The organism is Streptomyces sp. NBC_00237, from assembly GCF_026342435.1.
Taxonomy (GTDB): domain Bacteria; phylum Actinomycetota; class Actinomycetes; order Streptomycetales; family Streptomycetaceae; genus Streptomyces.
This window is the reverse complement of record NZ_JAPEMT010000004.1, coordinates 623194-680864: the sequence shown is the minus strand read 5'-3', so window position 1 is coordinate 680864 and position 57671 is coordinate 623194. Positions and strand designations below refer to the sequence as shown.

Genomic DNA, 57671 nt, shown 5'->3' with positions numbered 1-57671 from the left:
CCAGACCCACAGGCGGGCCGGGGAGATCTTTTTGATCCAGCGGTACAGCAACGGGAAGCAGAGGTAGAAGAACAGCTCGCAACCGAGCGACCAGCTGGGCGGGTTGACGCTGATGTAGGTGTCGGCCCGGGGGACCCACGGGTGCACCATGAACAGGTTGGGCAGCCACTGGCGCCAGGTGGTCGTGGCGGCAGCGAACAGGATCATGGCTGCCGCAAAGGTCACCGCGTGGTTCGGAAAGAGCTTGGCGACACGGCGGCGTATGAACCGTCGGGGCGTGTCGTGGGGACGGGCCGAGTAGGTGAGGACGAAGCCGCTCAGGATGAAGAAGAAGGAAACCCCCACCCAGCCGGCCTTGCTGACGACCTGTGCGTACGTCTCCGCCGCGTCACCGCTGAACGGGTTGATGGGTTCCGGTCCCATCAGCGAGGAGTGGAAGAAGAAGACGAGCACGGCGGCGACGAAGCGCATCCCCGTCAGTGAGGGCAGTCTGGTGAAGGACGAGGGTCTGTCCGGACTGGGAGCGGAAGTGGACACGGGCATGGGGCAAGCCTTCGGGGACGTGGTGGTGGATGGGGGGAGCGTGGCGGCCGGAGCCGTGCCCGGACGTGCGGACGTCCGGGCACGGCTGCGCGAGTATGCGTTTCGGCCGTCGGTCGAGACGTGGCGTCAGATGTTTGTTCCGCCGTCCACGGCGAACGCGGCCCCGGTGATGAAGCCTGCTTCGGGGCCCGCCAGGTAGGCGGCCATCGACGCTATGTCCTGCGGGCTTCCGTACCGGCCGACCGCCGTCAGCCCCTTCTGGAACTCGGCGGCCGGGCCGTCGGCCGGGTTCATGTCGGTGTCGATCGGGCCGGGGTTGATCTGATTCACCGTGATGCCGCGGGCCCCGAGGTCGCGGGCCAGCCCCTTGGTGAAGCCGGTCATCGCGGCCTTGCTCAGGCTGTAAAGGGTCATTCCCGGGCCGGGCACGCGATCGGCGAGGCAGCTGCCGATGGTGATGATCCTGCCGCCGGGGCTCATGTGGCGGGCGGCGGCCTGTGACGCGACGACGGTAGCCCGGATGTTCACATCCAGCGTTCGTTCGACGAGTTCGAGGGGCTGCTCCTCGAACGGGCCGGGGTTGACCGCCATGAAACCTGCGTTGTTCACCAGGATGTCGATCCGGCCGAGGGCCCCGACCGTCGTGTCCACCGCGCCGGACACTGCGGCGCTGTCGGCGGCATCGGCCTGGACGGCGTAGCCCATGCGCCCGAAGGATTCGATGTCCTTGACCACGCCCTGCGCCAGATCACGGTTGTGTACGTAGGTGACCGCGACGTCGGCGCCGTTCTCGGCGAGTCGGCGGGCTATGGCGGCGCCGATACCACGGCTGCCACCGGTGACGAGGGCTGTCTTGCCCCGCAGATCAGACATGCGTCAGTTCCTGTCCAGAGTGTCGAGAGAAGATGGATGGGGCGCGCTCATGCGACGGACGCCTGGAACGAGCCGTAGCGCGCACCGACTTCGACTGCCTTGGGGTTGTCGCTCGGGTCGAAGTGCGGGATGGGGGTGCCCGCGACGGCCGGCTTCCCGGCTTCCAGGAAGAACCGTTCAAATCCGCCGGGTGCGAAGATCACCAGCTGCCGCGCGGTGTGCACACCGCTGTTGCGGAACCGGTGGTAGGTGCCGCGCGGAATGAAGACGAAGTCACCGGCTTTCACCTCGTAGGTGCGGTCGTTGGCAAAGATCTCCAGCTGCCCGTCGAGCAGGTAGAACGCCTCGTCCTCATGGGTGTGGTTGTGCAGTGGCGGACCACCGCCGGGCGGCACGGAGGCTTCGAGCAGGGCGAGCTGTCCGTTGGACTGCTCCTTGTCGAGGAGCACGGAATAGGCGTCGCCGTTCAGCCAGACGCTTTCCCCGCCGCCTGCGGGCACGTGGAGGACCTCGCGCGGGACGGCACGGTCGTCAGCCTGGGACGCGTGGTGCGGGTCGGACGGATCGTGGGGAGTGGGCGTGTTGTGGGGGAATGACATGGCACTGCTCCTCTGATGCGGTGGGCGGGGTTCGCAGGGGCTTAGAAGAAGGGGCTGTTGGAAGCGCCGCCCAGAAGGACCTCGCCGGTGAGCCGGAGGATCGAGTCTTGGGCCACCGCGTGCTGGTTCATGGTGTTGGCATCGCGCAGCCAGCGATCCAGCGGTGACTTCTTGCGGTAGACCGAGGCCCCGCCGACCAGGTCGTAGAGGGTGTGCACGATGCGTCGCCCGGTCCGGAAGGCGTGATAGCGGGCGAGAGCAGTCGCCACGCGGCCGTCAGTGGTCATTTCGTCGCCGCGCTCCAGCGCCGTCCACTGGGCCTCCAGGCTGGTGTACACACCGGCGCGGGCGGCGGCCAGCTCCATCTCGGCCTGCGCGAGCACGGTCTGCACCCGCGGGTCCGAGGCCCAGGGGATACCGGTCTCCCGGTCAGTCCTTACTGCGGCCAGGTCCCGAACGTGGTCCAGGGCCGCACGCGCCATGCCGAGCGGTACACCGGCCATCTTGCGCAGGATCGCGTCCGGCGCGTCGTGCAGGGGGCCGGTTCGCCGGGGCGTGCTGAAGGAGAAGGTCTGCTCCTCGGGTACGAACAGATCGGTCACCGAATAGTCCCGGCTGCCGCTGCCCGCGAGGCCGGTGGTGAACCAGGTGTCGTGGATCTCGTACTGCTCGGGGCGAGCGATCATCACGCGCCAGTGCCGGTCGGCACCGGTGACGGGGTCGGGCTCGTGTTCTCCGTCGTGGTAGACGTAGCATCCGGCGGCCAGCCAGTCGCAGTGCGTCAGACCGCTGCCGAAGCGCCAGTTGCCGCTGACCCGGTAGCCACCAGGGACGCGCTCGGCCCGGCCCTGAGGGTGGATCCAGCCCGAGTTGGCCATGTCGAGCCGCGGGTACATCTCGCGTGCGACAGATTCCTCCAGGTACCCCGAGTAGATACCGGAGTCCATGCCGATCATCGAGCACCAGGCCGCGGAGGGGTCACCGGTCGCGATGGTCTCGATCAACTGGGTCTGCTGCATGGAGTTCAGCTCGGGACCGCCCCATGCCGTGGGCATCGCGGCCCGGAACACCCCGATGCCGCGAAGGAGTTCAACGACGTGCGGCGGCAGGTGACGCTGCTCCTCGATCTCGGCAGCGTGCTCGCGCAGTTGGGGCACGGCCTGGCGGGCCCGCTCCAGGACCTCTTCGGCGGTGTTCGGGACGGTGGCTTCAGCGGTGGGCGCCACCGGGGCGTCGGCGAGGGTCATCTGACCGTTCCTTTTCTGGGTGGTACGTGGGAGAGGAGAGGAAGCAGGGGGTACGGTCACGCGTACCGGCCGGGCGCGATGACGCCCGCAGGGTCGATCAGCTGCTTGAGCCGACGGGCGAATGCCCTGTTCGTGGCGTCGGGGGTGAGCTCGTCGACCCACTCCTGGTGCTCCGAGTCGAGGCGGTAGGAAACGAACCCGGCTTCGGAGAACAGCTCGTAGGCGAGGTCGAGGGCGCGGTGGGCACGCTCGGTCTGCTCGCTGGTCCGCTCGAACTTGACGGAGACCACCAGGTCGATCACATCGGCGTCGAGCGCGTTGATGGTCGACCCGGCGCGTATCCCGGTCTCCTCATGGATACGGGTGAGAAGTTGCTGGGTCCGCGCGATGGCGTCGCCAGTGAAGGGCACCAGCGGCAGGAAGAACAGCCAGCCGCCGCCCTCCGCATCCACCCGGTCGGCGCTCTGCCCGACTGCGGACTTGAGCATGTGCTCGTTGTGGGAAGGGTCACCCCGAAAGGCGTGCTCGACGGCGCGGGCGACGGCATCGTCCGCTGACGGAGCCTCCTGGTCGCTGCGGGTGACGCGGGTGAACAGGCCGCTCCTGTCCGCTTCCTGGGTGAGAGCGCCGAGCAGCGCGGCGGCAGACGTGGGCGTTCCCTCCACGCACAGGTGCGCCAGATACTCGCCGGGGCGTCCGCCGTAGGACTGCGTGGAGACCACGTCGTACACCTTCAGGACACCGGACACGAGTCCCTGCGCGACCCATCGGCGCATCTCATCGATGGCCGCGGCCAAGTACTCCTGACCGAATGCGAGCCGCAGTACGTACTGGGCTTCGGGGCGAGGCAGCAGACGCACAACGGCGGCTGTGACGACACCGAGGTTCGACTGGGTGAACAGATGCAGTGCCGAAGGGCCCAGCCCGTACCGGTTCACCGCTGTCGTACGGTGCTCCTCCGGCCACCAGCCGACGCGCACCAACTCGCCGTCGGGAAGAACGACTTCGAGACCGACGAGGTCTTCGGTGCGCTGGCGGCGGAGCCCCACGCCACGGTCGACCGTGTTTCCGAGCACACTGGTGTGCTGGGACGAGGCGGTCACGTTGAGCATGCGGGGGGTGCCGTCGAGCAGTTTCGCCAACTGCGCCTGTGTGACGCCCGGTTCGACGACTGCCCAGCCCGCGGTGAGGTCGATCCGGCGTATCTGGTCGAGACCGGCCAGGTCCAAGGTGACTGCACCGTCGGCGGCCGGCTCCCGGGAGCCGAGGCCCCAGTTGCGTCCGGTGCTCACTACGTGCAGCCCCGCCTTGGTGTCGCAGTCAGCGAACGTCCGCACGATGTCCTGCACTTCGGCGGTCGATGTTGGTCGAATCACTCCGTACACGTCCCGCGGCCGGAACATGCTGACGTTGGGCGCGGTGGGCAGGGGCAGGGGAACGTCCAGACCGTTGGTCGCGACGCGCGAGCCGTTGAGGGTGGTGACGGCGGCGTCGAGCGCGGCCCGAAGTCCTTGGTGTGAGGGGGCCGTGACGTTGGTGGTGACGGCAGACATGAGCGCACCTCGTATGGGTTGTTGTGATGTGGCAGTAGCGGTGTGTCAGTTACCTACGTGGCTGACGAGCTGGCCCTGGTGGAAGAGCAGGGGCGAGGGTGCGGAGGTGTGGACGGCAGCGTGGACGACATCGCCGAGGAAGAGAGTGTGGTCGCCGCCGGGATAGGTGGCGGCGAGGCCACAGGTGATGGTGGCGAGAGCGCCGGGCAGCACGTCGTACGAGCCGTCCGGCCCGAGGCCGTCGCGCCCGGAGGTCGGCGTCGGCCGGAGATGCCGGGCCAGAGCCCGGCCGGTGGGCTTGGCCGGGGTGGCGAACAAGCGAGCCAACTCGGCCTGTTCGGAGGAGAAGAGGTTGACGGTGTAGCACCGGTCAGCCTCAAGCACCGCGTGGACGCGTGAGGTGGTGCCGATACTGACGAGGATCTGCGGCGGCGCCAGGGAAACGGACATCAGTCCGTTGATGGTGGTGGCGATGGCCTGCTCCCCGCGTCCGGCGCTCAGGAGAGCGACTCCGGTGGGGAAGTGGCGCATGGTGGCGCGCAGTGCTTGGCCTGGATCCTGTGTCGGCGGTGCGATCGGTGTGACAGGCGTGGTGGTGCTGGTGAGTGTGGGCATGCCCGTACTCGCCCCCCGCGAGGTATTGGGTGAATGTCTTCTGATGCGTGCTTCTGCACGGTCCCGGGCCGGCTTGAGCCTCGACACCCTGATGAACGGCGCTTGAAAGCTGAACGCTGTGTTGACCATAACAGGTCTTCAGTTGTCACTTTATGTGATCAGCCCACGGATGCCGCGAGGCCGCGCGACGGGTGGCGGCGAGCTTGAGGAACGCCAACAACAAGCCATCGGCAACGTAAGTTGTCGCTATGGGATGCACCCGGTAGACGCCTTTGCCCGTGCGATTCGATGGCGAAGAGGGCCATCGCTGTTCACATCCAAACCAACAGCCGGGTCAGACGCTTGATTTCATCAAGTCTTTACGATTACCCCCGCCGGGCTGTGACAACATCCAGTCATGCACCGAAAGGTACGGACCAGCTAGGCGTCAAGAGATCATTGTCACCATGGGTAACGCACCGGGGTCTGTTATCTTCAAGCACAGCGTTCAGCTTTCTAGCGCCGTTCACGCAATCGTGCGTCGGCCCAAGCCTGGCGCGGGACGGTGCAGAACACGTCTCACATGACATTCACCGAACACCTCGCGGGGGGCGAGTACGGGCATGCCCACACTCATCAGCAAGACCACATCAGACAGACCGGTCTCAATGGCGGCAGAATCACCGCTCTTGTCACACAAAGCGCGCCTGCCATACGGCGGACGGGGGGACATTGCCTCCTCCACCACGATCGACGTCCGGCACGTCACCGACAACGACATTCCGGAGTGGACTCGCACCTGGAGCACCGGTTACCTGCGGACGCCGGGCGAAGACACGGCTGACCACATACGCGAAGCCTTGATCGGCGCGCGGGCCATCGGGGCCTTCGAAGCGGACCGTTGCGTCGGTACGTATCGCAGCACGACTCAGGAGCTCACGGTGCCGGGTGGTGCCACACTGCCAGCCTGCACCTTGTCGAAGGTGACGGTGGCGGGTACGCATCGGCGCCGCGGATTGCTCCGGCGGATGCTGGATATGGATATGCGTGAGGCTGGTGGTCGCGGGGAGGCCGTCGCGATTCTCGACGCGGCCGAGTACGCCATCTACGGACGGTTCGGTTTCGGCCCGGCGGCTTCCATGGCGTGGTTCACAATCGACGTGCACCGTGCGCATGTCGACCGCCGTCAGATGGACGACACTGTCGGGGTCGAACTGGTCACCGCGGCCGAGTACCGCAAGTTGGCCTCCGATGTATACGAAAGATTCCGCACGACACAGCCGGGGGCGCTGCGCCGTGACGATGCCTGGTGGGACCAGGCAACGGGGCTGCGGACCAGCCTGGGATCCCACTGGGTCGAGCCCTATTTCGCCGTATACACCAGCGCCTCCACGGGTGAGGTCGACGGGTTCGTCTGCTTCACGGCGGAGGAGGCATGGCAGGCGATGCAGCCTCATAGTCCTCTGCTGGTGAAGGACTTGATCGCGCTCAATCCGGCGGCTGAGCGGGCCCTGACCCGTTACGTGGTCAAAGTGGACTGGGTCAGCACCGTCCACCTGCCGTGCAGGGCTCCCGACACCCTTGCGCCACGGTGGCTCGGCGATCCGCGCGCGGCCAGGGTCACCGCACTGAGTGACTATCTCTGGCTGCGGATTCTCGATGTTCCGCGAGCACTATCGGCCCGCACCTACGCTGTCGACGGATCTCTGGTCCTGAAGATCAAGGATGCCGACGGTTACGGCGAGGGGACGTGGCTGCTCGATGGCGGCCCCCAGGGGGCGACTTGCGTTCCCACCACACGCCCTGCGGACATCGTTTTGGGTGTCGACGCCCTGGCGGCGTTGTACCTGGGGGACGACTCATTCACTCGCCTCGCCGCGCTCACGAGCATCGAGGAGGAACGGGCAGGGGCGTTGGCAGTTGCGGACGCCATGTTCCGTACGGCCCGTCGGCCTTGGTCACCGCGCGCGGCCACCCATCCAGAGGCCCGGCCCTGCTGATCTCTCGTCTTGAGCGTGCGAAGTTCTTGGGGAGGACAGGCGTCAGTCTGTTCTCCCCAAGAACTCAATAACGCTCAGCCCTTGGGAGCCTTCAACCCCAATGACCGGATGAGATCAAGCATCTCACTGCGGTAGAGCCCTTCGGGATCACGCGTCTGCTGCTTCAAATGGCCGAAGACCTCAAGGGCCACCAAGCCATACATCCGCCCCCACAGCCTCAGCGCGACAGACAGCGCACCGGGCGGCAGGTGCGGAAATTCGGCACGCGACGGCGCAACAAGCGACGCGTGGAAGTCAGGCCAGCCCACCTCCGCACTGTGCATCTCATCGGGGATGCTGTCCCAGGCTCCGGCCACCAGGCCGAGAACCGTCATACAGCTGCGTCGCTCTGCCTCAGCGATCCGACTGTTCTCGGGCCGGTCGCAGCCGGGGAGCGGATCGCCATAGATGAGCCGGAAACCGGCGGGGTTGTTGATTGCCCACCTGCGAAAAGTCTCGCCAACCACGAGGATGCGGCCTGCCGGGTCCGAGGACGGCACCTTGTCACGGGCCGCCTCCTGCGAGTCAGCAAGCTCGTTGTACGTGTCGGCAATCAACACACCAATGAGGTCATCCCGTGTGTCGAAATAGTTGTAGAGGGCGCCCGCCGTCATACCCATCTCGCGCGCGATGCCTCGTAGGGAAATCGCGGTGACGCCGCCAGTGGCGAGATGCCGGAGGGCGATCGCCTTGATGTCGCGCACGGTTTCCGCCCTCAGACGATCCCTACGGCTTAGCGGTTGTGCTGCTTCTGTCATCGTCCCTCGGCCCATCTCGACATCTTACAACGATCAGTGACTATGCCGTGCATACATTTTGAACACCGTTCAACTATAGAGGGATGGCTGCACCCGATTCGGCCCTACCCGTAGCAGCAGGGCGCAGGCGTACATTGACCGGCCCTGTCGCGTCTGCCGCGATAGGGGGCACATCCCGATGGGGCCCTCTCCGCGCTCATCAGAGGTCTCGACAGGTAGCCCCGTCGCGTCGGGGTCACCGCCGAGGTTGCGGCGCACGAAAAAGGCGAAGGCCCCCGTGCATCGGCTTCGAGCGCGACGGGGGCCTTGTTACACCTCTTGGAAAGTGCTCATTCAGCCTAACAGTGCGTAACGGGGGGGCCTCGCGCCCAGAACCGGCACCCGCCACCAGTATTCTACTATGAAAAGTGGGGTTGCCCAGGAAGAGAGTCGTCATGGCGAAGCCATTGCTTCTGGGGCGCAAGGAGATTGCGTCCATCTACAACATCGCGCCGACGGGGGTCAGTGACAACTGGGTGCCGCACGGCATCATCGCGTACGAGGATGCCGCGATTGTGTCCGGGAAGCCGTTCTGGCCGGGGGGCTTCGTGGTGTCCCTGGCGCTGCCGCCCGGCAAGCACGGTCGGCAGTTGGACGTGGGGAAGCTGGAGGCGCTGGAGGCGGAGCAGGGGGCAGGGGTTCGGCCGATGAAGAAGGGGGAGCTGCCGCCGCTCGTGGGGGCGCATGAGTACTCCACTCTGTTCGGGGTGACTCAGGCACATGTATCGATGGCCTTGAAGCGGCTTCCCGCGTGCGATTACCACCTGTCCGGGTCGCGGGTGTGGCTGTTGACGACCGTGCTGGATGCGGCCGAGGAGACGATGGCCGGTTCACGGCGCGGAGCGTGGCAGCTGAAGGAAGAGGTGGCGGAGGCGTTGCGGTCGGGGACGTACGACGGGCCGGGGTCGGCCTTCATGAAGCGCGGACTGGCGGCGAAGAAGTAGCCCCTCTCGCCGCAGCCGAGGGCCTGGAGGGGCGCACCTCCGGGGTCTCGGCCGCATTGTGGTGCAGTTGACCCCACCACCATTGATAGTAGAATTACAAACAGGAGAGAGGGGGTGCAAGAAGCACCTCTCCTCGTATCGCAAAATAGGCCCCAACGTTAAATGAGAGGGGGGACCATGGTTCCCGTACAGCTTGAGCTGTCCGTCGCTCCCCTGCGACACCCGGACTCGCAATGCGCGGGGCTGAGCATCCAGGAACGCTTCGAGGCGTTTCACCAGCTCAACCCATGGATTCTGGGGAAGCTGGAGGCGCTGACCGCCGACTGCGTGAAGAGCGGGTTGAAGCGCGTGGGCATCGGGATGCTGTTCGAGGTGCTGCGCTGGCAGTACGGGCGGGCCACTTCCGGTGACCCGTGGCGACTGAACAACGACTACCGGTCCAGGTACGTGCGTTTGCTGCTGGAACTGCATCCGGAGTGGTCTGCGCTGTTCGAGACCCGGGGCCTGCGCGCCGCCTGAAATAGGCCGCAACATATCTGTTTGTTTGACCTCTTGGAGAGAAGCATGTCTACCCCCACTGTTCCGAAGCTCCGGACCCGGCAGCCCACGGGCACGGTGCCGTGGCCGAAGGTGTTGATCGAGGGCGAGGAGAAGGCGGGCAAGTCCTTCGTCGCCGCCGAGTTCACCGGCTCGAAGCACACCGGCCAGGCGTACTGGCTGGAGCTCGGCGAGGACACCGCCGACGAGTACGCCGCCGTACCGGGTGCGGACTACCTGCTGGTCGTCCACAACGGCACCTACCGCGACATCCTCAGCCAGATCGAGGCCGTGCACGCCGAGGCGAAGCGGGCCGCTGCCGCCGGGGAACCACCGGTGGTCCTGGTCATCGACTCGGTGTCGCTGCTGTGGCGGATGCTCGTGAACTGGACCAACGGACGCGCCCGCCGCTCCAACTCGGGCCAGTACAAGCTGAACAAGGACCCCGACGCCGAGATCAAGCCGTCGATGAATCTGTGGAACGACGCCACCGAGCGGTGGAACCGGGTGATGTATCTGGTGCGCACCATGCCGGGGATCGTGGTGATGCTGGCGCGCGGCAAGGAGATATCGGCCGTCGACGGGAACGGTGACCCGATCCCGAAGACGAAGGACTGGCGGGTCGAGGGCCAGAAGTCGTTGGCGTTCGACGCGACGGCGTGGGTGCGGCTGCGGCGCAACGAGGACCCGCAGATCGTGGCCGCCCGGTCGCTGAAGTTCCGGGTGCCCCGTGAGGAGCCGATGGAGGTGCCGGACTTCACGGTGGAGCGGCTGGTGTTCGGGCTGATGGGCTGCGCCTCCCACGCGGCGCCGGAAGCGACCCCGGAGCTGACCGGGGATCTGGCGGAGGCGTGGCTGCCGAAGGTCGACGAGGCGGCGAAGTCGGGGGTGGACGGCCTCAAGAAGCTGTGGTTCGAGGTCGAGTCCGCGAAGGAGCTGACCCGGGGCGAGGTGATCGTCGTGCGGGCCGCCATCGAGAAGAAGGCCGCCGCGCTGAAGAAGCCCGAGGTGCTGACCGACCCGACGGGCGAGCCCGACGAGGACAACGAGGCGGCCCGGCTACGTGCCGCCGCGAAGGGCCTTGAGTTCGACGACGGCGCCGAGCCGCCGTTCGACGACGAGTTCGCCGCCGCCTGACCGGCCCCCTCCCTCTTTCTGCTTCTCGCCGGGGCCCGCTGCCATCGGGCCGGGCCCCGGCCTGCCCTCTTGGAGAACGCTGTGACCACCCTGACCACCACCAGAGCCCCGATTTCGATCTGGGACGCCGCCCATGCCGTTGACGCCCGCCGGCCGCGCTCGCTCCAGGCCGAACTGGGAGCGTCCGACACGATCTGCTCGCGTCGGGCCGGATACATCGTGGCCGGTGCCGAGCGCACCCATGTCGGGGACAAGAAGGCGGCCATCTTGGGGACGTACATCCACAAGGGGCTGCTGGAGGATGCACGCCGCGAGTACGGATGGCTGGTCGAGCGGTCGGTGACCGACGGGGTGGTCCGCGGGCACATCGACGTGGTGCAGCTCGATGCGGCGACCGCCGCCCGCCTCCCGAAGCGTCACCGCCCAGTGGAAGCCGCCGAGGTGGTGACGGTGGAGGACGTGAAGACGAAGTCGTCACGGGTGTGGGACCGGGTGGTGCGGTACGGGCCGACGGCGGCGGAGATGCGCCAGGTCCTGCTGTACGCGGATCTGCTGCGGACGGTGGGGTTCGCTGATGTGCCCGGCCAGCGGTACCTGCACCGGCTCGGCCCCGTCGACGTGCAGCGGATCCGCTTCCGGTTCGTATGCCGTGACACGGGCGAGGAGGAGATCCAGGAGTTCCCCTTCGACGAGTGGCTGGCGGTACAGGCCCGTTGGTGGGTGGACAGGGTGATGGAAGCCGAGTCGCCGGAGGAGCTGCGCCGGGACCATGACGGTCCGGGGCTGTCGCCGGTGTGCGACAACTGCCCCTTCCGTGACGCCTGCTGGGAGGGGTCGGCCCCGGGAGCTCCGGCGCAGACGGTCCTCGTGCACGACGACGCCGACCGGGCGAAGGCATTGGCGGACTATGTGCGCGCCCACGAGAAGTTCCGGGAGTCGAAGCGGGTCAAGGAGCTGGCGCGGGCGATGCTGGATGACTCGCCGGAGGGGAACTACGGGGCGAACCATCTGGGCTGGGGCGGGGGTAACGACAAGGAGGAAACGGACGTCCAGGCCCTCGTGGAGAAGTTCGAGGATGCCGACCTGGTGGTGCCGATGGTTCCGGACAAGGAGGCGATGGTGTCGATCCTGCGCCGGGCGGGGATCGTCGTGCCCCGGCGGAAGGTGGCGGGGCAGAAGACGGCCCGGTCCATCAAGGTCTCCCGCGCCAAGAAGCCCTGACAGCCCTTCTGCGGGCCCCGCACGTACCGTGCGGGGTCTTGCCCTTCTTGATCATCTGAACGCCCTGTACGGCCTTGGAGGCCCTTCCTGTGACGATTCTGCGCCGCCACCTCAGCACTGGGTTCACCGTGCTCCCGACGTCGACCCTGGAGGATGCGAGGTTGTCCTTCCGGGCGCGGGGCATTCTCGCGTTCCTGGTCGCGAAGCCCGATACGTGGGCAGTGCGCACGGACACGATCGCGAAAGCGGGCAAGGAGGGCCGCGACGCGGTGCGCAAGGCGGTCCAGGAGCTGAAGCAGTTCGGGTACTACCGGGTGGTGACCGAGCAGTTGGGGGACGGGACGTGGCACCGGGTGACGGAGGTGTACGACACGGCCCAGGAGTGGGCGGCCGAGGAGTACGACCGGCTGGAGGCGGGACGGCTCACGCGGAAGATGGCGCGACGGTGGGAGCGTGACGACACGGTCACGGAAACCGAAGACGGGTTTTCAGGCGTCGGTGAACCAGTCGTCGGTGAACCAGCCGTCGGCGGATCAGGCTTTATAGGTAGTAACCAGAGCCAATATCCAAAGGGAAAGACTCCCCCTACCCCCACGGCTGTCGCTGCTGGAGGCTCGGGCGAGCCTGGCCGGGAGGCTGATGCGGAGGCAGTTGGGGGGTCATCGACTGCGGGTGCCGACAGGGCGGCGGGGGTGGGTCCTGCTGCCGCTTCAGGGGGCGTTGTGGGGCCTGCTGGGTGCGTGGTGCACCCCCTGGGGGCGGGGAAGTCGTGCCGGGCGTGTGGGACGAGTCCCCGGGCGATGCGGGAGGCGGAGAAACAGGCAGAGAGGGAGCGGTTCAAGGACGCCGCCCAGGAGGCGAACGAGCGGGTTCTCGCTGAGGTGCGGGCAAGGCCGGGGGGTGACGACCTGTCGGTGCGGGCGCGGGAGCTGCTGGAGGAAATGCGCGGCGCCCGGAAGAGGGCGGGTACCGGCGGATCGGGGATTGAACACGATGGCTAAATAGGCCGCAACACATAGATATGATCATGCCGAACCGGCCCACTTGGCCCCCTAAGGGCTAGATAGTAGGATTTAACCAAGGCGGGAGGGGCCTGCCACCACACCTCTTGGAGCTCAGCATGACCACCAGCCAGCCAGCCGATCACCCTCATAACCCCGCTCAGACCTCCCGCACGAAGGAGCACGCGAGCCTCACTGAACTGCGCCTCTTCGACGCCCTGACCAGCGGAACGGGCTGCACCGTCCGCGTCATCGCGGGCCGCGTGACCGTGCTCGCCGATCACGGCCGCCACCAGATAAGGGCCCAGCGCCTGACAGATGGGCAGTGGGGTCTGATCTCCTCCACCACCGTCCCCCACGCATGGGCGGTTCCGGCGGTCACCCCGATCCTGCAGCCCGTCGAGGAGCCGATGACGAACCTCCTCCTGGAGGTGCACGCACGGCTCATCACCGCCATGGCCGACGGGAACACCCTCCTTCGCCGTGGCGACAAAATCGGCCGGAAGAGGCACGCAGAGAACGACTTCGAGGCCGTCGTCTTCGACCACAGAAGCAATCTCCAGGAACGCTAAATAGGTCCCAACATCAGAAAGGATTCATTGTGAACGCAGTGACCGCCGTGGCAGCCCTGCGGGCCGCCTACGGGCCCGACGAGGAGCAGGGCGCCGCCGTATATGGCGACGTGCTCGACGCGCTGGCCGCCGCAGATCTCCACCCGTACATCGAGACGCGCGGCGGCCTGGCCGTGTGCGCTCTCGCCGAGGACGGCACCGTGGTCGTCGTCGCCTCCAACGGGGCCCTGCCGTGGAGCCGTTCCCCGTTGCCCGGCTGGCACGTGTCCCACGTTCCGGAGGACGAGGTGCGTCCGCCGTGGCGTTGCCTCGTCCTGGACACGCTGCTCGCGGACGTGTGCTGCGAGCCGCCCGGCACGCTCGACCTGACGTTGGTCACCGAAGCCGTGCGCGCACACGTCGCCTGCTGCCCATACGCGCAGAGGGCGAGGACCTGGTGAACCTCAACGACGAAGACCAGCAGATGGCTGTGCGGGACTTCTTCACCCCGCCCCGGCTGCTGGAGTTCATCAACCTGCGAGACATGGGCGACGCCACCTTCTTCCACCCGGCCACCACGGCGGCGGTGCGACTGGAAGGCGAGCCCGACGCCGGCTGCATGGCGCGCTTCACACCGGGCCCCGACAGCTTCCACTACTCGATCGACGCGGCGGGCGGACGCCGGTACGGAAACCTGACCTGGCCGGAGGTCGACAGGCGCATCCGCGAACGCCTCACACCGGTGCGGTACGGGGCGCTGCACCAGGCGGTGACCGCGCAGGAGTCGCACGACCACGCCTACGTGGCCTGCCCGCTGCCATACCGGACACCGCAGCTGTGGGGGGACCTGTTCTACCGGCAGTGGTCTGCCCACCGGGCCACGCTCGCGCTGCGCGCCTCGGCCGCCCTGGACGCGATCCTGCCCGCCGCCGCCCACCGCCCCGTTCTCTTCTGACCCTCCCCCCTTTCCTCTTTCTGGAGTTCTGCTGTGATCGCCGCGACCAAGTCCGCCGCCTGGATGAGTGACGCCCCCTGCACGGGCGTCCGCGGGTACATCCCCGACACCTCTCTGCTGCGCCAGCCCGAGAAGCTGGGACAGGCCGCCGCACCGCTGATGCGCCGGTGCGCGGAGCTGTGCCCGGTCCTCGCCGAGTGTTACGACCGCGTCCGCCCAGCGGAGAGCCGGTTCGACGGTGTGTGCGCCGCCCGCCTGTGGGTGGACGGGCGTGTGGTGGCCACCACCGACGGGGCCCCCAGCCTGGTCAAGCTGCCGTCGCGGGCGGGGATGTGCGGCTCCAGTTCTGGAGTGGCGGGGCACGAGCGGCAGGGCGAGCCGTTGTGCGCACGCTGCCAGGAGACCGCGCAGCGAGCCGCCGTACGCAAGGCGGGGGCGGCGAGCATCCGCACTCGCAAGCAGCGCCGCAAGCCGCTGGCGGCGGCGTCATGACGGACCCGAGGACCGCGCTGATCGCGGCGCTGCACGACGAGCTGCCGGGGTTGTCGTGGGGGCACTGCGTCCATCTGGCGGACGCGGTGGCCGCACGTCTCGCCGGCGACGGGATCACGCTGGTCGCGATTGCGGAGCAGCCACCCCCATAGGGGCTCTGACCTGCACGAACGTGGTTGACACCCCCTCCCTGAGTAGTAGAATTTAAATAGAGGGAGAGAGGGGGAAACGGTCCCCCGCTCCGCAACGGAAGGACACCTCGTGGGAAGCCTCGACTTCACAGAGACCGGCTCGGGACCGGACTTGAAGACCGCTTTCAACAGCGCCGTGTCGGAAGCCGCATACGAGAACGGCCACGGCGGTTACACCGGGTCCCTCGCCGAGAAGGACGAGGTGACCCTCATCGACTCCACCGTCCGCACGCAGCCGGAAGCCGAACAGCTCGTCGCACAGCTGCTGCGCGACAACGACCCGCGCATCAGCGACAAGTGGGGGCCCGCCGGAGCCCTGGAGTACATGACCGACGGCGACGGCCGCAGCTGGCTGTTCTTCGGCTACGCCTCCTACTGACGCCACCGGGGCGCACCGGACAGCCCGTGCGCCCCGCCCCCTGTAAGGAGCACCGTGGGAACCACCAAGTTCTTCACCGTCGGAACCGGCCCCGACCTGCAATCCGCCTTCACCGACGCCCATGACCTCGCCGTGCGGCGCAGATGGCGTCGCGCCCCGGGCCGCCTCGCCACCAAGGCCGAGGCCGTCCTCATCGAACCCAAGGTCTACACGTACAAGGCCGCCTTGCGGCGTGCCGAGGAACTGCTGAACGCCTTCGACCCCCGCATCTGGGACAAGTGGGGGCCCGCCGGAGCCCTGGAGTACACGGGCGAGGACGACGAGCGCAGCTGGCTGTTCTTCGGCTACGCCCCCAACTGACCCCCGCCGAAGCCCGCACCGCAGGCCGGTACGGGCCCGGCACTCACACCTCTTGGAAATCCGGAAGGACAGGCATACCCATGCCGCACAAACGCCTGCCGCTGCTCGCAGTCGGCGACGTCATCACCGAACTCGACCTGAACTCAGCGCAGATCAGACACGCCACCACCGCCATGGAGCAGATCGTCCGCACCGCCTACCGGCGGCGCCGGGGCCGCAAACTGCGGCTGCACTACGAGGAGTTCGCCGACCAGGTACCCGAGTGCCACTGGGTGCTCCTCTTCGAGGCGTGTGCACTGATCCACCTCGGCCGACACCGTCAGGCGAGCACGCTCTTGACCGCCCAGCGGCACATCGAAGCAGCACGCCACCGCACCCCTTCCGCAACCTTCAGCAAGGACAACTGAGCATGTTCCGCAAGAAGTTCACCCTGAACGCCCGCCAGGAGCAGCACCTTGTGACCCGCCTCATCGGCCGTGCGGTTGCCGCGCAGGACGGGGACCATCTCGCCGTCATCGAGAACACGGGCCAGCTGTTCTTCCTGTGGCGGGCCACCGCGCCCGATGCCCGATCCCACGTCCTGCTGTCCTCGGCCTGGCAGGCCCGCACCGCCGGTTGGCACATGATGCGCGACCAGCGGGAACGGTTCGCCGCCGAGCTGAGCAACTACGCAGCCCAGTGGGTATACGAGAACTCCGGCACCGAGGAGGGGTTCGCCTCGACCCCCTACGCCTCCACCCTGGCCGACGCGCTGGCCCGCGACTACGACGACATCACCGTGTCGTGGGCGACCGCCATCACCCTGGCCGCCTGGGGCCTGCGCACTTCCAGGGGCTCCCTGTGAAGAGCGGCATGTCCGTGTGGCTGCGGCAGGAGAACGGCGGCCACCTGAGAGACGCGGCGGGATCTCCCATTCGCTTCGAGATCGGCGAGGTCGACACGACACCGTCCGGCACCTGGTACCTGCTGTCCACACCGCACACGACCGCACAGGACATCTTCGGCGGCTGGCACACCGGCCAGCGCCTCACCCTCACGGAAGGACCCGTTTCATGACCATCACGATCACCCACACCCGCGCGGAGGGCACCCTCGTCGAGGGCACCGACAAGGGCGACGGCACGGGCGACATCCTCAAGGACCGCTCCTACGGCCGCCGTGGCGGTTCGGGCTTCAAGTGGTCGAGGATGCTGGGCTGCTGGTACCTGCCGCACAGCCGCGACCACCGGGCCGACACCTACAGCATCAACCTGCTGTCCACCCGACTGCGGGACAAGGGCTTCGAGGTAACCGTCACCATCGACGAGGAACAGCGGCGCACCTTCGCCGAGGCGGAAGCCGATCGCGAGGAGAAGGCGGAGGCCCGCGCGGAACGCTTCGCCGACTACGCAGGCAACGCGGCCTCCCGCTCGGCGTCGCTCTCCGACAGCGCCCACCGCATGGGCGACGCGATCCCGTTCGGGCAGCCCATATTGGTCGGGCACCACTCGGAGGGGCGGGACCGCCGCTACCGGGAGCGCATGGACACCACGATGCGCAAGAGCTTCGCCGAGAGCGACCGTGCTTCCCACTGGGCCGGGCGTGAGCAGGCGGCGGCCAGCTACAAAGCGTTCCGCAACAATCCTCCCCGCACGCTGCGCCGGATCGCCAAGCTCGAAGCGCAGCTGCGGCGGGTGGAGAAGTGGCAGGCGGGCAAGTCCGCCGGCGGGTTCTACCGGGACATCGAGAACCCGGACACGGTGGCGGAGTTGGCCCGCGAGCACCTGGAGGTGACGGAGGAGATCGCGCACTGGCAGGACGTGATCAAGAAGGCGGAGGCCGAGGGGTTCAAGGTGTGGTCGAAGCCCGATTTCGCCAAGGGGGACTTCGTGCGGTGCCGGGGCCGCTGGTACGAGGTGATGCGGGTGAACGCGAAGTCCGTTTCGGTGCCGCACGTCTTCACCGGGCAGCGTCTGGTCACGGCCGCTGACATGGTTCGCGACCTCACGACGACGTTGCCGTACGACGACCTGTCGGGCAGGCGGTCGGCTGAGGAGATGGCGCAGATCCTGGCTGACGCGGCCCAGTAGGGGCAGGGTCTGCGGATTCCGGAGGGGCACCCCACCCCTCATTCATAGTAGAAACCAAATTCGGGGAGGGGGGTGCCCCTCCCTCCCCGCACCCGAGGAGAACCACCGGCATGAACAGCACCCCGATCGCGCAGCGCGCCAGCGCGCCGAGCCGCTACCTCGAAGGGCTCGCCCCGACCCCGCGCAACATCATCAGCGCCGTGCGCGCCTTCGCCCGCATCGACGAGATCGGCTGGGCGGCGCGCGGCGGGTACCCCGGCAGCGATGTCCTGTGGGAGGTCACGTGCATGGTCGACGGCTGGCAGGGGCTGCGCTTCTACTCCCACTTGCGCCGCAACAAGCCGATCAAGCGGCATCAGGGTTGCGCTGCAGCGGCTGACCACCCGCGCGCGCTCGCCGCTCTGGGCGCGTACGCCACGGGTGTGTGCACGTGCCGCGCCGCCCACCCCACCACGGTCCCGGACGTCGTGGCGGCCTTCGATGCCATCGACCGCACGTGGCGCCTCGGCACTCCGGCCGCGCTGGAACGAGCACTGGGGCGGCTCCTGGACCCGTGCCCGGCGATCGCCGTGCGAGCCCAGGCGGTCACCGACTTCGCTTCCCTCTCTCACTGACCCCGAGGACCTTCACCATGGCGCACAACAGCTCGCACGCACGGGACAGGCTGCCCCGGCTCGGGGTGTGGCGGGTCATCTTCCAGGACCCGAAGGAGGGCCGCGGTTCGTGGACATACGCGATACCGGCTCGCGCCGCCCGCACCGAAGCCCTGGCGCGTAAGGCGGCGAGAGCCCTGCACGCACAGGCGCGCGCCCGGTCAGCTGACCGGGCCCAGTGGTCGGGGCTGACGATCGGGGAGGTCGCGCTCATACCGGCCATCGCCTCGGCGGACAGGGCTGCGGCGTGGGCTGCGCTGGTCGACTGCGGGGCGCTGTGCCCGGTGACCGGGTGGCGGTCGGCCCACCAGGCACGCCAGATCCGGGACGAGGGGTGGCGCGAGGAGGTGCGCACCCCTCACGAGCGGCACCGGGAGCAGGCGACGGCCTGCGGGGTCTCACTCGCGGAGATCCTTGGGGGCCTGGCGGGCACCGATGCCGGGTGGGACGTGAAGCCGTACCGGGACACTGCCGGGCGGGTGGACTGGGATGCGGTGCGCGCCGACATCCGGCATGGCGCGATGAGCACCCTGAGACAAACTCCGTACGGGCTGCTATGGATCAACCACGGCTGAGGGTACCGAAGTTGAGGGGTTGACCCTCCCCCCGTTGGTAGTAGAATTTAAATAGAAGGTGAGGGGGTCCTCACCAAGACCACTGGAGACACACATGCTCGGCACGATCACCCCGGCCAACGACATCACCTTCGACCTCGTGGCCATCGACGTCGCGGTGAACCTCAGCGGGTTCGCCACCCACACCGTCACAATGCCAACCGCCGACGACAGCACAGTGCTGCTCGTTGCCCTCCCCAACGGGCACGTCTCCTACGTGACGCTCATGACGGGCCGCTACGCGGTGGGTGATGCCGAGGGCACCTACTACCGGTCGCACACCGCCCCCACCAACGACGCCGAAGACCTGTGGGAGCTGGTGCACGTCCTCGACCTCCTCGAAGCCCGCGCCTGACCTCCCGCGCGTGCAGGGGGCGGGGTGTTCCCACCCCCTGCACCAGACAGTTCTCCACCGCCCCCGGCCACGACGGCCGGGGGCGGCCTCGCACCCGCACCCCGCAAGGAAATCCGTCATGCAGCTCGACCTGTTCGCCGCCCTCCAGGACGACGACACCCCCACGCCGACCCCGCCCCCCGCTCCAGCCCTGGCCCCGGCAACGTTCCGCCGCTCGGCTGCTACGCCGCACACCGAACCGCGCACCACAGTCAGCCCTGCGGCGCAGACCACGCATACCGCCGCACCACGCGCCCTACCAACGGGCAAGGTCAACGACCCGGCCCAGTACGCCTTCAACCTGGGTGAGGCCGTCGCGAACACCTGGCACAAGAACCACGGCGGAACCCGCATCGAGATACCGATCGGCATCGTCGCCTCGCTCGCGCTGATCGGGCAGAAGGACAAGAAGGGCCCCGACCTCAAGGCGCAGATCCTCGCCCAGAACGACCAGGAGCTGTGGGCGATGTACCGGGAGATCTGGGCGACGAACTGGAGGCACCGCCCCGACCTGGTGGAGCGCGCCCGCATCCTCCACGAATGGGCGAACGAGGAAAAGCAGACCCGGCACGAGCTCTACGTGGTGCGCGCCGTCACCAAGACCGTCCTCGACAAGGGGCTGCTCGATCTCACCGGGCACGCGGACCCCTACCTGCGAGCACGGGCCGACGTGCTCTCGCCGACGCTGACCATGATGCGCTCGACCGGCGCCACGAAGGGGCTCGGCGAGTACCACACCCCGCCGCCCGTCGCTGAGGCGATGGCGATCGCCACCCTCTCCACGCTCAGCGCCGACAGCATCATGGACGGGAAGAAGCTCGCGCCGGGGCAGAGCTTCCTGGACCCGGCGGCCGGCACCGGCGGCATGATGCGCGCCGCCGCCCAGAACATCCGCGAACAGGGCCTGGACCCAGCCGCCTTCAGGTGGGCGATGGTCGACATCGATCCGATCGCCGCCGCGTGCGCAGCGGTGAACGCGATGGTGTGGGCGCTCGGCCCCCGGGTGACGGTGGCCTGCGCGGACTCGCTCGCCAACCCGCGCGCCGTCGAGGACGCCCACGAGGAAGCCCGTGCCGCGTTCGAGCACCGTGACCGGATTCTCGGGCAGTTGCAGATGGTCGCAGCGGTCCGCCGGGCCCAGCAGTTCCTGGAGAAGACTGTGGGTGTGGCCGCGTGAGCCTGGACGTGGTGAGTTACGGCGGCGGGGTGCAGAGCACCGCCCTGATGGTCCTTGCTGCCCGCGGGGAACTTCCCTACAAGACGTTCCTGTTCGCCAACGTCGGCGAGGACAGCGAGGACCCGGAGACCCTGGAGTACGTGCGCCAGGTGGCCGTCCCGTACGCGAAAGCCCATGGCCTGGACCTGCATCTCCTGGACCGCACCCTGCGCAGCGGGGAGACGGAAACGCTGTGGGGTCGCATGACTCGGAAGGGGTCGCGGGCCCTGCCGATCCCGATCCGTATGTCGAACGGGGCCCCGGGAACTCGTGGCTGCACCCGGGATTTCAAGATCCAGGTAACGGGACGGTGGCTGCGCGAGCACGGGGCGAGCGCGGTGAGTCCGGCGACGGTCGCGGTCGGGATCTCCCTGGACGAGATCAGCCGGGCGAGCAACCGGCGCACCGAAGCGTACGAGCGCGTCGTGTATCCGCTGCTGGATCTGGGGATGCGCCGGACGGACTGCCAGCGGGTCATCGCGGACGCCGGTCTGCCGATGCCGCCGAAGTCGGCGTGCTGGTTCTGCCCGCTGAAACCGCTGGGGAGCTGGCGGGAGATGCGCCGCGACCGGCCTGCCCTGTTCTTCAGGGCGTGCGCGCTGGAGGAGGCGTTGAACGAGACCCGGGCATGGGACGGCAAGGGGGCGGACCCGGTGTTCCTCACCCGTACCGGCCGCCCGCTGATCCGGGCGGTCGAGGCGGCGCAGGAGGCGCTGCCATTCGATGTCGGATGCGATTCCGGCTGGTGCATGACGTAGCCCCCCTCTCTGACCTGCATGAATGAGTTGACCCTCCCCCTATTAGTAGTAGAATTTAAATACGAGCTGGGGGGAAACCACAGCACCCACACCAAGGAGAGACCCGTGCCCGACACCGTCACCGCCCTTCGCGTCGCCCTCGACGGCAAGGTCACCGAGTACGAGCTCGGAGATACCCGCCGCGACCAGGCCAAGGTCATCGCCCGCGCCCTCCTCGACACCCCCCAGGTCGTCGTCGAACTCGACAGCCCCGGCCGCACCAGCATCGTCGTCTTCGCCGGACTCCACCGCGCTCAGCGCCTGCCCAACCTGTACGCGGCAGTCATTCAGACCGAAATGGCCTTCGACTGCGAACTCGTCCACGGGCCGGTCGTCTTCGCCGGAATCACCGCCGACGGACACCTCACTTCCCTGCCCGCCGAGGTAGACGCCCTGATCCGCCACACCCTGCGCCCCGACCACCTCGCCGGCATCCCCGTGCTCGTCCACCTCCCCCTCTGACCACCCCGTCCAGGGCGGAACACCACCGCCCTGGGCCCCGCACATCACCCGCCTCACACCTCTTGGAGAACCACCCGTGAACACCGCCCCCATCACCGGCCTGCCCCTCATCGACTTCTACGTCCTCACCGACCAGGTCGCCCAGGCCCTCGGCGACAGCTGGGACAAGGACGACACCACCGCCGACGCCGATGACCAGGAGACCGTGCGCTTCGCCCACACCGACGGCCGCACCATCGACATCCGCCGCCAGTTCCGGGGCCAGGGCTTCCAGACGTTCAGCACCAACCCCGACGCCCCCCGTTACCACGCCTCCGGGTACTTCGACGGCGCCACCCCGCCCCTCGACACGGTCATGCACACCCTGGAAATCCACCTCTTCCCCGCCTTCTACGGCCACCGCCTCCCCCTCACCCAGGGCGGGGCCCGCATCCTCCCTCAGCCGGTGGCCGCCGACACCCCGGCGCCGCCCGCCGAGCCCGCCGCCCCGGCGGCGCCGGTCTCCGAGTCCGCACCGGTCACCGCTCCTGCGGCCGAGCCCGCCCCCGTGAAGGCTCCGGCGAAGAAGCCCGCCGTACGCAAAGCCGCGCCGAAGAAGTCCGCACCGGCCGCACCCCGCAAGAAGGCCGCCGCCCGCACCACGACCGCCAAACCGACCACGAAGGCGAAGGCCCCGGCCAGGGGCAAGGCGAAGGACCCCGCACCCGCCGCCTGACCCCAGCCCACATTCACCGGTGCGGGCAGGCCCCGCCTGCCCGCACCCCACCACCAGGGAAAACCACCATGACCAGCACCGCCCCGGCCCTCGACACCACCGTCTCGGTCCCCGGCTTCACCGGCCACTTCACCTGGGTCGACCCGTACGACCTGGTCGTCGACCCCTACAACCACCGACGCCACCGCGAGGAAGGAAAGGAGGACGGCACCGAACCCGACCCGGACCTGATCGCCTCCGTCGAGGAAGTCGGCGTCCAGAGCCTTCTGCTGCTGCGCCCGCAGACCGGCGACAACGAGGGCCGCCTCGGCATCGTCTTCGGACAGCGCCGCAACAAGGCAGCGATCATCGCCGCCGACAAGGCCAAGACGGAGGGACGTCCCTACCGGCTGGTCCCCGCACTGATCCGCGAAGACCTCACCGGCGTCGACGACCAGGCCCTGGCCCTGTCGGTCCTGGAGAACAAGCACCGCGAGGACGCCCACGCCCGCGACTACATCGACGCAGCCCGGCAGCTCGCCCTCATGGACCTCCCGCCGGCCGTGAGGGACAAGCACGCCCGCACCATCGGCATCTCCCCCGCCGAGATGGCCGCAGCCGACAAGGCATCCCAGCTCACCGATGCCCGTCTCGCCGCAGGCGTCAACGCCGACTTCGATCTCCTGGAGCTGGCCGACTTCCAGGAAGTGGAGACCGTCGCCGAGGCCCACCGCAAGCTGTCCCTCGCCAAGCGCCGCGACCTCGCCGAGAACTCCACCGGAGGGAATTGGGCGCACACGATGGCGGAGATGCGCGAGAAGAAGGCCGAGGCGGCCCGCCGGGTGAAGCTCCTCGCCGAACTCACCGCCTCCGGCATCACCCTCCTGGAATGGAAGTGGAGCTGGCGCGACACCCCCGCCCGGCCCCTCGAAGACCTTTTCTCCCAGCTCGGCACACCTCTCACCGCCGAGCTTCACGCCCGGTGCCCTGGTCACGCAGCAGCACTGCACCCCCGCGACGCCGACGTGACGTGGTTGTGCGCCGACTTCAAGAAGCACCAGCACGAACTTCCCGGCGCCGACTCCGCCACCGACGCCAAGACCAAGGAACTTGCGAAGGAAGCCCGCCGCAAAGTCATCCGCTACAACAAGGCATGGCGCTCGGCCCGGGAGGTCCGCCAGGAGTTCATCACCTCCCTGTGCGACCAGCCCGGTGACGCCCCCAACGACATGTGGGTACTGATCCTCAAAGTCATCACCGGCACCTCGCACGAGTACTCCCGGTACCTCACCCGCCACCGCACCGACCTGATGGCCACGTTCCTCAAGATCGAAGACCCCAACCACGACCGCACTCAGTGGAACCGCGTCGGCCAGCCCTTCAAGGACCTCATCAACCGCACCGGCAAGGTCCGCCGTTGGCGGCTGCTGTTCGCCCAGGTCGCAGCGATGTACGAGCACGAGCAGATGTCCGACCGGCACTGGGACACCCCCAGCAGCCAGACGGCCGACTGGCTCGACTTCCTCAAGACCCACGGCTATGCCCTCAGCGAGATCGAGGCCGAAATCCTCTCCACCCGTCGGGAGAAGGAGGAGAACGCCCGCAAGGGAGCGGCCAAGGGCACCACGAAGAAGACGGCAGACGCCGACGCCGCCTGACCGTCGCCTCACCAACAGGGCGGCCCCGCACACGGCGCCGGGCCGCCCCTCACACCACCACCGGAGAACAGCGCCATGCACCAGCCCACCCGGACAGACATCCTCAACGTCCTCACCGCACACAACCACCCCATGCAACGGTTCGACCTCGCCCTTCGCGCCCTGTGGACCACTGGCTACGACGAGCAGACCCACCGCCACATCCGCGACATCAACACCAGCGACGTCTCCGCCACGACCCGTCTCATCGACACCATGCGCGCCGAAGGAACCCTGGTCCTGAACACCGCCAACACCTGGCGCACCCTCCTGGGGAAGAAGTTCAGCACCGACTCCCTGCACCACCGCAGCGGCTACTACTGGTACGCCACCCCAGAGCAGCACCCCCTGTGGGGAGGCGAGCAGGAGGAGACTCGCGCCCGCATCGACGGCATCCGCGCGCGGCTGGACGCAGCAGCCCTGCCCACCTTGTTCACCGACACCTGCACCTGGGACGTCGCTGGCAACGAGGTGGACGGCAGCAGCCCGAAGGCTGTACGGACGCACCACAGCATCGTCACCGCAGAAGGTCTTGTCGTCGCGGAAGTCGACTGCAACCACGACCCCGAGGAGTGCATGGACCAGGCGCAGGCCGACAAGGACCGAAGGCTCGGAGCCGCCGCAGCCGCACTCATCACTGAAGCCGCTTCCGACCTCGCCTTCCTCCTCAGCCTCGTGGACGGCCCTACGCAGGCAGGTGCCAAGTGACCACCGACCACCACGGCTCAGGAACCTGGCTGCGCCCGGAATTCGTCGGACGCGAGGACGAGCTGATCCACCTCAGCAGCGCCGCCAAGCTCGTCGGCGTCACCCGCTCAGCAGTCTCCAACTGGGCCGCCCGCCATAAAGACTTCCCGAAGGTGGCGCTGCTGACCGGCCCCCGACTGAAGCCGGTGAAGTTCATCCCGCGCACGGAGTTCCTCGTCTTCGCGGTCATGCAGCTCGGCACACCGCGTCAGTACGGGCCGCCGGCGGGGCAGCCGCGAACGCCGCCGAGGCCGCGCGCGGAGATACGAGCGGCCCAGATAGAGCACCACCAGCAGCAGGTGGAGCGGCTGACGGCGCTGCGGGCGGTGCAGGCCAAGCGGGTCGCCCACACCACGAAGAAGCTGAAGGCGGCCAAGGCCAGGCTGGAAGAGGCAAAAGCGGGACTGGCAGCCGAGGTTGAGGCTGTGCAATCCGCCGTGGCGCGCGGTCTGCACGACTGACCCAGGACAGGCCGGGGAGGGTTGCACCCCCAAATGATAGTAGAATCTAAATAGAGAGGGAAGGGGCACCACGGCCCCCTCCCACCCCACACACAGAAGGAACCGCCATGCCCCAGCCTCAAGAACGCACCATCACCGTCGGCGGCATCCCCGTCACCATCCGCACCACCAACCGCACCACCCTCGACACCTACGTCACCACACACGGCGACGTCGTCGTACGAGCCCCCCACGGCACCACCGACACCCAGGCCATCGACCTCGTCGAACGCCGCCGCACCTGGATCTACAACCGCCTCACCGACATCACTGAGAACACCCCCGAAGACCCCACCCGCCACCTCACCAACGGCGAAACCTTCCACCTCTTCGGCCACCCCCACAAGCTCCGCATCGTCCCCGACAGCAAGGACGAGCAGCCCGTCACCCGATTCCACTTCACCACCAGCCGCAGCGAAATCCGCCTCCACCGCAGCCACGCCATCAACCCCAACAAAGCACGACGAACCCTCACACACTTCTACGCCGAAGCAGGCCAAAAATGGCTGAAAGATCACGGAGCGCACATCACCCGCCTCACCAACAACCCCGACATACCACTCACCACCTCAACCCGCCTCCGCACCACCTGGATCACCCACCACCCCACCCACGGCATCACCCTCCACTGGGCAACCGCCCAACTCCCCACCCCCCTCCTCCGCGAACTCCTCCACCGCACCCTCACCCTCCACACCATCGCCAACACCCACGAACTCGACCGCACCCTCCCCACCCTGTGGACCGGCAGCCTCACCACCACCCCCCACACCACCACACCCACCCCCTCCGACAACTGCCCCGAGTGCAGCACCCCGCCCAACACCCTCCACACCAACTGGTGCGACATAGCCCGCTGCGCCCTCACCGGAATGCAGCGCCACGACTGCCACCCCAACTGCAACACCATCTGGACCGGCACGTACCCCGGCCAGGCAGAGTGCGAGGAGTACGGCTTCTACTGGCGCATGGGCCCCAACGGCTACGAGCACTGCAACGCCGACACCCCCGGCGCCGACCATGACTTCAACCGCCTCTACAACGAATGCACCTGGGACGTCGCCACACAGCGCATGACCCTCTCGACCTGAACACTCAGAACGCGGGTGGCAGATCATGAGGTTCATCGCGAAGAACGCACCTTCGTAGAAACACAAGGCGAGACGGCCTCGGCACAGGACGTCGAGCACATCGAGCATGTGTCCAGCGCCACGCACCAGGCGGAACACCAGCGGCTGGATGGGCTCCTCAGAGAACCAGCGGCAGTCGATGAGCAGGCAAGGCGGACCAGCAGGCCGAGTCCAGATCACTCCGGGCCGGGAAATGGCATGAGCCCCACGCTCGACCTGGTGGGCAACCATTCGGTCGACCTGATGGTCATGTCCGTGCCATCCGCGAACCGGGTGGGAATTGTCAGCTCCGCCTTGGGATGCTCCTGAGGCCCTCGACCATCGGGAAACGACTTCATGCATCACCGCACCACCGCAGCAGGCTTCGCCGGGGCCCTCGCCCTGTCCGCGCTCACGATCCCGGGGGCCGCCCAGGCGGATGACTTCTCGGGCGACATCAGGATCACGAAGGTGGTCGTCAACGGAGGCAAGGACATCATCCTGGGGACCACGGACGTCAAGACGTTCACCATCGCGGTGACCGCCACGGACGACTCTGGCATCGAGGTCGGAAAGACCTTCCCCGCCATGTTGCACAGACCCCTCCCGGACGGCGACTACGCCGACATCGTGTTGCCCGACAACATCGCGGGCAAGTGCGTTCGACAGAGCTTCACCACGACCACTTGTACGTACACGCTGAAGATCAACCCGCGCATCCAACTCCAGGACAACGGCGCGGCCGGGACCTGGACCGTGAGGGCCCACGCCCTTGCCAACGACGGCGATTACTACACTAAGTGGGCGTTGTGTGAGTCGCCGGTGGTGTTGTCCGGTTTGAGGGCTTGCGGTCGGCCGGTTCTGCGGTCTGCTGGTAGGTATGGGCGGACGGCAGCCGTACCCGAGTGATCTGTCGGACGAGGCGTGGGAGCTGATCCGGCCGGTCATCACGTCCTGGAAGGGACAGCACCGCTCGGTCAGCGGTCATGAGGGTCGGTACGAGATGCGGGAGATCGTCGACGCGATCCTGTACCAGGCCCGGGTGGGCTGCCAGTGGCGCTACCTGCCGCACGATTTCCCGCCGTACACCGCGGTGTACTACTACTTCGGCAAGTGGCGTGACGACGGCACCGACCAGGTGATTCACGACCTGCTGCGCTGGCAGGTGCGCGAGAGCCGCGGCCGCCGTGAGGACCCGTCCGCGATCGTGATGGACACCCAGACCGTGCACACCTCGGTCAACGCGCCCAAGGCCACGACTGGGCTGGATCCGGGCAAGAAGAGCCGGGGCCGCAAGCGGGGCATCGCCACCGATGTCCTGGGCCTGCTGATCGCGGTGATCGTGGTTGCGGCGAGCGTGCACGACAACGCCATCGGCATCACGCTGTTGGACCAGGTCGCCGCGGACAACCCGTCGGTGACCAAGGGCTGGGTGGACGCCGGGTTCAAGAACGCGGTCATCGACCACGGCGCCGCTCTGGGCATCGACATCGAGGTGGTGCAGCGCGATCCGCACACGAAGGGCTTCGCGCCGGCGCCGAAGCGGTGGATCGTCGAGCAGACCTTCGGCACGCTGCTGCTGCACCGCCGCCTGGCCCGTGACTACGAGACCCTCCCGGCCAGTGCGGCCTCGTGGATCCGCTGGTCGATGACCGACGTGATGACTCGCCGGCTCACCGGCCACTCCGCGCTGACCTGGCGCGATCCGCCGCCATTCGGGGCCAGGGCCCCGACCCGCGAGGCGGCGCATGCGTGAACTCCTGGCCCAGATCGACGAACGACAGGCCGCCGGCCGCGAGGAAGCAGCCCGCCTGCGCGAGCAGATCGCCCAGCTCGGTGAACAACTTGCCGCTGTGGAGCACCGGCTGGAGCGGCTGGAAGTCACCCGGGAGACCGTCTTGGAGATCGCCGAGGACAGCGATTCCGGCGGCCTGGAGCCGCTGCCGTCCGCATACCGCCAGATCCTCGCCCTGTTCGAGGACGACGAACACGGCCTACGGGCCAAGGACATCTGCGAAGCCCTGGGAACCGGCACCGAGAACCGCCACGTCGAAGGCGCCCGGGCCAAGCTCAAACGCCTCGTGAGCCGCGGCATCCTCACCGAGCCCGAACCCGGCCTGTTCACCATGCCCCGCCCGACAAAGTGAACCCGCGCGAAGGCTCACAGAACACCCACTAAGGACTCCGCCGCCAAGGCAAAGGTCCTGCGCTACTCCAAGCTGACGGCCAACGCCTCACCAGAGCCGGTGAAGAAGAACAAGACGATCACCGTCACGGGTGCCCTGACTCGCGCCGACTGGCAGACCTACAAGTACGGGGGCTTCGCCAAGCAGCCGGTGCAGCTCCAGTTCAAGAAGGCCGGCACCAACACCTACAAGACCCTCAAGACCGTCACGACGGACAGCAAGGGCAACCTGAAAGCGACGACGAAGGCCACAGCGGACGGCTCCTTCCGCTACTCCTTCGCAGGTACGTCCACGACCACGGCGGTCTCCTCGGCGGCGGACTACGTCGACGTGAAGTAGCCCTCAAGAAGGTCATCCGTCCCTCAAATACACGCAGATGGCCCAGGCCGGAAACCCTTCGGCCTGGGCCATCTTGAGCCCCGGTCTCCTCACGACCGACGGGCACCGGTCAGCCGCTGCATCACTTCGCGCCCTCCAAGTTGATCGACGATCTCGGCGTCCTTCATCGGTACCGAAACTGTAGGTCGCAAGAAGTCTCGAACGCTCTTCGATGGTCTCCATTCTGGTGGCGGCCGTTCTGCCAGCACGAATGCGCAGGGGCAGTGCGGGCGACCTGATCCGCTTCCGGAATGGGGGACAGGCGGGGGACAGAAGGCTAGGGAAGAATCGGGAAAGCCAAGGACCGTCAGCTTCTCCGAACCGCCCAAAGGTGCCTAATTGCCGTGAAGTCCGGCCGGTCGAGGGCTTCTAAGGGAACCGATCACCGCTGTACAACTTCGACGGCATCGACATCGACATCGAGACGGGCCTGGTCGGCAGCGGACAGATCACCAAACCCTCTGCCTCCCAGGCCAACCTGATGCGCATCATCGACGGCGTCCTCGCCCAAATGCCGTCCAACTTCGGCCTCACGATGGCCCCCGAGACCGCGTACGTCACCGGCGGCAGCGTCACGTACGGCTCGATCTGGGGCGCGTACCTCCCGATCATCAAGAAGTACGCCGACAACGGTCGCCTCTGGTGGCTCAACATGCAGTACTACAACGGCAGCATGTACGGCTGCTCCGGCGACTCCTACTCCGCCGGAACCGTCCAGGGCTTCGTGAAACAAACCGACTGCCTCAACAAGGGCCTCGTCATCCAGGGCACCACCATCAAGGTCCCCTACGACAAGCAGGCCCCGGGCCTCCCCGCCCAACCGGGCGCGGGCGGCGGCTACATGAGCCCCAGCCTCGTCTCCCAAGCCTGGCGCACCTACAACAACCAGCTCAAGGGCCTGATGACCTGGTCCCTCAACTGGGACGGCTCCAAGAACTGGACCTTCGGCGACAACGTCAAGTCCCTCCAGGGCCGCTGACCCACCCCGGACCGACGCTCCTCTTCTCAAGCACCACCGCTGCCGTGCCCCCACACGGCAGCACCCCACCGTGGGCCGTTCCCCTTCCCCCTTGAGGAACGGCCCACGACGCCATGCCGACTGCTGTGGGGCGACCACATTTCCGTGCGCCGAGTGTCAGTCCTCCGCCACCTGTACGCCTGCTTTGGGTTGATTTTCGAGTCCCCGGGGGACAAGCGGGGGACAGCGCGTGACACGACCTCAGCGCCTTGCTCCGGGGCCGCGTCCCGGGGAACGAGAGTGAGGTGCGAGCCCTCCTGTTGCACCTCAGCGGTGGGCGTTCATCGCGGAACGGGGACGACGGGGTGCGTCTGCTTCGGCCTGACAGGCCAGCGGCGAGACTGGGGCGAGGCCGCGCAGTGCCGTAGGCCGTGCAGGCGGATGGGCGGCAGGCCGAACCGCTTGACGAGGGCTTCCAAGGTCTGGCTGATGTTGTCGGGGTGGTAGGGGCGTCCGTCTTCGTAGGTGGACACGTATCCGGTGTTCTGCCAGATGCCGAGTGGTTCGCGTTCCTTGCGCAGCTCTTGCTGGGTGGATCGCCAGGCGAGCAGCAGGTCCTTGGTTACTGCGTCGAGGGTGATGGTGCGTTTTCCGCTGCGGCTCTTGAGGGTGCGACCAGCCCAGGCCACCGGGAACACCGCCGTCGAGGCATGCGTCAGGAGCCCGCCCTCGCGGACAGCTGGAATGAGCGCCTCAGAACGAGCGGTCACCCGGCCCGGGAGATATGCCATCGCCCCGAAACACAGCGCCGGGCCCCGGAACGGGCAACGGCGGAACGGGAAGGACGTATGCCACTCGCCGACCGCCGTGCACCGCGATAAGCGGCCGGTGAGGTCGCCGGGCGGGATGCTCGGTCGAGCACGCCTCGTGAGCCCGGATGCCTTGACCGGAAGTGCGGTTGAGCTTCTAGCGTGTGCCCGGTTGATCATTCGACGACGCGAGACACTCTCACCGCTCCTGGTGACCGGAGCCACCGGAGACATCGGCAGTGCGTTGCTGACGCGACTGCACGCATCCGGCGTTGGGCCGCTGCGAGGGCTCACCCGCTATGCCTCGCAGGCCGCCATTCCCGAGGGGGTCGAGGCCGTGGAGGGCGACTTCGCGGATCCCGCGTCGTTGAAGCCCGCGCTGGAGGGTGTGCGGTCGCTGTTCCTCGTGTCGCGGCTGGGTCCCGACGCCGAGCTTCTGGGAGCCGCCCGGCAGACGGGCGTGGAGCACGTGGTACTGGTGTCGTCGATCACCGCCGAGACCCATCCGCACCTGGGTCCCGCCGCCGAGAACCTGGCGGTGGAGCGGTCGCTCAAGGAGAGCGGCGTGGACTGGACCGTCCTGTGGCCCACGCAGTTCGCCTCGAACACCTTGATGTGGGCGGCTGCCATCCGTACGGGCGGAACAGTCCGCGCGCCGTACCAGGACACCGCGCTACCGACCGTCGTCCACCCCGCGGACATCGCCTCGGTGGCACGCGTGGCGCTGGCCGAGCCCGGCCACCGCGGGCGCACGTATGCGTTGACCGGTCCGGAGCCGGTGAACGACCGACAGCAGGCCGAAGCCATCGCGGCGGCACTCGGGCGGAAGGTCCCCTTCGCCGGGATCAGGCGTCAGCAGGCCCGCGCGCAGCTGGTCGCGGTCTTCGGGGAGGCGGTCGCGGACGCGCTGCTCGATGTGACGGGCGGCGACGTCCACGACGGGCTGCTGGCGGTACGCGACACGGTTGCGCGGGTCACCGGTGGCCCGGCCCGGCCGTTCTGGCAATGGGGCACGGAGAACGCCGCCGCCTTCCGCTGAACGGGCCTTCGCCCCCACCGCCCCTGGACTGCCCGGCCGAGAAAGCTACTTGACGATCCGTCAGGAAGCGGGTACGCCCAGGTCCGCCGTGACGGCGGAGGAGCGGGTGAAGATGCTGAACGGGAAGTCGTCGTTGCAGTAGCTATTGCCCGCGGAAGTGATGCCGATCAGCTTGCCGCCCGAGACCAGCGGACCGCCCGAGTCGCCGTGGCAGATGCTGTTCCTGGTGCCTTCGGCGGGGGTTCCGCAGAGCTTGTTCGCCGCGGTCTCCCAGGGCTCGGTGAACGGTGCGCACTTCGCAAGCGGGTTCAGCACCAGTGCGGCCGACTTCAGCCGCACACCGGGCGTGCTGGTCGCGGTGAGGCCCCAGCCCAGCGCGGTCACCGGCGAACCCGAGTCGAACAGCGCCGCGTCCTTGGGCCCGGCCACCGGCAGGGTCTTGTACGGCATCGGCTTCGCGAGGGTCACGACGGCCGCGTCGTGGGTCAAGGTGCGCACGTCGTACTTCGGGTGGATCTTGATCGACGCAACCTTCGCGACCGTGCCCTTGCCGGTCCGCAGGTCGGTGCGCCCGCCGACGACCCGCAGCCCGCCGGGCTTCAGCCCCTCGTCGACGCAGTGGCCCGCGGTGAGCACCTTGGTCGGGGTGATGAGGGTGCCGCCGCAGAACGCCTCGCCCTCCGCGCTCTGCAGCGACATCACGTACGGGTGGTCCACGACGGTCGTGCCCTTCCCGCCGTGGATGGCGGCCGCGGGGGCGACGCCGGCCGCCGTCCCGAGCGCGGCGAGGAGGCCGGTGGTGAGGACGGCAGCGGTGGAACGCTTGCTGAGTATGGACACGAGGACTCCCGGTGTGGTGCGTGAGGTGGCGCGTGTGATGCCTGGTCCGTACGGGGTTCTGCTGTACGGAGGTGCACCTGTCACGACGGGGGTGGGAGGGGTGTGGTTCCCCGGAATCACCACAAAGATGATCAAGCCACAAAGAGGCGGGAACTCGCCCTCGTCCCCCGCCCGGTCGTCGGACCTGAGGTTCACGGGGCGGTACAGCGCCGGAGCTTGGGCTCGCGTTCATGACGCGTCAGTTCTTCGTGCAGGAGCGCACTGACGGCCCAGCCCATGGCCTCCACGGAGAACATCAGGGCGAACGCGGCGCTGCGCATCTCCGGCAGTACGGCCGCCATCATCAACGGCCGGTTGATGCCCGGCAGCGCGCTCTGCACTGCGGCGAGCAGCCCGAACATGACGAAGTACACGGCAAGCGAGGGCCAGGTGATCTGGGTGACGAGGGCTGCCATGACGACGTACGGGAGAAGAACGTACCGCATCGCCATGACGCGTCCGGTACGCGGGTGGAGCCGGTGCACCCGGTCGGTGACGAGTCCGCCGAGCAAGGTTCCCACGACGTACGAAGCGGTGACGGGGAGCGTCACCGCGGACGCCGCGGCGTTGCTGAAGCCTCGCTCGTCCAGCCGGAAGGTCACCCCGAAGGCGAGCAGGACGAACCGGCCGGTGAGCAGCCGCTGGCCGCAGATGACGAGCACGGTGCGGTGGCGCGACAACTCCCGCACCCGGGCCCGGGTCAGAGCGGGCCGCTTCGCCAATGTGCCTCAACTGTGAGTGAGTTGGGGCTCGGACGCGCCGATGCCGGGGTCGCGCAGGAAGAACAGCACGAGTACGCCGCAGACGACCTGGAGCCCGCCGACGGCGAAGAAGCCCTACCGCCAGCCGTCCGGTGTGTCCGAGATGAGGCCGAACAGGGTCCCGCGGCGCCGAGACCGAGCGCGGACAGTGCGTGGAGCAAGGCGGCTGCCCGGCCGCGTGACGCGTCGTCGAAGAGGTCGGCGAGCAGCCCGTTGGCGAGCGGGCCGCCGCCTGCGGGGCCGGCCGTGGCGACGGTGAACAGGACGAGGAGCTGAACGTAGTTCTGGGACAGTCCACAGGCCATGGTCCGTACGCCCCAGAAGCCGCAGTACACCGCGAGGACCGTCTTGCGCGAGTACCGACGGGTCACCAGGACCCAGACGGGTCCGAGGAACAGGGACCGAGCCCAGCTCGGCCCTGCGGGCCTCCCTGTTGCCGCAACGCTGTACACCAGCACCGAACCGTGCGCCATGTGTGCAGGGGCCGTCTACTGGAGCGGCATCCGCCGTGTCGTCTACGCCCTCGGCGAGGATGAACTGTGCGCCCTCGCCGGCGCCAGTGGCCACCATCCCCTGTCGGCCCTGCCCTCCCGCAAGGTCTTCGCCCACGGCAACCCCGTGGTGGACGTGGTGGGGCCGTTCCTCTACGAGAGTGCGGCTGCGGTGCACGACGACTTCTGGACCTGAGCCGGACGCGGGCCGCCCTTGCCACCCTGCGAGCCCCAGTCCTCTGCGGGACCGGTCACGGCAGCACCGTCAGCGGGGCCCCGTCATCGTCGGCGGGGTCCAGGATCAGCCACGGGTCGATGGGGACCGCGTACTGCCGAAGCCCGTTGGCGGCCAGGATCTGGCCGCTCAGTTTCATCGTGCGCAGCGTCACCGCGCGCTCGTTGATCACCACGTGGGGGGCACGCTCCAGGATGCGGGTCTCCAGGCGTTGGAGGTACGACCGCGACCACCTCGAACTCCCGCTGGAGCAGACCGAGTTGCTCGCCGCCGTGACGGCCGTCAACCCGCGTGCGGTCGTGGTCCTCGCCAACGGCGGCGTCGTCCGGCTGTCCGGCTGGATCGACGACGTCCCGGCCGTCCTGGAGGGGTGGCTGCTCGGCCAGGCGGGCGGCTCCGCGACCGCCGACCTGCTCCTCGGCCACGCCAACCCGTCGGGCAGGCTCACCGAGACCGTCCCGCTGCGCCTCGCCGACACCCCGGCCCACCTCGACTGGCCGGGCGAGCAGGGCCACGCCCGGTACGGCGAGAGGCTGTTCGTCGGCTACCGGCACTACGACGCCCGCGACATGGACGTCTCGTTCCCCTTCGGCCACGGCCTCTCGTACACCACCTTCGACCACACCGACCTGCGGGTGACGCAGGACGGCACCGGGATCGAGGTCACCGTGGCGGTCACCAACACCGGCCCGCGCGCCGGGCACGAAGTGGTGCAGGTGTACGTGGGCGCGCCCGGCTCACGGGTGCGGCGTCCGGTGCGCGAGCTGAGGGCGTTCGCGGCCCTCCGCCTCGAAGCGGCCGAAACCCGCGACGTCACCCTGCGCGTCGCCCGCGAGGACCTCGCCCACTTCGACATCGGTGCCGGGGCCTGGCTCGTCGAGGGAATCGACCATCGCGTCGACGTCGGCGCCTCCAGCCGCGACATCCGCCTCACCACCACGGTCACCGTCGAGGGCGACCCGTACACGGAGGTCCCGGGCGCCGACTCGACACTCGGCCAGTGGCTCGCCCACCCGGTCGGCGGCCCCGCCCTGGAGACCCTCCTGACGCGGGTACGTAAGACCATGGGCGACGCCTACCCGAAGGACGGCACTCCTCGCCACCGGATGGTCGCCGACATGAGACTCAGCCAGCTCGCCAAACTCCCCATCATCCCGCTCGACTTCGACGACGTCGAAGCCCTCTTGGCGACCCTGCGCTAGCCCTGCGCTAGCCCTGCGCTAGCCCTGCGCTAGCCCTGCGCCAGACGGCCGCCAGACGGCCGCCAGACGCCCGTCGTGCCGGGCCGCACACCGCAGCGCGGGTCCCACCGCCCTCCTGTGCATCCTCCTGTGCATCGGCCACGAGGGCGGTGGGACCCGAGCACGGACGCCTGGCCGCACTCGGCAGCGTCGCGGACCGGCGCGGTGGCCGGTGCAGCCCACGGGGTGAGCGCTGATCGAGTGAACCTCCCGCTCGAACGGTGTCCATGGCGTCCCTGCCCGGTATGACCCTGTGTTCCCTTACGGGGCCGCCCGCCGGGTGGAGGCCCGCATCTTCGGACGGAGTGCTTCCGTTGACGACCGCAGAACCCGCCACCGAACCCCGCCCCGGCCCCCGGACGCCCCAGAACGACTACGCCCTGCTCCTGGCCCGGATGCGGTCGCACGGCCTGCTGCGGCGACGGCCCGGCTGGTACCTCCTGCGGATCGGCGCACTCGTGGCATTGCTGGGGGTGTTGTGGTGGGCCCTGCGGGGGCTCGGAGGGAGCTGGTGGGCCGTGGGCGGTGCCGTACCGCTGGCGTTCCTGTCCGCGCAGGCGGGTTTCCTGGGGCATGACGCGGCGCACGAGCAGGTGTTCCCTTCCCACCGGGCCAATGCCTGGACGGCGTTCTTCCTCGGGAACGTACTGACCGGCACGAGCCACGCCTGGTGGAGGGACGAGCACAACCGGCACCACCGTTACCCCAACGACCCCGGCCGCGACCCCAACGTCGCCGACGTCGTCCTGAGCCTGAGCCCCGAACGCGCGGTCCAGCGACACGGTGTGAAGCGACTGCTGGCCAGGCACCAGGCATGGCTGTACTTCCCCGCGACCCTGCTCCAGGGCGCCAATCTCCATCACGTGAGCATCCGGGCACTGCGCCGCAAGGACCTGCGCTGCCGCACGGTCTCCCGGGAGGCCGAAGCCACCGGACTGCTGGTGCACGCGGTCGGTTACACCGGACTGCTGCTGGCCGCGATGCCCCTCGGCCACGCCCTGGTGTTCGCGGTCCTCCACCACGCCCTGTGGGGCCTCTACCTCGGTGCCACCTTCGCCCCGAACCATAAGGGCATGCCGGTCCTGACGCCCGAGGACGCCCGTGATCCCGTCCGCCGCCAGGCGGTCACGGCCCGCAACATCGCCGGTGGACGGTTCGTGGAATTCCTGTACGGCGGCCTCAATCACCAGATCGAACACCACCTGTTCCCGACGATGCCCCGCCCGTCCCTGCGGCGGGCCGCCCCGTTGGTCGAGGAGTTCTGCCGGGCCCGCGACATCCCCTACGTCACCGAAACGCTGACGGGAACCTACGTGCAGGTGCTGCGGCACCTGCACGACGCCGGTGCCCCCCTGCGCGTGCGCACACCATGACCGGACCGTCCGGCCGCCCCGCCGTGAAACCGAACGGAGGTGAGCTGCGACCGGTGGGCACGGCCAAGCGCTCCGCACTGCTGGTGGGCGTGATCGTCGTCCCGCTCGCCGCCCTTGTCGCGGCCGTTCCGGCGGCGTGGGGATGGGGCATCACCTACCGGGACGTGGTGCTGACCCTCCTGATGTACGTCATCGGCATCTGCGGAATCACGCTGGGCTACCACCGGCTGTTCACCCACCGGTCGTTCAGGGCGGGCAGACCGCTGCGGATCGTGCTGGCGCTGGCCGGAGGGTTCGCCCTGGAAGGGTCCGTCGTGCACTGGGTGGCGGAGCACCGCAGGCACCACCGCCACGCCGACGGCCCCGGAGACCCGCACTCGCCCTGGCGCTTCGGCGACAGCGGGCGGGCGCTGCTCAAGGGCCTGTGGCACGCGCAGGTCGGCTGGTTCTGGTCGAACCGCGAACGCTCCGACTTCCGGCACTGGGCCCCCGACGTGCTGGACGACCCGGACCTGCGGCTGCTCTGCCGCTACTACCCACTCGTCGCCCTCGCGTCGTGGACCCTGCCGGCAGCGGCCGGGGGGCTGTGGGCGGGGTCGTGGACCGGGGCGCTCACCGCGTTCTTCTGGGCCTCCCTCGTACGGTACGCCCTGGTGCACCATGCGACCTGGTCGGTCAATTCCGTCGCCCACTCCTTCGGCACCGCTGCCTTCGCCACGCGTGACCGGTCGCGCGACGTCCGCTGGGTCGCCCTGATCACGCTCGGCGAGGGCTGGCACAACTACCACCACGCCGACCCGACCAGTGCCCGGCACGGTGTACTGCCGGGCCAGCTCGACCCGACCGCCCGTCTCATCAGGCTGCTGGAGCGGCTGGGTCTGGCCCGGGACGTCCACTGGCCCACTGCCGAGCGGATCGCCGCCCGCCGCCTCCACTGAGCGCACCCGGCCGTACCCGTTTGGGTCCGTGTGCATGCGCAGTGGCGACGGTCAGGGGATACCTGGAGGAGTCCACCGCCGCTACGAGAGCGCTGTAGAGCTCGCCCGGGCACTGGACCGGTCCGTTACCGGCCGACCGTCGCCTGCCAGCCTCTTGGAGTGAGTCCTGTGAGTGCCCCGCCCCGCGAACCCTCCGCCCGCCGCACCCCCCACGGACTCCCCCGGGCGGGAACGTCCGGCAGGCAGCCCCGAGCCTGGTACGACAAGTCGCGCTACCTGGGGCTGGCGGAACTCAACCAGCTGCGCACCCAGATGGTCCGGCACAACCTCTTCGACGCCCACACGCCCGCCGAACGTGCCGGACGGGCACCCGGTCTTCTCGCCGCGTACCGCAGCTATGACGGGTCGGGTTACGACCCGCACGACACCGAGATGGGCCGTTCCGGAACCCGTTTCGGCCGCAACATGCCCCCGGACGCCGCCGTCCCCGAGACCATGCCCCAGCTCCTGACGCCCAGCCCGCGCGACGTCAGCCGGCTGCTGCTCACCCGGGACGCCTTCCGGCCCAGCGACCGGCTCAACATGCTCGCCGCGGCCTGGCTGCAGTTCCAGGTGCACGGCTGGGTCAGCCACGGCGACGCCGTCAAGGACGACCCGATCGAGGTCGACCTCGCCGCCGACGACCCCTGGCCGTCCTGCCCGATGCGGGTGCGCCGCACCCCGGCGGACCCCCACCCCTCCACGGAGACCGGATCGAGGCCGGGTTTCGCCAACCACATCAGCCACTGGTGGGACGGCTCCCAGATCTACGGCGCCGACGAAGCGCGCTGCCGTCGGCTGCGCACCGGTGAGGACGGCAAACTCGCCATGTCCGAAGGACGGCTGCCCGACGAGACCACGCCCGGCATGGCGGGCATCGACAGCACCGGCTTCAACGACAACTACTGGCTCGGCCTCTCCCTGATGCACACGCTCTTCGCCAAGGAGCACAACAGCATCTGCGACCGACTCAAGGCGTCCTACCCGACCTGGGACGACGAACGGCTCTTCCACACCGCCCGGCTCGTCAACACGGCCGTCATGGCCCGCATCCACCTGCTGGAGTGGACCCCGGGAATCATCGACTGCCCGGCCCAGCACCTCGCCTCCTCGGTCGTCGGCCGGGGCGGCCTGCCCCGCTGGCTCGCCTCCCGGGCCCGCCACGGCGGTTTCCTGTCCCGCAGCGTGGAGCTGACCGGAGCCCTCGGCTCCACCATCGACCACGAAGGGGTGCCCTTCTCCCTCACCGAGGAATTCGCCTACTGCTACCGCCTGCACCCCATGCTGCGCGACGCGTACCCGCTCCGTGCCCACCAGGACGGCCGCCTCATCGACACCGTCGACTTCACCACTCTCCAGGGCCTCAGCACCCGCACCACGGTCGACCAGTACGGGCTCAGTGACCTCATGTACTCCTTCGGCACCATGCCCTGCGGTGACAACTCCCTGCACAACCATCCCCGCGCGCTGTCCCGGCTCACCCGCCTGGACGGCGAAGTCCTCGACGTCGGCACCCTGGACATCCTGCGCGGCCGGGAACGCGGCATCCCCCGCTACAACGACTTCCGCGCCCAGGTCCGCAAGCCCCGCCTCACCGACTTCTCCCAGCTCAGCGACAACCCTCAGTGGGTCCAGCAGATCCGCGACATCTACGAGGGCGACCTCGACCAGGTCGACGCCATGGTCGGCATGCTCGCCGAGCCCCGCAAGCCCGGATTCGGGTTCAGCGAGACCGCGTACCGCATCTTCGTCCTGATGGCGGTGCGCCGCATGACCAGCGACCGCTTCTTCACCGACGACTACCGGCCCGAGGTGTACACCCCCGAGGGCATGGAGTGGATCGAACGCACCGGCATGCACCAGCTGCTCCTGCGCCACCACCCCGAACTCGCCGACGGGCTCGAAGGCACCCGCAACGCCTTCCACACCTGGCAGCCCACCGGATGACCGTGAACCCGGCAGACACCTCCTCGCCCGCCTCCGGCACCGAGGCTCTGCACGCCGCGTCCCGGCTGCTCGGCACCGCCGCGGCCGAGACCCGGCGGGCCGGCCGGGACGCCACCGCCGCCCTGTGCTCCGGCGAACTCCTCACTGCCGCCCTGCGCCACCCACGGGCCGGATTCGCGGCCGCACGCACCCTGTTGCGGACCCTCACCCGCCGCCAGGGCCTGGGACACGGCTTCGCCGGAGGCCGCCGAGGCACGGCAGCCGAGTACGCCGGTCTCCTCCTCAACCGCACCGGCCTCGCACGCGACATGGCCGTCACGGGGTTGCGCCTACGGGTCGAAGCCGCCGCCCTGCGCCACCCGGAACTGCTGGAGGGGCCACTCGCCCGGCTCATCCAGGCGATCGAAGAGGACCGGCAGGCGGAGGCCGTGAAGATCTTCCGGTCGATGGCCGCCACGGACGGAACCTCCTACTCCCTGTCCTCCGTCGCACCCGTCTTCGCCGACCTGCTCGCCTGGAACGCGCTGCTCGACGAGAACCCCTTCAACGACCGCAGCGCCTGGGCCATCGCCACCGGCGAAGTCCCGGACGCGGAACCGCTATTGGGCATCCCCATCAGCTTCTGGGCCTTCTTCGACCGCGGAGCGGGCCGCGCCGAACTGCTCCCCACAGACGTAGACCTGCACCCCCGGCTGGGCACAGGCGGGGGCATCACCCAGTGGGTGCGCAACATCGCCGCCCTCGGCAACGTCGGCCGCGTGATGGTCCACACCGTCACCGTGCCCGACGGCCCCGACCGCTACGTCCTCCAGATGTCCGGCATGGGCGGCGGCGCACCCCGCAACGACAGCCCCATGGACCTCGTGGGCGGCTTCACCAACGTCGGACGCACCGACACCCCCTACACCCGTGCGGCACGCAAAGCGGTCGCCGCGTGCGTGCCCGCCGGCGCGAAGGTGGCCATCATCGGCCACAGCCAGGGCGGGGCCGCCGCCATGAACCTCGCTTCCCTCCCCGAGTTCACCGGCACCTACGAGGTGACCCACGTCGTCGCCGTCGGCTCACCCATCGACTACAAGAAGCCCGCCGACCCCCGCACCCGGATCATCAGCCTGGTCAACGAGCACGACATCGTGCCCGCCCTCGACGGCCGCAGCGCCGTGTCTCCCTACCGGCTCCCGGACGGCTGGCTGGAGATCACCTGGCTCGACACCAGCCACGCCTTCCCGCTCTGCCACGCCGCCGAGCGCTACGCCGAGAACCTCGACCACCAGGTCCCCGAGGCGCGCGACCGGATCGACGCTCTCCTGGCCCCGTACTGCGGACCTGTCACCGGCACCCACGTCTTCCGCCTCTACGACCACTGACCGGACGGAGACCTCCGTGCACCCGCACTCCTCGCTGCACGACCGTACGAACGCCCTGCGCTCCGATGCCGAACGTCTCGACGACGTGGCGGCGCGACTGGACGAGCTCGCCGCTACGACAGCGTCCGAAGGCACGGAGAACGGCGGGCTGCACGCACGGTTGCGCACCCAGGCAGCCCGCTCCCGGCAAGCTGCCGCCGACCTGCGCGAGGCAGCACGCCGACTTGCCGACCTCAGCAGCCGCCGACCCGGGCGCGCGGCGCCGCTGGTGGCCGTGGCTCTGGTGGCCGTCCTGGTTCCCGTGGTGCTGAACCACCGACGCCGCGTGCCCTCCCGCCCGTGGGGGGAACGCACGACGTAGCGAGTGCCGACCTCCGCACGCCGAGGACGGGGAAGCGCCGCCCGGACAGGGCACCGGCTTCCGCGAAGGATCAGCCCCGAACCTTGCGGCGCCCGCTGGGTCGCTTCAACTGGCCTCTGCCCGTCCGCCGTTCGCTCCTCGGGCAACGTCGCGCTCGTACTCGGCGTGCGCGGTTTCAAGCAGGCGACGCCACGACGTCACCAAGGGCCGACGGCGCAGAAGTGCCCGCCTCTCGCGCTCTGTCATGCCACCCCAGATACCGTGCTCGATCCGGTTGTCCAAGGCGTGAGCGAGGCACACCGTGCGTACGTGGCAGCCGGTACAGACAGCCTTGGCCCGGTTCTGGGCCGCGCCATCGACGAAGAGTTCGTCCGGATCAGTGGTCCGGCACTTCGCCCCCACCATCCACTGCTCACCTGAGGTTTCCGTCACTGCGCCGTGCCTCCCCGATCCGGCCCACCCTGCCCTGCCCATCCCATGCGAGAGGCAAGTGCCATAGAACCTACGCCAGTTGAACGGACGGTTAAACGCCCAGGGCACGAGGGGACCGCTTGGGGTGAGCACCAGTACACCCGCACGAAGGTGGTGCTCGGGTAACGGCGCGCTTTGTCACCCGTGGTGGGCAGTATCGGCATCTGCGCCCCCTCCGCCGCCTTGCCGCCCGCCGTCGCCTCCTGCGGAACCGGGTCGGGTGGGCAGGAAGGCCCGCCCTAGGAGTTCGAAGCGGGGACCACGCCTTCGACGAGGCTCAGGTGGATCAGATGCGCGACGGTGGGCGCGGTGCGCTTGCTGCGGATACGGCGCAGATAGGTGCTCACGGTGTGCACGCTGATGCCCAGACGGTTGGCGACCTGCTGGTGCGAGAAGCCTGCCGCGACATGCGCCAACACCTGCTTCTCCCTGTGGGATAACGCAGGTCTGCTCTCCGGGCGGCTGTGTACGGTCATTTTCCTTCCAGGAGGAATGTCGACTTTTGCGACGGCCTCGAACACAAGTGGATCTAACCATGGCCATGTGGAAACACAAAGGGTGCTGCGCATCCGGGAGGCGGAGGGGACTGCCTCTCCTGCGCCGCCTCAGCATCTCGATCTGACGTGTCCTGCACGCCCCCACTGCCTCTTCCGCGTACCCACCGGGAACTCCGGCGATCCTGTCAAGTCACCAGTTCAGGTGACTTTATGCGGGCTTCCGTGCGAGTGAGTGTGAGGGCGGCCTCGGCTGAGCGCAGCCGTGTACGACCGTGCGTGACAGCTCGTTAGTGGACCAGGGGGAACACTTGAGGCACTTTCGCCTGCTCGTCGTGGGCAACGGCTTCTCGGCGTACGGCAGTTACCTGAACATGGTCGCCCTCAACGTTTTCATCTACGAGGTGACCGACAGCGCTCTGGCCGCAGGGATCTTCATGGCCGTACGCCTGATGACCAGCGTCGTCTCCGGCTTTGTGAGCGGACGGCTGGTCTCGGCGTACGACCGCAAGAGGTTGATGGTCGGCGCCGATCTGACTCAGTGCGCGGCCATGGTAGCCCTGCTGATCGCTCCTGACACCTCACGCGCGGGTCTTCTGTACCTGCTGGCCGTCGTCACCGGATTCTGCTCGACCCTGTCGGGGGTGGCGCTGCGCACCAGCGTCCCGGAGATCGTCGGCAGTGATCTGCGCATGCGGGCCAACTCGCAGTTGGCCACCGGACGTTCACTGGCGATGATCGCCGGGTTCGCCTCCGCCGGTGTGGTGGTCGCACAGTGGGGATACGTCGCCGCCATCTCGCTGGACGCCGTCACGTTCGCGGTGTCGGCCTGCGTGCTGCTCTCGCTGCCGATCCGTACGCGAGCACAGAAAGAGAAGAAGGAGAAGGGGGAGAGGGAGGAGAGAGGCGGGGACGGGCCGATGTCCCAGCGGGCTCGGAAGACGGGGTCGCTCATGCTGCTGCGTGCTGCCCCCGTGCTCGCGGTCATGCTGGTGGTCCGGGCTGCCGACGGCCTCGGCTCCTCGTCGCACAACGTCGCCCTGCCCGTCTACTCCAGCATCCTGGACCCGTCCCACCCGGCCACGTTCGTCAGCCAGTTCTGGGCGACGTGGGCCATCGGCAACATCGTCATGCAGCAGGTGTGCAGCAGGTGGGCCGGTCGCGAGGGACGGCAGGGGCCCGGGGAACGGGCCTTCGCGATCGGGGCCTGTGTGATGTCAGCCGCGTTCATCGTGGTGTTCGCCGGGCTGCCCACGGGCGTGGCCGTCGCGGCGGCCCTGGTGGCGGGCATGGCCGACGGGCTCACCGAGACCGCGTACGTCACCCGGCTCCAGGCGGCCCCCGACGAGCAGCGCGGTCGGCTCTTCGGCCTGTCCGCGTCGGTCGAGAACACCGGTTTCGGTCTGGGGATGCTGGTCAGTGGCGTACTCCTGGACCGCTTCACACCGTTCCAAGTAGTCGGTCTGCTGCACGGGTTGGCGATCGTGCTGTGTGTCGGGCTGTTCGTCGTTCTGGTGCGGCATACGCGTCGGTCCCGGTCCGCGCCCCCTGGAGAACAGAGCGTGCCGACCGTGGGGAGCGAGGCCCGATGACCGTCAGCCGCGATGTTCCCGTAGCCGTCGTCGGGATGGCCTTCCGCTTTCCCGGCGCGGACACGCCGGAGGAGTTCTGGCGCACGATCCAAGACGGTACGGATCGCATCCATCGCTTCACCGAGGCCGAACTGGCCGCTGCGGGAGTGCCCGAAGAGCAGTACCACGCCGACCACTTCGTCGGCGCGAGCGGGCTCCTCACCGACATCGCGGGCTTCGACGCGGGCTTCTTCGGGATGAGCGCGCACGAGGCCAAGATCACCGATCCGCAGCACCGGCTGTTCCTCGAATGCGTGCACCACGCCCTGGAGAACGCCGGGTACGCGGGGGGTGCACAAGGCGCATCGGAGGGGGCAGGGACCGACGGAGGAGGCCATGAGGTCGGGGTCTACGCCAGCACCGGCTACCACCTTTTCCCCCTCCAGTCCTATCTGCGGAACAACGTCCTCCCGGGCGGCATCGACGACTGGGTCGCCGGTATGCAGGTGACCGTCGGCAACTTCACCGACTTCACCGCCAACCGCGTCGCCTTCCGCCTCGGCCTGACGGGCCCGGCGGTCAACGTGCAGACAGCGTGCTCAAGTTCACTGATGGCGGTGCACCTCGCCGCGCAGGCCCTGGCCGCCGAGGAGTGCGACCTCGCCGTCGCCGGAGCCACCGCCATCCATGTGCCGCAAGTCCTCGGCTACCCGTACGTCAAGGGCTCCATCCTCTCCAAGAGCGGTCGGCTGCGCCCCTTCGAGGCAGGCTCGGACGGGACGGTCGGCGGCACGGGTGTGGCAGCCGTGGTACTCAAGCGCCTCGACCGGGCCGTCGCGGACGGCGACCACGTCCACGGAGTCATCCGGGGCAGAGGGGTCGCCAACGACGGCGCGGACAAAAGGACGTTCGCCGCGCCCAGCGCGGACGGCCAGCGCAAGACCATCCGGCTCGCACTGGAGCGGGCGGGCGTCGACGCCGGCACCGTCGGCTATCTGGAGACGCACGGCACCGGAACGTACAAGGGCGACCCGATCGAGTTCGCAGGCGCCACCGCCGCGTTCCGCGCGGACACCGACCGCACGGGCTACTGCGCCCTCGGCTCGGTCAAGGCCAACATCGGTCACCTCGACGTGTGTTCGGGCCTGGCGGGCATGATCAAGGCGCTGCTCGTGCTGGAGCACGGAGTCATCCCTCCGATGGCCAACTTCCGCAGTCCCAACCCTGCACTCGACCTCGCCGCGAGCCCGTTCTACATCCCGGACTCCGCACGGCCCTGGCCGCAGAGCGACGTTCCGCGCAGGGCCTGCGTCAGTTCGTTCGGCATCGGCGGCACGAACGTCCACGTCGTCCTGGAACAGGCTCCCGAGCCCGCGCCGCGCCCCGCCGACACGTCGCCGCCCCCGGCCGTCCTGACGCTCTCGGGCCACACGTCGGCGGCCCTCGCAGACAACGCCCGCGCCCTGCGCGACCACCTGCGTACGCACCCCGGCCCGCACCCCGCGGACCTCGTGACGACGCTGGCGCTCGGCCGCGCCCACCGCAGGCACCGCCTCGCGGTACGCGGCGACACCCTGGACGCGTTCACGAGCGCCCTCGACAGCTGGATCGCCGACCCGCGCCCGACGGGAGACGCACAGGCCACGGGCGTCGGGTTCCTGTTCACCGGGCAGGGCAGCATCCACCGGGGCGCCGCACGCACCCTCTACGCGCGCTTCCCCGTCGTCCGCGAGGTCCTGGACTCCTGCGAGCGCCAGTACGGCGCGCTCACCGGCGGCGACAGCCTCCTCGAACCGCTGCTCGGCGAGGAGTACGAGGGCGGGGCTGAGCCCGTCTGGCCCACCGAGGTGGCACAGCCCGCGCTCTTCGCGTTCCAGTGCGCGCTCGTCCGCCTGTGGCGCGCGGCCGGGATCGTGCCCCAGGTGGTGGCCGGGCACAGCGTGGGCGAGTACGCGGCGCTGTACGCGGCCGGGGTGCTGTCCGCCGAGGACGGGCTGCGCCTGACGGCGGAGCGCGGCAGGCTGATGCGGCGGTACTGCGCGCCGGGCGCGATGGTCGCGGTCCCGATCGGGGCACGTGCGGCGCTGGAGCTGGCCACCGAGGTTCCGGGGGTGGAGCTCGCCGTCACCAACGGCGCACTCGGCCAGGTCCTCGCGGGCCCGGCCGACGCCGTGGCACGACTGAAGGACCTGCTGGCCGAGCGCGATGTCCCGGCCCGTGCGCTTCCGGTGCGCCACGCCTTCCACACCGCCCTGATGGATCCCGTCCTCGACGGGCTGCGGGAGCTGTTCACAGGGGTGGAACTCCGGCCGTGCGACGTGCCGTTCGTCAGCGGCCTGGACGGGCGGACGCGGTCGGCGGGCTGGGTGGCGGACGCGGAGTACTTCGTACGGCAGGCGCGTCAGCCGGTGCGATTCGCCGACGTACTGGGGGAGTTGGGGGCTTCTCACCAGAGCGTCGGCGCCCTGGTGGAGATCGGACCGCACACGACGCTGACCGGGCTCGCACGGCGGGAGCTGCCGGACAGGGCCGCGTATCCGACGCTGCGGCGCGGGGCGGGGCTCGAACCACTGTGGGACGCGGTCGCGGGCCTGTACCGGGGCGGAGCGCCGATCGACTGGCAGGCGCTGAAGGGCGGGGCGGGGCGCAGAATCCCCCTGCCCGGATACCGATTCCAGCACAAGGACTACTGGACAGGACCGGAGAACCACTTTTCCAGGTCCGTACAACCGACAAGGGATGAGTTCGAAGTGGCACAGGACGAGGCAGCGGTCGAGCGAGTGACCCAGCACATCATCAAGGTCACCGCGAAACATCTCAGCTACGACACGAACGAGGTGGGCGAGGACGCCGACTTCTTCGATCTCGGCGCGGACTCGCTGCAAATGATAGGTGTTCTCCGGGAGTTGGAGGAGGAGCACCAGGTCAAGGTGTCGATGCGGGAGCTCTTCGAGGAGGCGGGCACGGCGAAGGAGCTGGCGCGGATCATCGTGGGGAAGAAGGGCGGTACGGTAGCGGCCGCGCCGCCCGTGACACCTGTCCCGCAGGCGGCTTCCGTGCCGCCCGCCCGCGTGCCGGAGCCGGTGGTCCGTGAGCCGGAGCCGGTGGTCCGTGAGCCCGATCCGGTCGTCCGTGAGCCCGCGCCCCAGGTCGTGCGGCCCGCGCCCGTCGCCTCGGCGCCCGTCCCGGTCGCGGCCCCCGTGTCCCCCGCCCCGGGCGAGTACGCCACGCGCCGCGAAGTGGACGATCTCGTACGCCAGGTGCATCAGCTCTCCCAGATGCAGCTCCAACTCATGAGTCAGCTCTCGCAGTTGCTGGCCGCGCAGACCGGGAAGGCGGACCGATGACCGGGATCGATTCCGGCAGCGTCTCGGCGGCGGTGGACCAGGACCTCGCCGCGATGGCCGAGCTTTCGCAGCGCATCGCCCGCCAGATGGGGACACCTGCGACCGAGGAGGAGGAGCAGCCCGCCGCCAGGGCAGCCCAGCACGGGCCGCGCCTGGAGGTCGCCAGGGCCTCCGGCATGGTCCGCGGCGGCGCGTCCGACGCCCAGCGGAACCACCTCGACGACCTGGTGCGCCGCTACACCGCCAAGACGCCCACCTCGAAGCAGATCGCCCAGCGCTACCGGCGGGTGCTCGCCGACAGCCGCGCGGCCGTCGGGTTCCGCAGCAGCACGAAGGAGATGCTGTACCCCATCGCGGGCCGACGGGCGCAGGGCTCGCAGCTCTGGGACATCGACGGCAACCGCTACGTCGACATCACCATGGGCTTCGGCGTGCTGCTCTTCGGCCACGAGCCCGCCTTCGTCACCGAGGCGGTCCGCGAACACCTCTCCCGCGGCGTCCAGCTCGGCCCGCGCAACGTGGAGACCGGCGAAGCCGCCGAGCTGCTCGCCGAGCTGACCGGCCTGGAGCGGGTTGCCTTCGCCAACTCGGGTACGGAGGCGAACTCCGCCGCCATCCGGCTCGCCCGCGCCGCCACCGGACGCTCCCGCATCATCACCTTCGAGGGCGCCTACCACGGCCATGCCGACAACGTCCTCGGCCGCTCCCCCGGCACCGGGGGCGAGGGGCTCACGACCGTTCCCCTGTCGGCTGGGATCCCGCACAACGCCGTCGCCGACCTCCTCGTCCTCCCGTACGGCAGCGCTGAGAGTCTCGCTGTCATCGAGCAGCAGGCGGGTGACATCGCGGCGGTCGTCGTCGAGCCGGTGCAGAGCCGTCACCCGTCGCTGCGCCCTGCCGACTTCGTACGGCGGCTGCGCGAACTGACCCGACGGCACGGCATCGTGCTGCTCTTCGACGAGATGCTGACCGGCTTCCGCCCCGCGCTGCGCGGCGCCCAGGAGCTCTACGGCGTCACGCCCGACCTGGCCACCTACGGCAAGGTGCTCGGCGGTGGATTCCCCATCGGAGCGATCGCCGGGCGCTCCGACATCATGGACGGCATCGACGGCGGGCACTGGAGTTACGGGGACGACAGCTACCCGTCGGCCGACACCACGTTCTTCGGCGGCACCTACATCCAGCACCCGGTGTCGATGGTCGCCGCCCGCGCCGTACTGGCACACCTCAAGGAGCACAGCCCTCGGTTGCAGGAGCGGCTGAACGCGCGCACCGACGAGCTGGCCGCGACGCTCAACGCGTTCTTCGAGGCGGAGGGGTTCGCCCTGAGCATGAGCCACTTCGGCTCGCAGTTCCGCTTCGAGCAGCGCGCCGACATGGAGCTGCTCTATCACCACCTCATGCTGCGCGGTGTCCATGTGTGGGAGTGGCGGAACTTCTTCCTGTCCACCGAACACACCGACGGTGACGTCGAGTTCATCGTGGAGGCGGTGAAGGGATCGCTGGGCGAGCTGCGCGACAAGGGCTTCTTCCGAGGGAAGCCGAGAGTCGCCCCCGCGCCCTCACCGAAGCCCCGGGCCGTGGCCATGGCGATGGCCTGGAACAGGGCGGCCACGGCTCGCCCGGAGCAAGAGCCTGAGTCGGCACCGGAGTCGGCACCGAAATCGGAGCCGGAGCCGGAGCAGCAGCCCACCTCTGAGGCGGCGCCCCAACAGGCCGCCCGCCCGCTGGACTTCGGCGTGTACTTCTTCGGCGACTACCCGCAGGACGAGACGGCCCCCCGGCACGGAAAGTACGACCAGATCCTGGAGACCGCCCGCTTCGCCGACCGCCACGGTTTCCACTCCCTGTGGATTCCCGAACGGCACTTCCACTCCTTCGGCGGCCTGTTCCCCAACCCCGCCGTGCTCGCCTCGGCCCTCGCCCGCGAGACCGACCGCGTCCGCATCAACGCCGGCTCCGTGGTGCTGCCGCTCCACGACCCGATCCGCGTCGCCGAAGAGTGGTCGATGGTCGACAACCTCTCCGGCGGGCGGATCGGCATCGGCTGCGCCAGCGGCTGGCACGCCGACGACTTCGCCTTCTTCCCCGACCGCTTCGGTTCCCACAAGGAGCTGATGTACGAACAGGTCGAGCAGATACGGACGTTGTGGCGCGGTGAGGCGGTGCGCCGCACCACCGGGGACGGCGAGAAGGACCTGCGGCTGTTCCCCCGCCCCGTCCAGGACACCCCGCCCATGTACACGGCCGTCGTCGGCAACCCCGCGTCCTACGAGCTGGCCGCCCGCCACGGCCTGGGCATCGTCACCAATCTGATGACGCAGAGCGTCGAGCAGCTCCAGGAGAACATCGCGCTCTACCGCCGTACCCGCGCCCTGCACGGCCTGGACCCGGATGCGGGGCGGGTGGCCGTCCTGCTGCACACCTTCCTCGCCGAGGACCACGTGGAGGCGCGCGCCACGGCGCGCGATCCGCTGTCCCGGTACATGCGCGCCTCCCTGTCGCTGTTCGGGAACGTCGCCAACAGCCTGGGCCACCGGGTCGACCTGTCGGCGATGACCGACGACGATCTGGACGTGGTGTTCGGGCGCGCCTACGACCGTTACTGCGACCAGCGGGCTCTCATCGGCAGCCCCGAAAGCGTGCGGCCCGTCGTGGACGCCGTGCGTGCCGCGGGCGCCGACGAGGTCGTCGCGCTCGTCGACTTCGGCGTCGAGCCCGACGCGATGCGCTCCGGCCTCGTCCATCTCGACGCGCTGCGCCGCGACTGCGCGATGACCCCCGTGGCGACGACTGCCCCCGCTCCCCTGTCCCCCGGCCAGCAGCGGATCTGGTTCCTGGAGCGGATGCTCCCCGGCCGTACCGCCTACAACGAGACCAAGGCGATCGAGCTGGAAGGCCCGCTGGACGTTCCCGCGCTGCGGGCCGCGCTGCGCGCCCTGGCCGGACGGCACGAGCAGCTGCGTACGGTGTTCGGTGAAGTGGCGGGCGAACCACGGCAGTTCGTACGGGATGCGGCGGACGTGGACTTCGCGGTCGTCGACGGCACGGGGGCCGGGGACGCGGTGGCCGAGACCCTCGCGGCCGAGAGCGCGCGCCTTTTCGACCTGGAGAAGGGCCCGCTGTTCGTCACGCGCCTCGTCCGGCTCGGCGACCGGCGGCACGTGCTGGTGCTGTCCCTGCACCACATCGTGATGGACGCGGCATCGGCAGCCGTGCTCGCCCGCGACGTGTCCGCCCTGTACCGGGGGGCGTTGCCCGGCGCTCCCGCAGCCGCGCTGCCCGGCCTCACCCGGACGTACGCCGACCATGCACGTCGGCAGCTCGCTTCCCTCGGCGACGCGAAGACGGCGGAGGACCTCGCCTACTGGAAGAAGAAGCTCGCCGGGGACCTGCCCGTCCTGGAGCTGCCCACCGACCGGCCCAGGCCCGCCGTGATGACCTCCAACGGCCGCGCCCTGTTCCGTACGCTCGACCCCGAACTGTCGGAGCAGGTAAGGGCATTGAGCCGCAAGCGGCGCAGCACCCTCTTCATGGCCCTGCTCGCCGGATACGCGGCCGCGCTGCGCCGTGTCACCGGTCAGGACGACCTCGTCGTCGGCACCCCGATGTCCGACCGCACGCCCGGGTACGAGGACGTCGTCGGCTTCTTCGTGAACACTCTGGCACTGCGCATCGACCTCTCCGGCGACCCGGACTTCGGCACGCTCCTGGACCGGGTGCGTGGCGTCGCCCTGGACGCGTACGACCACGCCGACGTGCCGTTCGGGGCGGTCGTGCGGGAGCTGGCGCCTGCGCGGGCGCTCGACAGGATTCCGGTCTTCCAGACGCTGGCCGAGTTCGAGACCGGTGATCCCTTCCGGTTCGACCTGCCCGGGGTCCGGGCCACGCCGCTCGACGCGGGTCCCGACAAGGCGCTCACCGACATCAGCGTGTACTTCACCGACCAGGCGGACGGCATTCGCTGCCACCTGGAGTACAACACCGACCTCTTCGACGAAGCGACGGTCGACGCACTCTTCGGGACGTTCCGGGATGTTCTCGCCGAGGCGGTGGGGGGCGGCTCCCCCCTCGTGCGGAAGGAGGGCGCCCCGGCACCGGCCCCGATACCGGAGGAGTGGCGGCGCGGGAAGGTCCGGCAACCGACCCGGAGCACCGTCGATTCCCTGGTCTCGCGGTGGGCCTCGGTCGCCCCGGATCGCACTGCGGTCAGCTGTGGCGAACTCGTCCTCAGCTATGGCGAGTTGAACGAACGTGCGGATCGCCTCGCGGCGTTCCTTCGGGCGGAGGGGGAGGCTGGCGCGCCGGTCGCCCTGTGGCTGCCGCGTGGCGCCGACCTGGTCGTCGCCATGCTCGCGGCCCTCAAGTCGGGCCACGGATATGTTCCGTTGGACCCGGGGCAGGGGTGGGCGCGGGCCGAGGCCATCCTCAAGGAGTGCGGCGCACGGATCCTGGTGAGCGGCAGCGGGCGGACGGAACCGCCGTCGACGCCGCCGGGCGGGATCCTCGTGGTCGCCGTCGACGCCCGGACGACACCAGGCCCGGTGCACGGCCCGGCCCCCGCACCCGACCCGGTGGACGATCCGGCCCCCGTACCCGACCCCGAATCCCTCTGCTTCGTCATCCACACCTCCGGCAGCACCGGCACCCCCAAGGGCGTCGCCGTCCCGCACCGGGCCGTCGTGGACCTGTGCCAGTGGCACCACGAGCGTTTCGGGTTCACCTCGGACGACCGCAGTGCGGCCGTGTGCAGCCAGGGCTTCGACGCCGCGGCCCTGGAGATCTGGCCCGCACTGACCGCGGGGGCGACGGTCGTCGTGGCCGACGAGGCGGTCCGCAAGGACCCGGCCGCGCTGGCCCGCTGGTACGCGGACCTGCGGATCAGCTTCTCCATCCTTCCGACGGCCCTGGGAGAGGCGGTCCTCGCGCTCCCGGACGCGCAACAGCCGCCGCTGCGCCACCTCTTGGTGGGCGGCGACGTACTGCGCACCCGCCCGCGTCCCGGCGTTCCCTACGAGACGGTGAACGTCTACGGCCCCACCGAGGTGACCGTGCTGTGCACGGTCGAGACGGTGGAACCGCAGGCGCCGGGTGGTGCGGCGGTCCCGATCCCGATCGGCCGACCCGTGGACAACGTTACGCTGCGGGTGCTCGACGGGCACGGCCGCGAGGTCCCCGTCGGAGAGGTGGGTGAGCTGTACGTCGGCGGCCCCGGCGTGGCCACCGGCTACCTCGGCCGCCCGGACCTGACGGCGGAGCGCTTCGTCCCCGACCCGCTGGGTACCGAGGGGCGGATGTACCGCACCGGCGACCTGGTGTGCTGGAACGAGTCGGGGGCACTGGAGTTCCGTGGGAGGTCCGACGACCAGGTGAAGATACGGGGCTACCGTGTCGAGCCCGAGGAGGTCTCCCGCGCGCTCAACGGCCTGCCGGGGGTCGCCGAAGCGGTCGTCGTGTCCCGCCGCAACCGGCGGGGCGAGGCGCAGCTCGCCGCTTTCGTCGTCCCTGCGGGGCCGACCGGAGGGCCGCAGGAGTTCGCCGACCGTCTCACGGAGGAACTGGCCGGAAGGCTGCCGGACCACCTGGTGCCGCATGCCTGGGCGGTGCTGCCCGCACTCCCGCTGTCCGCGAACGGCAAGCTGGACCGGACCGCCCTGCCCGACACCTCCGTCGTGACCGCGACGGCCGCGCCCGCCTCCGTCGTGACCGCGACGGCCGCGCCCACCTCCGTCATGACCGCGTCTGCCGCGCCCGCCTCCGTCGTGACCGCGACGGCCGCGCCCACCTCCGTCATGACCGCGTCTGCCGCGCCCGCCTCCGTCCAAGCGACGACATCGGTGGCCCGCCCGACGGCCGCCCGGGCCGACGAAGCACGCCTCAGACAGCTGTGGGCCGAGGAGTTCGAGGTGGACGTTGCGGCGATCGGCCCCGACGCCTCCTTCTTCGACCTCGGCGGCCACTCGATCACGGCGATCCGCCTGAGCAACAGGGTGCGGGAGGCGTTCGGTGTCGAGTACCCCATCGCGCGCTTCTACGCACAGCCCACGCTGAAGGCCATGGCGACGTACCTCTCCGGTGGCGGCGGTCCCGGCGGGGCGGCCGACGGCACCGGCAGCGAGACGGTCGGCCGCGCACCGGTCACCGCCCAGCAGAGCACCTTCATCGGCCGCCACCAGTCGCACCCCCACCCGCAGGTCTACAACGTGGCGATGCGCCTCACCTTCACGGGCGCGCTGGACGTACCGGCTCTGCGCACCGCGCTGACCGGACTCGTCTCGCGCCACGAGGCGTTGCGCACGCGCTTCGTGCGGGACGGCGACGAGGGCGAGTGGTGGCAGGAGGCCCTGCGGGCCAGGCCGGTGGAACTGCCGGAGGAGGATCTGACCGCGGAGCCGGACCCGGAGACCGAGGCGGCCCGCGTGGCGGCGGAGACGGCTGCGGCTCCCTTCGACATCCGGGCCGAGCTCGCCCCGGTGTTCCGTCTGCTGCGCACGAGCGGTGACCGTTGGGAGCTGCTCTTCGTCCTGCACCACGCTGCCTGCGACGGATGGTCGGTCAGTGTCCTGTTGCGGGAACTGGCGGCGCTGTACCGGGCTGCGGCCACCGGCGTGCCGCACGGCCTCCCGGAGCGCGTACCGCAGCCGAGCGAGTACGCGCGGTGGCAGCGCGAACAGAGCCGCACGCAGGACAAGGGCCGTCTGATCGACTATTGGGCGAGGGCGTTGAAGGGTGCCCCGTTCGGCTCGTCGCTGCCGCTGGACCGGCCCCGCCCGAAGGAGCCCACGGGCAAGGGCGACGTCGTGCTGTTCACGGTGGGGCGCGGAACGCGCGCCGACCTGGAAGAACTGGCGCGACGGCGCCGCACGACGCCCTTCGTGGTGACGGCCACCGCCCTGGCCACCCTGCTGTCCGGGCTGACCGGCGAGCCGGACGTCGTCCTCGGCATCTCCCACGCCAATCGTGAGCGGCGGGAGTTCGAGGCGCTGGCGGCCTGCACGGTCTCGTCGTTCACGCTGCGGGTCCGCGGCGGCGAGGCCGACTCGTTCGGCGCGCTCGTGAACCAGGTGGCACGCAGCACGGTCGAAGCCATGGACCACGCCGCACCGATCCGCGCGATGGCGGCCGAACTGGGTGCCGCGTGGGGCACAGAGGTACCCGACAAGCTGCCGTTCGGTTTCCAGTACCAGAGCTCCCTGGAGACGGACATCGAACTGCCGGGTGTGACCACGGCCATCGAGGACCTCGTGGTCCCCGGTGCCCGCGCCGAGTTCAACTTCGGTCTGGTCCCCGCGGGTGACGTGCTGTCCGGCTACGTGGAGTACTCGACCGATCTGTGGGACCGCGCCACGGTCGAGGCGTGGACCACCGCGTACGTCGACCTCCTGGGCAGGGAGACCTCGGCCGCCCTGGGCGAGGACGACTGAGGAGAGAGCACGAGGGGCAGCGCCCGAAGCGGTACTGCGGTTCAGGCTCGCGCCGCCCGGGCAGCGCACCGTCGGCGGGCGGATGCGAGGGAGGGGCGTACGCCGCGTCGGGGGCCGGGGCAGGTCCAGGCGGTGATGTTGCCGAGAAGCGCGGCACCCCACCAGGGCAGGACGAACAGGCCCCCGTAGTAGGACGGCCAGAACAGCCACGCCACGGCATAACCGGAAAGCAGGGTGACAATCGGCGGGAGCCCGAAGCAGACCCAGCGGGGGCCTCGGTGCAGGGCCCGGACGGTGAGGCGCCCGGTGGCGAACGCGGCCACCGGGCACGGGGGGCACCGGGCGTCCAGGTTCCGGCGACCGGGGTGTGGAGCTCGGCGGACGGCAGGGGGCGCGGGCTGAAGGTGCCGTCGGCGGGGTCGTCCAGGGCGGGCGTCCGAGCCCCTGCCGGTCGCCGGTCTGCTGCTCACGCAGAGGTGCTGCGTACTGCTCCACGAACTGGTACCACGCCAGGGCTCCGGGCGGCGACGGGTACGGCTGGCTCCCCGCAGTACGCATTCGGAATGCCCCGGATGTCCCTGAACGCAAGAGCCCGGCGTGAGGCGGTCCGGCCAGTCCGGCTGGACCGCCGGGCTACTTCTCCCAGCCCACCGTCTCCGGCAGAGGGTTGTGGAAGATGGTCGCGCCCACGTTCGCCAGGCCCTTCTTCACGCTGTAGGTCGACGGACCGCTGAACATCGGGAGTCGGGCGTAGTTCTGGAGGGCCTTCTGTTCGACCTTGTTCGCCGCAGCCGCCTGCTTGTTGAGATCGGCGATGTCCGCCGTGGCACGGATCTCCTTGTCCAGCTCGGGAGATCCGGCCCCCGTGAGGTTGGAGTCACGGTCCGAGCAGTAGATCTCGCACAGGTAACGGGACCCGAAGGGGTCCATGGAGCGGTTGCCCGAGAGGAAGAGGTCGAACTTCCGCTCGCTGAGGATGCTGGAGAAGTCCGCGTCGTCGGCCTTCTTGATGGCGAGGTGCACGCCGAGCGGCTTCAGCATCGCGGCGAGGGCGCCTGCGGTGGCCTTGCCCAGCGGGTCGTCGCCCACGAGCGTGTAACCGACGTCGAGCTTCTTGCCGCCCTTCTCCCGGATCCCGTCGCTCCCGGGCTTCCAGCCCGCCGCGTCGAGGTCCTTCTTCGCCTGGTCGGGCCCGTACTTCAGGACGGCCGAGACGTTGTCCTCGTACCCCTTCTGGAAGCTGTAGAGCAAGCCCGAGCCGGGCAGCGGCTCCTTGTAGTCCAGGCCCTGGAACTGGATCTTCGCGATCTGGCTGCGGTCGATGCTCTCCTGGATCGCCTTGCGCACCGCCTTGTCCGCGAGGACCGCCGACTTGGTGTTGAAGTTGAGCGAGTACACGAACGGGCTGCCGCCGCTGCGGATCTCGGTGCCCTTGAGCCCCTTCACCTGCTTCAGGCTCTCGGCATCGACCGCGGAGACGTAGTCGAGCTGACCGTTCTTGAAGGCGTTGATTCCCGCCGTCGACTCCAGGTTCACGTAGACGCGCTTGTCGAGCTTGCCCTTCTTGCCCCACCACTTGGGGTTGCGGACGAAGGTGACGTTGCCCGACTGCGCGTCCCACGTGCCGACCGTGTACGGGCCCGCACCCCACTCGGGGTGCGCCTTCTTCACGTACGCCTTGTTGAAGGTGTCGACCGCCGCCGCCTTCGGGTGCAGGAACGTGGTGAACAGGCTGGGCCAGGAGGCGTTGACGCCCTTGAAGGTTAGGACGGCCTGCTTGTCGTCCTTGCCCCGAGCGACCTCGGTGATCTGGTTGTAGCCGTCCGCGGTGGAGGCGGCGTAGTCCTTGTCCGAACCGTTGTTGGCCTTCCACGTGGCCTGGATGGCGGTCCAGTCGATGGGCGTTCCGTCGTTGAAGGTGGCCTTCTCGTTGATCGTCAGGACGACCTGCTGGTTGCCGTCCTTGACGGACACCGACACGTCGCTGAAGTAGTCCGGGTTGTACTGCACCTCACCGGTCGGCGAGAAGGTGATCGCGACCGCGTTGTACCAGTTCCACACCCGCTCAGCCGCCAGCGTGGAATTGACGTGGAACCGGTTGCCCTGATCGTCGAACGTCCCCGCAGTCGTGTAGGTCCCGCCGTCCTTGACCTTGTCGTACGCCGTCGGGTTGTAGTCGGCGGCACCCGAAGCGGCGGTCGGGGCGTCCTTCGCGGCCGAGCCCGCGCCGTCGCCGGACGGGGACTGGCACGCGGTGGCGGTGACGGAGACGGCTGCTATGAGGGCGATGGGCAGGGCCAGTCGTGCGCGCATGGGAGAGGGTCCTTGAATCGAAGGTGTGAGTGAAGGTGTGGCTGGGAGGGGGAAGGGGCGGCCATCGAGGGGCCCGTGGGTCGC

At 69.1% G+C, this 57671-nt stretch carries 57 protein-coding genes and 2 pseudogenes (1 of these 59 running past the window's edge); 44 read left to right on the top strand and 15 right to left on the bottom strand.

The window, feature by feature from the left end:
* From OG897_RS35600 to OG897_RS35575, 6 genes are all read right to left on the bottom strand, one after another.
* Positions 1 to 543 carry the 5' end (the start) of an acyltransferase gene (locus tag OG897_RS35600; RefSeq protein WP_266663576.1) on the bottom strand. Its footprint begins 675 nt before the window's first position, so the window shows 543 of its 1218 coding nt (coding positions 1–543); its start codon is at positions 541 to 543; the stop codon falls past the left edge of the window.
* Between the two features lie 126 nt (positions 544 to 669).
* A complete protein-coding gene (locus OG897_RS35595; RefSeq protein WP_266663575.1) occupies positions 670 to 1416 on the bottom strand; it encodes an SDR family NAD(P)-dependent oxidoreductase in 747 nt (248 codons plus the stop codon).
* 47 nt (positions 1417 to 1463) lie between these two features.
* Positions 1464 to 2015 carry a quercetin 2,3-dioxygenase gene (locus tag OG897_RS35590; protein ID WP_266663573.1) on the bottom strand — a complete coding sequence of 184 codons (552 nt, stop codon included), beginning with the start codon at positions 2013 to 2015 and terminating at the stop codon, positions 1464 to 1466.
* A gap of 41 nt (positions 2016 to 2056) precedes the next feature.
* Positions 2057 to 3262, bottom strand: coding sequence for an acyl-CoA dehydrogenase family protein (locus tag OG897_RS35585; RefSeq protein WP_266663571.1), 1206 nt, complete (start codon positions 3260 to 3262; stop codon positions 2057 to 2059).
* 56 nt (positions 3263 to 3318) lie between these two features.
* Entirely contained in the window at positions 3319 to 4815 is a 1497-nt protein-coding gene (locus OG897_RS35580; RefSeq protein ID WP_266663569.1) for an FAD-binding oxidoreductase, read from the bottom strand.
* Between the two features lie 45 nt (positions 4816 to 4860).
* Positions 4861 to 5430, bottom strand: coding sequence for a flavin reductase family protein (locus OG897_RS35575; RefSeq protein WP_266663567.1), 570 nt, complete (start codon positions 5428 to 5430; stop codon positions 4861 to 4863).
* A gap of 602 nt (positions 5431 to 6032) precedes the next feature.
* Here OG897_RS35575 and OG897_RS35570 point away from each other — a divergent pair.
* Positions 6033 to 7409, top strand: coding sequence for a GNAT family N-acetyltransferase (locus OG897_RS35570; RefSeq protein ID WP_266663565.1), 1377 nt, complete (start codon positions 6033 to 6035; stop codon positions 7407 to 7409).
* Between the two features lie 74 nt (positions 7410 to 7483).
* Here the strand turns inward: OG897_RS35570 and OG897_RS35565 are convergent, their stop codons facing one another.
* Positions 7484 to 8152 carry a TetR/AcrR family transcriptional regulator gene (locus OG897_RS35565; protein ID WP_266663563.1) on the bottom strand — a complete coding sequence of 223 codons (669 nt, stop codon included), beginning with the start codon at positions 8150 to 8152 and terminating at the stop codon, positions 7484 to 7486.
* A gap of 488 nt (positions 8153 to 8640) precedes the next feature.
* On the opposite strand from OG897_RS35565, the gene OG897_RS35560 reads away from it, so the two are divergent.
* The 32 genes and pseudogenes from OG897_RS35560 to OG897_RS35405 form a co-directional block, all read left to right on the top strand.
* Positions 8641 to 9189 (top strand): hypothetical protein, encoded by a 549-nt coding sequence (locus OG897_RS35560; protein ID WP_266663561.1) that lies wholly within the window; start codon positions 8641 to 8643, stop codon positions 9187 to 9189.
* 177 nt (positions 9190 to 9366) lie between these two features.
* Positions 9367 to 9708, top strand: a complete 342-nt coding sequence (locus OG897_RS35555) for a hypothetical protein (RefSeq protein ID WP_266663559.1) — start codon at positions 9367 to 9369, stop codon at positions 9706 to 9708.
* 45 nt (positions 9709 to 9753) lie between these two features.
* Positions 9754 to 10863, top strand: a complete 1110-nt coding sequence (locus OG897_RS35550) for an AAA family ATPase (protein ID WP_266663557.1) — start codon at positions 9754 to 9756, stop codon at positions 10861 to 10863.
* 81 nt (positions 10864 to 10944) lie between these two features.
* Positions 10945 to 12084 carry a PD-(D/E)XK nuclease family protein gene (locus tag OG897_RS35545; RefSeq protein ID WP_266663555.1) on the top strand — a complete coding sequence of 380 codons (1140 nt, stop codon included), beginning with the start codon at positions 10945 to 10947 and terminating at the stop codon, positions 12082 to 12084.
* 89 nt (positions 12085 to 12173) lie between these two features.
* Positions 12174 to 13085 (top strand): hypothetical protein, encoded by a 912-nt coding sequence (locus OG897_RS35540; protein WP_266663554.1) that lies wholly within the window; start codon positions 12174 to 12176, stop codon positions 13083 to 13085.
* A gap of 119 nt (positions 13086 to 13204) precedes the next feature.
* Positions 13205 to 13657 carry a hypothetical protein gene (locus OG897_RS35535; RefSeq protein ID WP_266663552.1) on the top strand — a complete coding sequence of 151 codons (453 nt, stop codon included), beginning with the start codon at positions 13205 to 13207 and terminating at the stop codon, positions 13655 to 13657.
* A gap of 29 nt (positions 13658 to 13686) precedes the next feature.
* The gene (locus OG897_RS35530) at positions 13687 to 14097 is read left to right on the top strand and encodes a hypothetical protein (protein WP_266663550.1); all 411 of its coding nucleotides are present in this window, start codon (positions 13687 to 13689) and stop codon (positions 14095 to 14097) included.
* Positions 14094 to 14591, top strand: coding sequence for a hypothetical protein (locus OG897_RS35525; RefSeq protein ID WP_266663548.1), 498 nt, complete (start codon positions 14094 to 14096; stop codon positions 14589 to 14591). Before OG897_RS35530 ends, OG897_RS35525 begins: the two co-directional genes overlap by 4 nt.
* A gap of 33 nt (positions 14592 to 14624) precedes the next feature.
* The gene (locus OG897_RS35520) at positions 14625 to 15083 is read left to right on the top strand and encodes a hypothetical protein (RefSeq protein ID WP_266663546.1); all 459 of its coding nucleotides are present in this window, start codon (positions 14625 to 14627) and stop codon (positions 15081 to 15083) included.
* Positions 15080 to 15235 (top strand): hypothetical protein, encoded by a 156-nt coding sequence (locus tag OG897_RS35515; protein WP_266663545.1) that lies wholly within the window; start codon positions 15080 to 15082, stop codon positions 15233 to 15235. The genes OG897_RS35520 and OG897_RS35515 overlap by 4 nt, the downstream gene beginning before the upstream one ends.
* A gap of 109 nt (positions 15236 to 15344) precedes the next feature.
* Complete coding sequence (locus tag OG897_RS35510; RefSeq protein WP_266663543.1) at positions 15345 to 15653, top strand: hypothetical protein; 309 nt, start codon at positions 15345 to 15347, stop codon at positions 15651 to 15653.
* A 54-nt stretch (positions 15654 to 15707) separates the two neighbouring features.
* Positions 15708 to 16013 carry a hypothetical protein gene (locus OG897_RS35505; RefSeq protein ID WP_266663541.1) on the top strand — a complete coding sequence of 102 codons (306 nt, stop codon included), beginning with the start codon at positions 15708 to 15710 and terminating at the stop codon, positions 16011 to 16013.
* Positions 16014 to 16093: 80 nt separating this feature from the next.
* A complete protein-coding gene (locus tag OG897_RS35500) occupies positions 16094 to 16420 on the top strand; it encodes a hypothetical protein (RefSeq protein WP_266663539.1) in 327 nt (108 codons plus the stop codon).
* Positions 16421 to 16422: 2 nt separating this feature from the next.
* Positions 16423 to 16857 (top strand): hypothetical protein, encoded by a 435-nt coding sequence (locus OG897_RS35495; RefSeq protein WP_266663537.1) that lies wholly within the window; start codon positions 16423 to 16425, stop codon positions 16855 to 16857.
* An 8-nt stretch (positions 16858 to 16865) separates the two neighbouring features.
* On the top strand, positions 16866 to 17069 hold the full coding sequence (locus OG897_RS35490; protein ID WP_266663535.1) for a hypothetical protein: 204 nt from the start codon (positions 16866 to 16868) through the stop codon (positions 17067 to 17069).
* Positions 17066 to 18082, top strand: coding sequence for a DUF3560 domain-containing protein (locus OG897_RS35485; protein WP_266663534.1), 1017 nt, complete (start codon positions 17066 to 17068; stop codon positions 18080 to 18082). Before OG897_RS35490 ends, OG897_RS35485 begins: the two co-directional genes overlap by 4 nt.
* Positions 18083 to 18192: 110 nt before the next feature.
* Entirely contained in the window at positions 18193 to 18696 is a 504-nt protein-coding gene (locus tag OG897_RS35480; protein ID WP_266663533.1) for a hypothetical protein, read from the top strand.
* Between the two features lie 17 nt (positions 18697 to 18713).
* Positions 18714 to 19310: a hypothetical protein gene (locus tag OG897_RS35475; protein ID WP_266663531.1), complete on the top strand. Its 597-nt coding sequence runs from the start codon at positions 18714 to 18716 to the stop codon at positions 19308 to 19310.
* A gap of 94 nt (positions 19311 to 19404) precedes the next feature.
* Positions 19405 to 19704, top strand: a complete 300-nt coding sequence (locus OG897_RS35470; RefSeq protein WP_266663530.1) for a hypothetical protein — start codon at positions 19405 to 19407, stop codon at positions 19702 to 19704.
* A 118-nt stretch (positions 19705 to 19822) separates the two neighbouring features.
* Entirely contained in the window at positions 19823 to 20920 is a 1098-nt protein-coding gene (locus tag OG897_RS35465; RefSeq protein WP_266663529.1) for an N-6 DNA methylase, read from the top strand.
* Positions 20917 to 21717 (top strand): phosphoadenosine phosphosulfate reductase, encoded by an 801-nt coding sequence (locus OG897_RS35460; protein ID WP_266663528.1) that lies wholly within the window; start codon positions 20917 to 20919, stop codon positions 21715 to 21717. Before OG897_RS35465 ends, OG897_RS35460 begins: the two co-directional genes overlap by 4 nt.
* 105 nt (positions 21718 to 21822) lie before the next feature.
* Positions 21823 to 22218 (top strand): hypothetical protein, encoded by a 396-nt coding sequence (locus OG897_RS35455; RefSeq protein ID WP_266663526.1) that lies wholly within the window; start codon positions 21823 to 21825, stop codon positions 22216 to 22218.
* A 76-nt stretch (positions 22219 to 22294) separates the two neighbouring features.
* Positions 22295 to 22933, top strand: a complete 639-nt coding sequence (locus OG897_RS35450) for a hypothetical protein (protein WP_266663524.1) — start codon at positions 22295 to 22297, stop codon at positions 22931 to 22933.
* 68 nt (positions 22934 to 23001) lie between these two features.
* Complete coding sequence (locus tag OG897_RS35445) at positions 23002 to 24570, top strand: ParB N-terminal domain-containing protein (RefSeq protein WP_266663522.1); 1569 nt, start codon at positions 23002 to 23004, stop codon at positions 24568 to 24570.
* A 75-nt stretch (positions 24571 to 24645) separates the two neighbouring features.
* Positions 24646 to 25317, top strand: coding sequence for a hypothetical protein (locus OG897_RS35440; RefSeq protein ID WP_266663520.1), 672 nt, complete (start codon positions 24646 to 24648; stop codon positions 25315 to 25317).
* Positions 25314 to 25817, top strand: coding sequence for a hypothetical protein (locus OG897_RS35435; RefSeq protein WP_266663518.1), 504 nt, complete (start codon positions 25314 to 25316; stop codon positions 25815 to 25817). The genes OG897_RS35440 and OG897_RS35435 overlap by 4 nt, the downstream gene beginning before the upstream one ends.
* Positions 25818 to 25924: 107 nt before the next feature.
* Positions 25925 to 26947, top strand: a complete 1023-nt coding sequence (locus OG897_RS35430) for a YgjP-like metallopeptidase domain-containing protein (protein WP_266663516.1) — start codon at positions 25925 to 25927, stop codon at positions 26945 to 26947.
* A 375-nt stretch (positions 26948 to 27322) separates the two neighbouring features.
* On the top strand, positions 27323 to 27874 hold the full coding sequence (locus tag OG897_RS35425; protein WP_266663514.1) for a DUF5707 domain-containing protein: 552 nt from the start codon (positions 27323 to 27325) through the stop codon (positions 27872 to 27874).
* On the top strand, positions 27846 to 28721 hold the full coding sequence (locus OG897_RS35420; protein ID WP_266663512.1) for an IS5 family transposase: 876 nt from the start codon (positions 27846 to 27848) through the stop codon (positions 28719 to 28721). The genes OG897_RS35425 and OG897_RS35420 overlap by 29 nt, the downstream gene beginning before the upstream one ends.
* Positions 28714 to 29112, top strand: coding sequence for a hypothetical protein (locus OG897_RS35415; protein ID WP_266663510.1), 399 nt, complete (start codon positions 28714 to 28716; stop codon positions 29110 to 29112). Before OG897_RS35420 ends, OG897_RS35415 begins: the two co-directional genes overlap by 8 nt.
* A 33-nt stretch (positions 29113 to 29145) precedes the next feature.
* A pseudogene (locus tag OG897_RS35410) lies at positions 29146 to 29490 on the top strand (calcium-binding protein); the annotation flags it as partial.
* A 430-nt stretch (positions 29491 to 29920) separates the two neighbouring features.
* Positions 29921 to 30508 (top strand): annotated as a pseudogene (locus OG897_RS35405) (chitinase); the annotation flags it as partial.
* 320 nt (positions 30509 to 30828) lie between these two features.
* Here OG897_RS35405 and OG897_RS35400 read toward each other — a convergent pair.
* On the bottom strand, positions 30829 to 31257 hold the full coding sequence (locus OG897_RS35400; protein WP_266663508.1) for a hypothetical protein: 429 nt from the start codon (positions 31255 to 31257) through the stop codon (positions 30829 to 30831).
* A 250-nt stretch (positions 31258 to 31507) separates the two neighbouring features.
* On the opposite strand from OG897_RS35400, the gene OG897_RS35395 reads away from it, so the two are divergent.
* On the top strand, positions 31508 to 32335 hold the full coding sequence (locus OG897_RS35395) for an NAD(P)H-binding protein (protein WP_266663505.1): 828 nt from the start codon (positions 31508 to 31510) through the stop codon (positions 32333 to 32335).
* A gap of 60 nt (positions 32336 to 32395) precedes the next feature.
* Here OG897_RS35395 and OG897_RS35390 read toward each other — a convergent pair whose 3' ends face one another.
* Both OG897_RS35390 and OG897_RS35385 read right to left on the bottom strand, forming a co-directional pair.
* Positions 32396 to 33175 (bottom strand): trypsin-like serine protease, encoded by a 780-nt coding sequence (locus OG897_RS35390; RefSeq protein ID WP_266663501.1) that lies wholly within the window; start codon positions 33173 to 33175, stop codon positions 32396 to 32398.
* Positions 33176 to 33366: 191 nt separating this feature from the next.
* Positions 33367 to 33936, bottom strand: a complete 570-nt coding sequence (locus OG897_RS35385; protein ID WP_266663498.1) for a hypothetical protein — start codon at positions 33934 to 33936, stop codon at positions 33367 to 33369.
* Positions 33937 to 34278: 342 nt separating this feature from the next.
* On the opposite strand from OG897_RS35385, the gene OG897_RS40920 reads away from it, so the two are divergent.
* On the top strand, positions 34279 to 34662 hold the full coding sequence (locus OG897_RS40920) for a deaminase (protein ID WP_323188149.1): 384 nt from the start codon (positions 34279 to 34281) through the stop codon (positions 34660 to 34662).
* Between the two features lie 55 nt (positions 34663 to 34717).
* Here the strand turns inward: OG897_RS40920 and OG897_RS35375 are convergent, their stop codons facing one another.
* Positions 34718 to 34876 (bottom strand): hypothetical protein, encoded by a 159-nt coding sequence (locus OG897_RS35375; RefSeq protein ID WP_266663496.1) that lies wholly within the window; start codon positions 34874 to 34876, stop codon positions 34718 to 34720.
* Positions 34877 to 34895: 19 nt separating this feature from the next.
* Here OG897_RS35375 and OG897_RS35370 point away from each other — a divergent pair, with 19 nt between their 5' ends.
* The 6 genes from OG897_RS35370 to OG897_RS35345 all read left to right on the top strand — a co-directional run bounded on the left by OG897_RS35370 (position 34896) and on the right by OG897_RS35345 (position 41967).
* Positions 34896 to 35903, top strand: a complete 1008-nt coding sequence (locus OG897_RS35370; RefSeq protein ID WP_266663494.1) for a glycoside hydrolase family 3 C-terminal domain-containing protein — start codon at positions 34896 to 34898, stop codon at positions 35901 to 35903.
* 353 nt (positions 35904 to 36256) lie between these two features.
* A complete protein-coding gene (locus OG897_RS35365) occupies positions 36257 to 37315 on the top strand; it encodes a fatty acid desaturase (RefSeq protein ID WP_266663492.1) in 1059 nt (352 codons plus the stop codon).
* Positions 37316 to 37368: 53 nt separating this feature from the next.
* On the top strand, positions 37369 to 38253 hold the full coding sequence (locus tag OG897_RS35360; RefSeq protein WP_266663490.1) for a fatty acid desaturase: 885 nt from the start codon (positions 37369 to 37371) through the stop codon (positions 38251 to 38253).
* Positions 38254 to 38412: 159 nt separating this feature from the next.
* Positions 38413 to 40239, top strand: coding sequence for a peroxidase family protein (locus tag OG897_RS35355; RefSeq protein ID WP_266663488.1), 1827 nt, complete (start codon positions 38413 to 38415; stop codon positions 40237 to 40239).
* A 2-nt stretch (positions 40240 to 40241) separates the two neighbouring features.
* Complete coding sequence (locus tag OG897_RS35350; RefSeq protein WP_266663486.1) at positions 40242 to 41606, top strand: hypothetical protein; 1365 nt, start codon at positions 40242 to 40244, stop codon at positions 41604 to 41606.
* Between the two features lie 16 nt (positions 41607 to 41622).
* Entirely contained in the window at positions 41623 to 41967 is a 345-nt protein-coding gene (locus tag OG897_RS35345; RefSeq protein ID WP_266663483.1) for a hypothetical protein, read from the top strand.
* A 105-nt stretch (positions 41968 to 42072) separates the two neighbouring features.
* Here the strand turns inward: OG897_RS35345 and OG897_RS35340 are convergent, their stop codons facing one another.
* Positions 42073 to 42372 carry a WhiB family transcriptional regulator gene (locus OG897_RS35340; RefSeq protein ID WP_266663765.1) on the bottom strand — a complete coding sequence of 100 codons (300 nt, stop codon included), beginning with the start codon at positions 42370 to 42372 and terminating at the stop codon, positions 42073 to 42075.
* 305 nt (positions 42373 to 42677) lie between these two features.
* Positions 42678 to 42914, bottom strand: a complete 237-nt coding sequence (locus tag OG897_RS35335) for a response regulator transcription factor (protein ID WP_266663481.1) — start codon at positions 42912 to 42914, stop codon at positions 42678 to 42680.
* Between the two features lie 329 nt (positions 42915 to 43243).
* Between OG897_RS35335 and OG897_RS35330 the strand changes: the two genes are divergently transcribed.
* From OG897_RS35330 to OG897_RS35320, 3 genes are read left to right on the top strand one after another with little or no spacing between them, the layout of a single operon-like run.
* Positions 43244 to 44524, top strand: a complete 1281-nt coding sequence (locus OG897_RS35330; RefSeq protein WP_266663479.1) for an MFS transporter — start codon at positions 43244 to 43246, stop codon at positions 44522 to 44524.
* Positions 44521 to 47850, top strand: a complete 3330-nt coding sequence (locus tag OG897_RS35325; RefSeq protein ID WP_266663477.1) for a type I polyketide synthase — start codon at positions 44521 to 44523, stop codon at positions 47848 to 47850. The genes OG897_RS35330 and OG897_RS35325 overlap by 4 nt, the downstream gene beginning before the upstream one ends.
* A complete protein-coding gene (locus OG897_RS35320; RefSeq protein ID WP_266663475.1) occupies positions 47847 to 55274 on the top strand; it encodes a MupA/Atu3671 family FMN-dependent luciferase-like monooxygenase in 7428 nt (2475 codons plus the stop codon). Before OG897_RS35325 ends, OG897_RS35320 begins: the two co-directional genes overlap by 4 nt.
* Before the next feature lie 41 nt (positions 55275 to 55315).
* On the opposite strand, the gene OG897_RS35315 is transcribed toward OG897_RS35320, so the two are convergent.
* A complete protein-coding gene (locus tag OG897_RS35315) occupies positions 55316 to 55597 on the bottom strand; it encodes a hypothetical protein (RefSeq protein ID WP_266663473.1) in 282 nt (93 codons plus the stop codon).
* A gap of 310 nt (positions 55598 to 55907) precedes the next feature.
* Positions 55908 to 57587, bottom strand: coding sequence for an ABC transporter family substrate-binding protein (locus OG897_RS35310; protein ID WP_266663472.1), 1680 nt, complete (start codon positions 57585 to 57587; stop codon positions 55908 to 55910).
* Positions 57588 to 57671 lie beyond the last annotated feature (84 nt).

Bases quoted from the DNA above. Each gene is read 5' to 3' on its own strand.
- OG897_RS35445 (WP_266663522.1), top strand. From the start codon at position 23,002: ATGACCAGCACCGCCCCGGCCCTCGACACCACCGTCTCGGTCCCCGGC.
- OG897_RS35490 (WP_266663535.1), top strand. From the start codon at position 16,866: ATGTCCGTGTGGCTGCGGCAGGAGAACGGCGGCCACCTGAGAGACGCG.
- OG897_RS35465 (WP_266663529.1), top strand. From the start codon at position 19,823: ATGCAGCTCGACCTGTTCGCCGCCCTCCAGGACGACGACACCCCCACG.
- OG897_RS35430 (WP_266663516.1), top strand. From the start codon at position 25,925: ATGCCCCAGCCTCAAGAACGCACCATCACCGTCGGCGGCATCCCCGTC.
- OG897_RS35550 (WP_266663557.1), top strand. From the start codon at position 9,754: ATGTCTACCCCCACTGTTCCGAAGCTCCGGACCCGGCAGCCCACGGGC.
- OG897_RS35475 (WP_266663531.1), top strand. From the start codon at position 18,714: ATGGCGCACAACAGCTCGCACGCACGGGACAGGCTGCCCCGGCTCGGG.
- OG897_RS35325 (WP_266663477.1), top strand. From the start codon at position 44,521: ATGACCGTCAGCCGCGATGTTCCCGTAGCCGTCGTCGGGATGGCCTTC.
- OG897_RS35420 (WP_266663512.1), top strand. From the start codon at position 27,846: ATGGGCGGACGGCAGCCGTACCCGAGTGATCTGTCGGACGAGGCGTGG.
- OG897_RS35515 (WP_266663545.1), top strand. From the start codon at position 15,080: ATGACGGACCCGAGGACCGCGCTGATCGCGGCGCTGCACGACGAGCTG.
- OG897_RS35555 (WP_266663559.1), top strand. From the start codon at position 9,367: ATGGTTCCCGTACAGCTTGAGCTGTCCGTCGCTCCCCTGCGACACCCG.
- OG897_RS35480 (WP_266663533.1), top strand. From the start codon at position 18,193: ATGAACAGCACCCCGATCGCGCAGCGCGCCAGCGCGCCGAGCCGCTAC.
- OG897_RS35415 (WP_266663510.1), top strand. From the start codon at position 28,714: ATGCGTGAACTCCTGGCCCAGATCGACGAACGACAGGCCGCCGGCCGC.
- OG897_RS35335 (WP_266663481.1), bottom strand. From the start codon at position 42,914: ATGACCGTACACAGCCGCCCGGAGAGCAGACCTGCGTTATCCCACAGG.
- OG897_RS35535 (WP_266663552.1), top strand. From the start codon at position 13,205: ATGACCACCAGCCAGCCAGCCGATCACCCTCATAACCCCGCTCAGACC.
- OG897_RS35440 (WP_266663520.1), top strand. From the start codon at position 24,646: ATGCACCAGCCCACCCGGACAGACATCCTCAACGTCCTCACCGCACAC.
- OG897_RS35500 (WP_266663539.1), top strand. From the start codon at position 16,094: ATGCCGCACAAACGCCTGCCGCTGCTCGCAGTCGGCGACGTCATCACC.
- OG897_RS35580 (WP_266663569.1), bottom strand. From the start codon at position 4,815: ATGTCTGCCGTCACCACCAACGTCACGGCCCCCTCACACCAAGGACTT.
- OG897_RS35570 (WP_266663565.1), top strand. From the start codon at position 6,033: ATGCCCACACTCATCAGCAAGACCACATCAGACAGACCGGTCTCAATG.
- OG897_RS35340 (WP_266663765.1), bottom strand. From the start codon at position 42,372: ATGGTGGGGGCGAAGTGCCGGACCACTGATCCGGACGAACTCTTCGTC.
- OG897_RS35560 (WP_266663561.1), top strand. From the start codon at position 8,641: ATGGCGAAGCCATTGCTTCTGGGGCGCAAGGAGATTGCGTCCATCTAC.
- OG897_RS35425 (WP_266663514.1), top strand. From the start codon at position 27,323: ATGCATCACCGCACCACCGCAGCAGGCTTCGCCGGGGCCCTCGCCCTG.
- OG897_RS35320 (WP_266663475.1), top strand. From the start codon at position 47,847: ATGACCGGGATCGATTCCGGCAGCGTCTCGGCGGCGGTGGACCAGGAC.
- OG897_RS35310 (WP_266663472.1), bottom strand. From the start codon at position 57,587: ATGCGCGCACGACTGGCCCTGCCCATCGCCCTCATAGCAGCCGTCTCC.
- OG897_RS35590 (WP_266663573.1), bottom strand. From the start codon at position 2,015: ATGTCATTCCCCCACAACACGCCCACTCCCCACGATCCGTCCGACCCG.
- OG897_RS35370 (WP_266663494.1), top strand. From the start codon at position 34,896: ATGCGGGTCTCCAGGCGTTGGAGGTACGACCGCGACCACCTCGAACTC.
- OG897_RS35595 (WP_266663575.1), bottom strand. From the start codon at position 1,416: ATGTCTGATCTGCGGGGCAAGACAGCCCTCGTCACCGGTGGCAGCCGT.
- OG897_RS35470 (WP_266663530.1), top strand. From the start codon at position 19,405: ATGCTCGGCACGATCACCCCGGCCAACGACATCACCTTCGACCTCGTG.
- OG897_RS35485 (WP_266663534.1), top strand. From the start codon at position 17,066: ATGACCATCACGATCACCCACACCCGCGCGGAGGGCACCCTCGTCGAG.
- OG897_RS35495 (WP_266663537.1), top strand. From the start codon at position 16,423: ATGTTCCGCAAGAAGTTCACCCTGAACGCCCGCCAGGAGCAGCACCTT.
- OG897_RS35585 (WP_266663571.1), bottom strand. From the start codon at position 3,262: ATGACCCTCGCCGACGCCCCGGTGGCGCCCACCGCTGAAGCCACCGTC.
- OG897_RS35575 (WP_266663567.1), bottom strand. From the start codon at position 5,430: ATGCCCACACTCACCAGCACCACCACGCCTGTCACACCGATCGCACCG.
- OG897_RS40920 (WP_323188149.1), top strand. From the start codon at position 34,279: ATGGTCCGTACGCCCCAGAAGCCGCAGTACACCGCGAGGACCGTCTTG.